The 56874-nt window shown below is 72.4% G+C and carries 53 protein-coding genes and 1 pseudogene (2 of these 54 cut by a window edge); 23 read left to right on the top strand and 31 right to left on the bottom strand.

What is annotated here, in order from left to right:
- Both murC and msrB read left to right on the top strand, forming a co-directional pair.
- On the top strand, nt 1–1067 hold the 3' portion of the coding sequence (murC, locus tag HG542_RS01385; RefSeq protein ID WP_171078103.1) for a UDP-N-acetylmuramate--L-alanine ligase. It extends 325 nt beyond the left edge of the window; 1067 of the gene's 1392 nt are visible here — the last part of the coding sequence; the start codon falls outside the window, past its left edge; its stop codon occupies nt 1065–1067.
- Between the two features lie 15 nt (nt 1068–1082).
- Nucleotides 1083–1490, top strand: a complete 408-nt coding sequence (gene msrB, locus HG542_RS01380; RefSeq protein WP_171078102.1) for a peptide-methionine (R)-S-oxide reductase MsrB — start codon at nt 1083–1085, stop codon at nt 1488–1490.
- 9 nt (nt 1491–1499) lie between these two features.
- On the opposite strand, the gene HG542_RS01375 is transcribed toward msrB, so the two are convergent.
- Entirely contained in the window at nt 1500–2081 is a 582-nt protein-coding gene (locus HG542_RS01375; RefSeq protein ID WP_171078101.1) for a Uma2 family endonuclease, read from the bottom strand.
- 87 nt (nt 2082–2168) lie between these two features.
- Nucleotides 2169–3911, bottom strand: coding sequence for a malto-oligosyltrehalose trehalohydrolase (gene treZ / locus HG542_RS01370; RefSeq protein WP_171078100.1), 1743 nt, complete (start codon nt 3909–3911; stop codon nt 2169–2171).
- Nucleotides 3912–4026: 115 nt separating this feature from the next.
- Between treZ and HG542_RS01365 the strand changes: the two genes are divergently transcribed.
- Nucleotides 4027–4497, top strand: coding sequence for a GNAT family N-acetyltransferase (locus HG542_RS01365; protein ID WP_171078099.1), 471 nt, complete (start codon nt 4027–4029; stop codon nt 4495–4497).
- Here HG542_RS01365 and HG542_RS01360 read toward each other — a convergent pair.
- Nucleotides 4484–4906: a hypothetical protein gene (locus HG542_RS01360; RefSeq protein ID WP_171078098.1), complete on the bottom strand. Its 423-nt coding sequence runs from the start codon at nt 4904–4906 to the stop codon at nt 4484–4486. The genes HG542_RS01365 and HG542_RS01360 overlap by 14 nt on opposite strands.
- 216 nt (nt 4907–5122) lie before the next feature.
- Complete coding sequence (locus HG542_RS01355) at nt 5123–5620, bottom strand: NUDIX domain-containing protein (RefSeq protein ID WP_171078097.1); 498 nt, start codon at nt 5618–5620, stop codon at nt 5123–5125.
- Nucleotides 5621–5885: 265 nt separating this feature from the next.
- Here HG542_RS01355 and HG542_RS01350 point away from each other — a divergent pair, with 265 nt between their 5' ends.
- Nucleotides 5886–6758 (top strand): helix-turn-helix domain-containing protein, encoded by an 873-nt coding sequence (locus HG542_RS01350; protein WP_171078096.1) that lies wholly within the window; start codon nt 5886–5888, stop codon nt 6756–6758.
- Nucleotides 6683–6970: a DUF397 domain-containing protein gene (locus tag HG542_RS01345; protein ID WP_308438080.1), complete on the top strand. Its 288-nt coding sequence runs from the start codon at nt 6683–6685 to the stop codon at nt 6968–6970. Before HG542_RS01350 ends, HG542_RS01345 begins: the two co-directional genes overlap by 76 nt.
- Nucleotides 6971–6976: 6 nt before the next feature.
- Here the strand turns inward: HG542_RS01345 and treY are convergent, their stop codons facing one another.
- Together treY and glgX are read right to left on the bottom strand one after the other, a co-directional pair.
- Nucleotides 6977–9391: a malto-oligosyltrehalose synthase gene (gene treY / locus HG542_RS01340; RefSeq protein WP_171078094.1), complete on the bottom strand. Its 2415-nt coding sequence runs from the start codon at nt 9389–9391 to the stop codon at nt 6977–6979.
- 118 nt (nt 9392–9509) lie between these two features.
- Complete coding sequence (gene glgX / locus HG542_RS01335) at nt 9510–11636, bottom strand: glycogen debranching protein GlgX (protein ID WP_171078093.1); 2127 nt, start codon at nt 11634–11636, stop codon at nt 9510–9512.
- 363 nt (nt 11637–11999) lie between these two features.
- Here glgX and HG542_RS01330 point away from each other — a divergent pair, with 363 nt between their 5' ends.
- A complete protein-coding gene (locus HG542_RS01330; RefSeq protein WP_171078092.1) occupies nt 12000–13247 on the top strand; it encodes a DUF5919 domain-containing protein in 1248 nt (415 codons plus the stop codon).
- Between the two features lie 101 nt (nt 13248–13348).
- Nucleotides 13349–14032, top strand: a complete 684-nt coding sequence (locus HG542_RS01325) for a 3'-5' exonuclease (RefSeq protein ID WP_171078163.1) — start codon at nt 13349–13351, stop codon at nt 14030–14032.
- A gap of 96 nt (nt 14033–14128) precedes the next feature.
- Here the strand turns inward: HG542_RS01325 and HG542_RS01320 are convergent, their stop codons facing one another.
- Nucleotides 14129–15001 (bottom strand): phosphotransferase enzyme family protein, encoded by an 873-nt coding sequence (locus tag HG542_RS01320; protein ID WP_229922770.1) that lies wholly within the window; start codon nt 14999–15001, stop codon nt 14129–14131.
- A 117-nt stretch (nt 15002–15118) separates the two neighbouring features.
- On the opposite strand from HG542_RS01320, the gene HG542_RS01315 reads away from it, so the two are divergent.
- Complete coding sequence (locus tag HG542_RS01315) at nt 15119–16318, top strand: macrolide family glycosyltransferase (protein ID WP_229922769.1); 1200 nt, start codon at nt 15119–15121, stop codon at nt 16316–16318.
- Between the two features lie 81 nt (nt 16319–16399).
- On the opposite strand, the gene HG542_RS01310 is transcribed toward HG542_RS01315, so the two are convergent.
- Nucleotides 16400–16870 carry an Lrp/AsnC family transcriptional regulator gene (locus HG542_RS01310; protein WP_171078090.1) on the bottom strand — a complete coding sequence of 157 codons (471 nt, stop codon included), beginning with the start codon at nt 16868–16870 and terminating at the stop codon, nt 16400–16402.
- Nucleotides 16871–16962: 92 nt separating this feature from the next.
- Here HG542_RS01310 and HG542_RS01305 point away from each other — a divergent pair, with 92 nt between their 5' ends.
- Nucleotides 16963–17397 (top strand): rhodanese-like domain-containing protein, encoded by a 435-nt coding sequence (locus HG542_RS01305; protein WP_171078089.1) that lies wholly within the window; start codon nt 16963–16965, stop codon nt 17395–17397.
- A 14-nt stretch (nt 17398–17411) separates the two neighbouring features.
- On the opposite strand, the gene HG542_RS01300 is transcribed toward HG542_RS01305, so the two are convergent.
- The 14 genes and pseudogenes from HG542_RS01300 to HG542_RS01245 form a co-directional block, all read right to left on the bottom strand.
- Nucleotides 17412–18137 (bottom strand): lysophospholipid acyltransferase family protein, encoded by a 726-nt coding sequence (locus HG542_RS01300; protein ID WP_171078088.1) that lies wholly within the window; start codon nt 18135–18137, stop codon nt 17412–17414.
- Nucleotides 18138–18232: 95 nt separating this feature from the next.
- A complete protein-coding gene (locus HG542_RS01295) occupies nt 18233–19000 on the bottom strand; it encodes a sirohydrochlorin chelatase (protein ID WP_190076279.1) in 768 nt (255 codons plus the stop codon).
- Nucleotides 19001–19014: 14 nt separating this feature from the next.
- Entirely contained in the window at nt 19015–19905 is an 891-nt protein-coding gene (locus HG542_RS34465; protein ID WP_190076278.1) for an ABC transporter permease, read from the bottom strand.
- Nucleotides 19892–20677: an ABC transporter ATP-binding protein gene (locus HG542_RS01290; protein ID WP_171078086.1), complete on the bottom strand. Its 786-nt coding sequence runs from the start codon at nt 20675–20677 to the stop codon at nt 19892–19894. The genes HG542_RS34465 and HG542_RS01290 overlap by 14 nt, the downstream gene beginning before the upstream one ends.
- 26 nt (nt 20678–20703) lie before the next feature.
- A complete protein-coding gene (locus HG542_RS01285) occupies nt 20704–21801 on the bottom strand; it encodes an aliphatic sulfonate ABC transporter substrate-binding protein (RefSeq protein ID WP_171078085.1) in 1098 nt (365 codons plus the stop codon).
- Between the two features lie 215 nt (nt 21802–22016).
- On the bottom strand, nt 22017–23318 hold the full coding sequence (locus HG542_RS01280) for a sulfate adenylyltransferase subunit 1 (protein WP_171078084.1): 1302 nt from the start codon (nt 23316–23318) through the stop codon (nt 22017–22019).
- Between the two features lie 2 nt (nt 23319–23320).
- Nucleotides 23321–24229: a sulfate adenylyltransferase subunit CysD gene (gene cysD, locus HG542_RS01275; RefSeq protein ID WP_171078083.1), complete on the bottom strand. Its 909-nt coding sequence runs from the start codon at nt 24227–24229 to the stop codon at nt 23321–23323.
- Entirely contained in the window at nt 24226–24771 is a 546-nt protein-coding gene (gene cysC, locus HG542_RS01270) for an adenylyl-sulfate kinase (protein ID WP_171078082.1), read from the bottom strand. The genes cysD and cysC overlap by 4 nt, the downstream gene beginning before the upstream one ends.
- The gene (locus HG542_RS01265) at nt 24768–25451 is read right to left on the bottom strand and encodes a phosphoadenylyl-sulfate reductase (RefSeq protein ID WP_171078081.1); all 684 of its coding nucleotides are present in this window, start codon (nt 25449–25451) and stop codon (nt 24768–24770) included. Before HG542_RS01265 ends, cysC begins: the two co-directional genes overlap by 4 nt.
- A complete protein-coding gene (locus HG542_RS01260; RefSeq protein WP_171078080.1) occupies nt 25438–25614 on the bottom strand; it encodes a hypothetical protein in 177 nt (58 codons plus the stop codon). Before HG542_RS01260 ends, HG542_RS01265 begins: the two co-directional genes overlap by 14 nt.
- 85 nt (nt 25615–25699) lie before the next feature.
- Nucleotides 25700–27394, bottom strand: a complete 1695-nt coding sequence (locus HG542_RS01255; RefSeq protein WP_171078079.1) for a nitrite/sulfite reductase — start codon at nt 27392–27394, stop codon at nt 25700–25702.
- Between the two features lie 205 nt (nt 27395–27599).
- Nucleotides 27600–27671: pseudogene (locus HG542_RS36010) on the bottom strand (putative leader peptide); the annotation flags it as partial.
- A 115-nt stretch (nt 27672–27786) separates the two neighbouring features.
- Nucleotides 27787–28395: a GNAT family N-acetyltransferase gene (locus HG542_RS01250; protein WP_171078078.1), complete on the bottom strand. Its 609-nt coding sequence runs from the start codon at nt 28393–28395 to the stop codon at nt 27787–27789.
- A 51-nt stretch (nt 28396–28446) separates the two neighbouring features.
- Nucleotides 28447–29691 carry a helix-turn-helix domain-containing protein gene (locus HG542_RS01245; RefSeq protein ID WP_229922768.1) on the bottom strand — a complete coding sequence of 415 codons (1245 nt, stop codon included), beginning with the start codon at nt 29689–29691 and terminating at the stop codon, nt 28447–28449.
- Nucleotides 29692–29927: 236 nt separating this feature from the next.
- Here HG542_RS01245 and HG542_RS01240 point away from each other — a divergent pair, with 236 nt between their 5' ends.
- The 6 genes from HG542_RS01240 (at nt 29928) to HG542_RS01215 (ending at nt 37399) form a co-directional block, all read left to right on the top strand.
- Nucleotides 29928–31106, top strand: coding sequence for a YihY/virulence factor BrkB family protein (locus HG542_RS01240; RefSeq protein ID WP_171078077.1), 1179 nt, complete (start codon nt 29928–29930; stop codon nt 31104–31106).
- A 206-nt stretch (nt 31107–31312) separates the two neighbouring features.
- Nucleotides 31313–32437 carry a ribosome small subunit-dependent GTPase A gene (gene rsgA, locus HG542_RS01235; RefSeq protein WP_171078076.1) on the top strand — a complete coding sequence of 375 codons (1125 nt, stop codon included), beginning with the start codon at nt 31313–31315 and terminating at the stop codon, nt 32435–32437.
- A gap of 89 nt (nt 32438–32526) precedes the next feature.
- Nucleotides 32527–33987 carry a DNA-3-methyladenine glycosylase 2 family protein gene (locus HG542_RS01230; RefSeq protein ID WP_171078075.1) on the top strand — a complete coding sequence of 487 codons (1461 nt, stop codon included), beginning with the start codon at nt 32527–32529 and terminating at the stop codon, nt 33985–33987.
- A 35-nt stretch (nt 33988–34022) separates the two neighbouring features.
- Nucleotides 34023–34520, top strand: a complete 498-nt coding sequence (locus tag HG542_RS01225; protein ID WP_176606094.1) for a methylated-DNA--[protein]-cysteine S-methyltransferase — start codon at nt 34023–34025, stop codon at nt 34518–34520.
- A gap of 84 nt (nt 34521–34604) precedes the next feature.
- A complete protein-coding gene (locus tag HG542_RS01220) occupies nt 34605–36743 on the top strand; it encodes a protein phosphatase 2C domain-containing protein (protein ID WP_171078074.1) in 2139 nt (712 codons plus the stop codon).
- Between the two features lie 131 nt (nt 36744–36874).
- The gene (locus tag HG542_RS01215) at nt 36875–37399 is read left to right on the top strand and encodes an ATP-binding protein (RefSeq protein WP_171078073.1); all 525 of its coding nucleotides are present in this window, start codon (nt 36875–36877) and stop codon (nt 37397–37399) included.
- A gap of 35 nt (nt 37400–37434) precedes the next feature.
- Here the strand turns inward: HG542_RS01215 and HG542_RS01210 are convergent, their stop codons facing one another.
- Nucleotides 37435–38511, bottom strand: coding sequence for a DUF2637 domain-containing protein (locus HG542_RS01210; RefSeq protein WP_171078072.1), 1077 nt, complete (start codon nt 38509–38511; stop codon nt 37435–37437).
- A 361-nt stretch (nt 38512–38872) separates the two neighbouring features.
- Here HG542_RS01210 and HG542_RS01205 point away from each other — a divergent pair, with 361 nt between their 5' ends.
- Nucleotides 38873–39574, top strand: a complete 702-nt coding sequence (locus HG542_RS01205; RefSeq protein WP_171078071.1) for a GntR family transcriptional regulator — start codon at nt 38873–38875, stop codon at nt 39572–39574.
- A gap of 20 nt (nt 39575–39594) precedes the next feature.
- Here HG542_RS01205 and HG542_RS01200 read toward each other — a convergent pair whose 3' ends face one another.
- Complete coding sequence (locus HG542_RS01200; protein ID WP_227724978.1) at nt 39595–40422, bottom strand: hypothetical protein; 828 nt, start codon at nt 40420–40422, stop codon at nt 39595–39597.
- A 269-nt stretch (nt 40423–40691) separates the two neighbouring features.
- On the opposite strand from HG542_RS01200, the gene HG542_RS01195 reads away from it, so the two are divergent.
- Nucleotides 40692–42602, top strand: coding sequence for an elongation factor G (locus tag HG542_RS01195; RefSeq protein WP_171078070.1), 1911 nt, complete (start codon nt 40692–40694; stop codon nt 42600–42602).
- Nucleotides 42603–42702: 100 nt separating this feature from the next.
- On the opposite strand, the gene HG542_RS01190 is transcribed toward HG542_RS01195, so the two are convergent.
- The 5 genes from HG542_RS01190 to HG542_RS01170 all read right to left on the bottom strand — a co-directional run bounded on the left by HG542_RS01190 (nt 42703) and on the right by HG542_RS01170 (nt 48109).
- Nucleotides 42703–43899, bottom strand: a complete 1197-nt coding sequence (locus tag HG542_RS01190) for an amidohydrolase family protein (RefSeq protein ID WP_171078069.1) — start codon at nt 43897–43899, stop codon at nt 42703–42705.
- 14 nt (nt 43900–43913) lie between these two features.
- Nucleotides 43914–45038, bottom strand: coding sequence for an MAB_1171c family putative transporter (locus HG542_RS01185; RefSeq protein WP_171078068.1), 1125 nt, complete (start codon nt 45036–45038; stop codon nt 43914–43916).
- Nucleotides 45035–45559: a hypothetical protein gene (locus tag HG542_RS01180; protein WP_218038988.1), complete on the bottom strand. Its 525-nt coding sequence runs from the start codon at nt 45557–45559 to the stop codon at nt 45035–45037. Before HG542_RS01180 ends, HG542_RS01185 begins: the two co-directional genes overlap by 4 nt.
- Before the next feature lie 94 nt (nt 45560–45653).
- Complete coding sequence (locus tag HG542_RS01175; protein ID WP_171078067.1) at nt 45654–46112, bottom strand: helix-turn-helix domain-containing protein; 459 nt, start codon at nt 46110–46112, stop codon at nt 45654–45656.
- A 338-nt stretch (nt 46113–46450) separates the two neighbouring features.
- On the bottom strand, nt 46451–48109 hold the full coding sequence (locus HG542_RS01170) for a PucR family transcriptional regulator (protein WP_171078066.1): 1659 nt from the start codon (nt 48107–48109) through the stop codon (nt 46451–46453).
- A 210-nt stretch (nt 48110–48319) separates the two neighbouring features.
- Between HG542_RS01170 and HG542_RS01165 the strand changes: the two genes are divergently transcribed.
- The 5 genes from HG542_RS01165 (at nt 48320) to HG542_RS01145 (ending at nt 54742) form a co-directional block, all read left to right on the top strand.
- On the top strand, nt 48320–49210 hold the full coding sequence (locus tag HG542_RS01165) for an FAD binding domain-containing protein (RefSeq protein WP_171078065.1): 891 nt from the start codon (nt 48320–48322) through the stop codon (nt 49208–49210).
- Nucleotides 49201–49686, top strand: coding sequence for a (2Fe-2S)-binding protein (locus HG542_RS01160; RefSeq protein ID WP_171078064.1), 486 nt, complete (start codon nt 49201–49203; stop codon nt 49684–49686). Before HG542_RS01165 ends, HG542_RS01160 begins: the two co-directional genes overlap by 10 nt.
- A gap of 3 nt (nt 49687–49689) precedes the next feature.
- Nucleotides 49690–52053: a xanthine dehydrogenase subunit D gene (gene pucD, locus HG542_RS01155; RefSeq protein WP_171078063.1), complete on the top strand. Its 2364-nt coding sequence runs from the start codon at nt 49690–49692 to the stop codon at nt 52051–52053.
- Between the two features lie 93 nt (nt 52054–52146).
- Complete coding sequence (locus HG542_RS01150) at nt 52147–53580, top strand: NCS2 family permease (RefSeq protein WP_171078062.1); 1434 nt, start codon at nt 52147–52149, stop codon at nt 53578–53580.
- 10 nt (nt 53581–53590) lie between these two features.
- On the top strand, nt 53591–54742 hold the full coding sequence (locus HG542_RS01145; RefSeq protein ID WP_171078061.1) for an XdhC family protein: 1152 nt from the start codon (nt 53591–53593) through the stop codon (nt 54740–54742).
- Here HG542_RS01145 and HG542_RS01140 read toward each other — a convergent pair.
- The gene (locus HG542_RS01140; RefSeq protein ID WP_171078060.1) at nt 54704–55516 is read right to left on the bottom strand and encodes an SGNH/GDSL hydrolase family protein; all 813 of its coding nucleotides are present in this window, start codon (nt 55514–55516) and stop codon (nt 54704–54706) included. The two genes, HG542_RS01145 and HG542_RS01140, sit on opposite strands and share 39 nt — an antisense overlap.
- A gap of 67 nt (nt 55517–55583) precedes the next feature.
- Nucleotides 55584–55913, bottom strand: a complete 330-nt coding sequence (gene cutA, locus HG542_RS01135; RefSeq protein WP_171078059.1) for a divalent-cation tolerance protein CutA — start codon at nt 55911–55913, stop codon at nt 55584–55586.
- Between the two features lie 361 nt (nt 55914–56274).
- Between cutA and mgtA the strand changes: the two genes are divergently transcribed.
- Nucleotides 56275–56874: the 5' portion of a magnesium-translocating P-type ATPase gene (gene mgtA / locus HG542_RS01130; protein ID WP_171078058.1), read on the top strand. Its footprint extends 2148 nt past the window's final position; the window shows 600 of its 2748 coding nt (coding positions 1–600); its start codon is at nt 56275–56277; its stop codon lies off the right edge, out of view.

The following is a 56874-nucleotide window of genomic DNA, read 5'->3' as shown; positions in this document are numbered from 1 at the left end:
GCCTGCGCCCGATCGCCGTCGCCGGCACCCACGGCAAGACGACCACGACGTCCATGCTGGCCGTCTCCCTCGACGCGCTGGGCCTGGCGCCCTCGTACGCCATCGGCGGCGACCTGGCCGGCCCCGGCACCAACGCGGCGCACGGCAGCGGCGAGATCTTCGTCGCGGAGGCGGACGAGAGCGACCGCAGCTTCCACAAGTACGCGCCCGAGGTCGCGATCATCCTCAACGTGGAGCTGGACCACCACGCCAACTACGCGTCGATGGAGGAGATCTACGAGTCCTTCGCGACGTTCGTCGGCCGCATCCGCCCCGGCGGCACGCTCGTCGTCGCCGCCGACCAGGACGGCGCCCGCGAGCTGACCCGGCGCATCGACCGCCAGGACATCGAGGTCGTCACCTACGGCGAGGCGGAGGACGCCGACGTCCGCGTCCTCAAGGTCACCCCGCGCGGCCTGACCAGCGAGGTCACCGTCGACCTCAAGGGCCGCACACTCACCTTCGGCGTCTCCGTCCCCGGCCGCCACTACGCGCACAACGCCGTCGCCGCCCTCGCGGCCGGCGCCGCGCTCGGCATCCCCGCGGACGATCTGGCGTCCGCCCTCGGCAAGTTCACCGGCGTGGGCCGCCGCCTGCAGCTCAAGGGCGAGGCGAACGGCGTCCAGGTGATCGACTCCTACGCCCACCACCCCACCGAGATGACCGCCGACCTGGAGGCCATCCGCGGCGCCGCCGCCGACGCCCGCGTCCTGGTCGTCTTCCAGCCGCACCTCTTCAGCCGCACCCAGGAACTCGGCACCGAGATGGGCCAGGCGCTCGCCCTCGCCGACTCCTCGGTGGTCCTGGACATCTACCCGGCCCGCGAGGACCCGGTCCCCGGCATCACCAGCGCCCTGATCATCGACGCCGCGCACGCCGCGGGCGCCGACGTCCGCCCCGAGCACGACATGACCGCGATCCCCGAGGTGATCGCGGGAATGGCCCGCCCCGGCGATCTCGTTCTCACGATGGGCGCGGGCGACGTCACGGACCTCGGCCCGAAGATCCTGGCCCGCCTGGAGAGCTGAGAAGGGACCGTGGACATGGCGTACGAGGTCGAGAAGCCGGACGAGCAGTGGCGCGCGGAGCTGACCCCCGCGGAGTACCAGGTGCTCCGCCGGGCCGGCACCGAGCCCGCGTTCCGCGGCGAGTACACCGACACGAAGACGGAAGGCGTCTACGCCTGCCGCGCGTGCGGTGCCGAACTCTTCCGCTCCACCGAGAAGTTCGAGAGCCACTGCGGCTGGCCGAGCTTCTACGACCCGAAGGACTCGGCGGCCGTCGAACTCGTCGAGGACCGCTCCCACGGCATGCTCCGCACCGAGGTGCGCTGCGCCCGGTGCGGCTCGCACCTGGGCCACGTCTTCGAGGGCGAGGGCTACCCGACGCCGACGGACCAGCGGTACTGCATCAACTCGATCTCGCTGCGGCTGGTGCCGGCGGAGGGGTGAGGGCGGCCGTCAGCGGCCCCGGCCCGGTACGAGGCGGTCGAGGTCGATGTCGACCTTGAAGGGGACGGGGCGCTGGAGGCCGTGGCGGAAGATCCCCGCGGGTGCGTACGCCTTGGTCGGTTCGTCCAGCTCGTAGACGTGGACGACGGGGTCGCCGCCCTCGTCCTCGATGCACCAGTAGTGCGGAATTCCGGCTTCGGCGTACTTACGCAGCTTGACGGTGCGGTCGCGGTGCGCGGACTCGGGGGAGACGATCTCGATCGCGAGTAGAACCTCCTCCGGCGCGAACCAGGTGCGGTCGCGGTTGTAGGAGGCCGTGGTCACCACGATGTCGGGCTCCGGACGGTTGCGGTCGTCGAGCCGGATGGTCATTTCCGGGCCGACATGGAGTCCCTCGGGTGCCTGCTCCGCGAGTGCGACGGCCAGAAAAGCGACGAGCCGGCCATGCCACCAGCGCTGGGGCGACATCATGAAAACAAGGGCTCCGTCGATCAGCTCGGTGTGGCGAGGGGCTTCCGGAAGGCGGTCGAGATCGTCCGCGAACCATCCTTCGGGACGGGGCGGGCTCATCCAGTCGGGCAAGGCGGTCATGGTGCAAGCGTACTGATCCGCCGGCGGCGTCGCCCGCTGTGATCACATTCGGGCGACAGTGCTTCGAGGGTGATCGGCTCGGCCCGATCACCGCAGCACCGCCGCGGTCTCCGGCGGGAGCAGCAGCGCGCCGTCGGCCGCAGGGGGAGCGACGGGGCGCCACGAGGCGACGACCTCGCGTGCCGTCACCGTCGGCTCCGTCGGCCGGGCGCCCAGGTTGGCCACGACGTCGTACGGGCCGCGCCGGAAGTGGACGACCGGGCGGGAGGGCCCGGTCACCGAGAGGGTGTCGTACGTCCAGTGCGGGTCGGTCAGTTCGGGGGCGGCGTGCCGGAGCGCGATCAACTGGCGGTACCAGGCGAGCAGTTCCGTATGCGGATGGCGGTCCCGTTCGCTCCAGTCCAGGCACGAACGGTCGCGCGTGGCCGGGTCCTGGGGATCCGGGATCTCGTCCTCCGGCCACCCGTGCGCCGCGAACTCGCGCCGCCGTCCCCTGCGGACGGCCTCCGCCAGGGCCGGGTCCGGGTGGTCGGTGAAGTACTGCCACGGCGTACGGGCACCCCACTCCTCGCCCATGAACAGCATCGGCGTGAAGGGGGCACAGAGGACCAGCGCCGCCGCGCAGGCCAGCAGGCCGGGGGAGAGACGGGCGGAGAGCCGGTCGCCCAGGGCCCGGTTGCCGATCTGGTCGTGGGTCTGGGAGTAGGCGAGCAGCCGGTACGCGGGGGTCGTGCGGGTGTCCAGCGGGTGGCCGTGCCGGCGGCCACGGAAGGACGAGTGCGTCCCGTCGTGGAAGAAGCCCCCGCGCAGCGTCTTGGCGAGGGCGTGCGCCGGGTCGGCGGCGAAGTCGGCGTAGTAGCCCTGGGATTCGCCGGTGAGGGCGGTGTGCAGGGCGTGGTGGAAGTCGTCGTTCCACTGGGCGTGGATGCCGTGCCCGCCGGCAGCGCGCGGCGCGGTCGTGACCGGGTCGTCGAGATCGGACTCGGCGACGAGGAAGAGAGGCCGGCCGAGATGCCGGGCCAGGTCGTCCACGGCGGCCGAGAGCTCGGCCAGGAAGTGTCGGGGGCCGGTGTCGGCGAGCGCGTGCACGGCGTCCAGGCGCAGCCCGTCGAGCCGGTAGTCGCGCAGCCAGGCCAGGGCGCTGCCGATGAAATACGCCCGGACCTCGTCCGAGCCGGGTGCGTCCAGGTTGACGGCCGCGCCCCACGGGGTGTGGTGGGTGTCCGTGAAGTACGGCCCGAAGACGGGCAGATGGTTGCCGGAGGGGCCCAGGTGGTTGTGGACGACGTCGAGCACGACGCCCAGCCCGTGCGCATGGGCGACGTCCACGAACCGCACCAGCCCGTCCGGCCCGCCGTACGGTTCGTGGACGGCCCACGGTGCCACGCCGTCGTACCCCCACCCGTGCGTGCCCGGGAAGGGACACACCGGCATCAGCTCCACATGCGTGATCCCCAACTCGGCGAGGTGCCCCAGCCGTTCGGCGGCGGCGTCGAAGGTGCCGTCGCGGGTGAACGTCCCGACGTGCAGCTCGTACAGCACGGCTCCGGCCAACGGCCGCCCGGACCAGGCCGCTTGCCGCCAGACGGACCGCGAAAAGTCGACAACCGCACTGAGCCCGTCCGGCCCGTCGGGCTGACGCCGCGAGCGCGGATCGGGGAGCACGGGCCCGTCGTCCAGGGCGAACCCGTACCGGCTCCCGGTGGCGGCGGTTACGGAACAGTGCCACCAACCGCCGCGGCCGGGATCGGGCTCCATCGCGTACCCGGCACCGTCGACGTGCAAGGTCACGCTCCGCCGCGCCCTGGGCGCCCATACCTCGAACAGCACGACCGGCTCCCTCCGACGGCGACGGCGGTGCCGTTCATGGTCCCACTGCCGGTGCCCGCACGGGGCCTTCTTGTGCGGTGAGTGATGCTGAACCCGACAGCCACGAGGAGGCAACGTGCTCACCTTCCCGCCCGAGACCATCCGCACCGACCGCCTGACCCTGCTGCCACTGCAGGCCGGGCATGCCGAGGAGATGGCCACCGTGCTGTCCGACCCGGACCTGCACACCTTCACGGGCAGTACTCCGGAAACCGCCCAGGCCCTGCGCGCCCGCTACGAGCGCTGGGCCGCCGGTTCGCCCGACCCCGCCGCATCCCGCGGAGCCTGTGCGGAGATCGCCTGGGTGGTCGGAACCCCCTGGCAACGGCAGGGCATCGCCACCGAGGCGGCCCGGGGGCTCGTCGCCTGGCTCCGGAGCCGTAGCCTCAGCTGTAGCCCCAGCCGTAGCCACGTGGTGCACACGGTTGTCGCCCACATCCACCCCGACCACCGGGCATCCGCCGCCGTCGCCACCGCTGCCGGACTCGCTCCCACAAGTCGGCGGCAGGACGGAGAGGTCAGGTGGCAGCTGGTCACGTGCCCTTGACCTGCCTGCAGTGTGCATTCGTCAACTGCCGTCCCCCGTCACGGATCGTGTGCCCGTAGACGTCCTGGTTCAGGGAGTTCCGCCGCATGGGCACGTCGCACACCACGGTCCGCTCGGCGCTCCTGAGCTTGAACGGGTGCGTCGTGTCCCCTTCGGCGTTGCCCAGGTGATTGCCGAGCAGCTCGACACCCGAGGCCCAGTTCTCGCCGCCACCGGTCCTGTTGGGCACGTTGCAGTTCTCGCCGATGGTGTCGTAGTAGCGACCGTGGTCGTCGACCTGATGGTGCAGCGCAAGCTTGGACGTGCAGGTGTAGACCGGCAGGTCCTTCGCCTGCGCGACAGGCGTGACCGCGGTCAGCGTGCCGGCCGCGGTCAGGGCGACGGCGGCCAAGGAGTGCAGAGACTTCACGTGGGCCCTTCCGGAACCGGGGAACGGGAGGCGCCGCGGGGGCGCGGCCCCATGTGTACCGCCAGGGGGCGCGGGTGAGTGCGGGGCATGCGCCCACGTTCACCCGGATTGCGCACGTCCTTCCCCATGCACCGGCGCTCACGCGGAGCGGGCGCGCCCACTTGTGGGATGGCAGCGCGCCCGGCCGGGAAACCCCGGCCGGGCGCCTGTATTGCATCAGGCCGCATGCGCGTACGCCGGGCGCCCTGCGTGGAGTTCGGCACAGGTGCCGGTGCGGGCGGCGTAGAGGGCCGCGGCGATTCTGTGGGCCTGATACGTGGTGCAGTGCGCGTGCAGCTCGTGCTGCGTGAGCCACTTGTACGCCGCCAGCTCGGGGACGTGGCCGCTGTTCGGGTGCGCCAGGCGGACGGTCGTGTCGTCCGCGATCGTCAGCGTCTGATAGACGAAGTCGATCGCGGACGGCGCGCACGTACGGTGGTCGCGCGGCGTGAAGTCGGTCAGTACGAGCCGGACGGGCGTCAGGGCCAGCCCCGTCGCCCGCTTGCCCTCGCGCACCATTGCCTCCCATGCCGGTTCGTCCTCCCACGCGGTGCCGCCCGGCAGTTGGAAGTTCCGTCCGGGATCCGGAGCGCCCTTGCGGTACGGCGAGACCAGCAGCACCTTGCCGTCGCCGTTGAGGATGAGGGCCAGCGCACGGATGCGTGGTGAGGGCATGGGGGCGCCTTTCGGGTTGTGGGGGTGTTCAGGCGCACTACCGAACGTGGGGGTTCGGGCGCTCAACCAGCTTGGGGCGTGCCAGAGTTGCCGGGCAAGCTGCGGCGAAACATTCGCCGAAGTGGCATATTCGCCAAGCAGGGCACGGGTTTCCGGGCGGCGGGCACCGGGTATCTGGCAGCGGGCATGAGTGCTCCTGAGCAGGTCAACAGTGCCGTCGAGCGGGACACGAGCGCTGCTGTGCCGGGCACGGGAGGGCGCACGCATGGCAGTGAAAACAGGGCCGACGATCCGTCGAGTTCAGCTCGGCAAGGAGCTGAAGCGGCTACGGGAGCGGGCCGGGATGTCTTTGGTGCAGGCGGTCGAGGGGCTCGCTTTCAGCGATACGAAGCTGTGGCGCGTCGAGCGCGGCATGACGAGCCTGGACAAGCTGTCGGATCTGCGCAGCCTGTGCGAACGGTACGGGGTCGAGGACGAGGAGGACGTCGACTTCCTGGTCAGGATCCAGCGGGAGTCGTTGAGTCGGGACTGGTGGGTGCCGTACCGGCATGTCATGCCCTCGGGCATGGTCATGTTTGTCGGCCTGGAAAGGGATGCCCGACGCCTGAGGGGCTGGCAGCCGAACGTCGTGTACGGACTGCTGCAGTCCGAAGGGTATGCCCGTGCGTTGTTCGAGACGGCGAAGCCGGTCGAAGAGACCACGACCGAGTTCGTCGAGCGCAACGTTCAGATCCGGATGGATCGCAAGGAGCTGATCACCAGGACCCAGAGCCCCGTAGAGCTGTGGGCCATCATGAGCGAAGGCGCCCTTCGCCAAGTCGTCGGGGACGCCGGTGTCATGCGGGAGCAGTACAGGTTGATCGCCGAGTTGGCCAAGCTGGACAACGTGACGGTGCAGATCATGCCTTGGGATACGCCTGCCTATCGTGCGACGAACAACTTCGTCCTGATGGATTTCGATCCGCCACTACCATCCGTCGTCCACATCGACGACGCGAAGTCGGTGAACCTGGTCGACAAGCAGTCGGAAATCTGGAAGCACACCCGCAGGTTCGACGCCATGTGTGCCGGCGCACTGGGGCCCGGGGAGACGCCGAAGTTTTTGGAACGGCTAGCAAGAGAGCAGGGAAGGCAGTGAGCAAAGCGACTTGGTTCAAGTCCTCCTACAGCGAGCAGCAAGGAGGGAACTGCGTCGAGGTCTGCCACCCCAAATCCTCACGACACGCCGCACTACTTGAGGATCCGCGTCCCCACATCCGCATACGCGACTCCAAAAACCCCACCCTTCACCCCCTCACCATCCCCGCCCCCGCCTGGGCGGCGTTCGTCGCCGGGCTCCGCGCCAGCTGACCCGCCTCACTCCCGCACCAGCAGTGCCACCGGTCCCGCCCCCAGCAGTTCCGCCAGCGGCACCGGACCCGCGGGGTGGGCGTGCCCGCTCAGCGCATCGCGCCAGCTGCCGCCCCCGGGGAGCGGGAGCACCGTGCCCCGCCAGCCACCGCCCCCGGCCAGCCGGCGAGGCAACCGCGTGGCGACCGCGATGACGTGGCCCGCGCGGCCGAACGCGACGCAATGCGCAGCCGCCGGGCCGGCCGCCGCGAACGGTTCGTACGACGACGCCGCACCGAACCATTCCGGATGCGCGCGCCGCAGGCGCAACGCCGCACGCGTGAGCCACAGTTTCTCCCCGGGCAGGCCCTCCACGGGAGGGCGGCCGCCCTCCTCCGGCGGCCTCCGGTTGTCGGGGTCGACGAGGGCGCGGTACACGGTTTCCGTGCCCATGTACAGGTCCGGCACCCCCGGCATCGTCAAGTGCAGGAGTGCTGCGCCCAGGGTGTGGGCGCGGATCGACGGTTCGGCCTCCTCCGCCAGCCGTACGAGTTCCTCGTGCAGCGCCCCGCACGGCCCGGCCGTGACAAAGGCCTCAACTGCCGCCTCGTAGGCGGTATCCGGCTCCGTCCATGTCGTCAGCAGTGCGGCCTCCCGTATCGCCTTCTGCATGGCCGGGGCGAGGCGGCCCGCGTCCGGTACGCCCAAGCCGAAGGCGGTCTGCCACGCGACCCATGCCACGTGCGGGTCGGGGGCGGGGCACCGGGCCCAGAGCCGGTGCATCAGGTCGGCCCACTGGGCCGGGTACTCGGTGAGGGCGGCGATCCGGGCCCGTACGTCGCCGCTCCGTTTGGTGTCGTGCGTGGACAGTACGGTTCCCGTCAACGGCCAGTCCCGCTGCAACCGTCCGCAGAAGGCGTGGAATTCGGACGGGCCGACCGCAGGACGGTCCGGGGTGCCGCCCACTTCGTTTGCGGACAGCAACGGGGCGTAGCGGTAGAAGGCGGTGTCCTCCACCGACTTGGCCCGCAACGCGGTGGCGGTCTGGGCGAAGCGGGCGCAGAAGTCGCGGTGGTCGGGGCCGTCGCCGAGGCGTCCCAGGGCCGCGTCCCGCACCATCTCCACGACCGTTGCTTCTTCCGGTACGGCGAAGGCCGAACGGGCGCCCTGGGCGGCCTCGTCCAGCATGGCCCAGTCGACCGGGGCGACAGGCGTGGCGCCGCCCGGTGCCGCGTACGGCCGGTACACCGGGAGCCGTACCAGGATCTCCCGCAGCGCCGCCCGCAGGGCCCACGGTGCGTGGTCGCGGAGGATGTGCGAGGCGTCGCAGACGCGAACGCCCGCCCGTACGAGCCGTTCCACCTCGGCTGCCAGCTCGTGCGTGACGATGCGGTACGCGGCGCGGCGCACGGTGGCGGGCCAGTCGCCGCCCTGGTCGGCGGGGCGGCCGGTGAAGGTGCGGTAGGCGGCGGCGAGTTCGGTGGCGCCCTGGGGGTCGGTGAAGAGGCCGTCGAGGTGGCGGAGGGCGTCGTAGCCGGTGGTGCCGGCGACGGGCCAGTCGGCGGGCAGGCGTTCGTCGCCGGTGAGGATCTTCTCGACGACGATCCAGGGCCGGGCGGGGGACCGGCCGCCGTGGTGCGTGGCCTGGTGCAGTCTGTGCAGGTAGCCGGCCGGGTCCGCGAGGCCGTCGGGGTGGTCGACGCGGAGGCCGTCGAGCACGCCGTCGCGTACGAGCTGGAGCAGCTTGCTGTGCGTGGCGGTGAAGACGTCCGGGTCCTCGACGCGTACCGCTATGAGTGTCGAGACGGTGAAGAAGCGGCGGTAGTTGAGCTCTGTACGGGCGAGCCGCCACCACGCGGGGCGGTACCACTGGGCGTCGAGCAGCTCGGGCAGCGGCAGTTGCCCGGTGCCGGGGCGCAGCGGGAACACGTGGTCGCGGTAGTGCAGGACGCCGTCCGCCGTGCGGAAGTGGGCGAGCTCGTCGCCGAGCCGGCCGGCGAGGACGGGCAGCAGGACCTTGCCGCCGTGTTCGGCCCAGTCGATGTCGAACCAGCGCGCGCAGGGCGAGGCCGGTCCGTCCCGCAGCACCTCCCACAGCGGGCCGTTGAGGTGCTCGGGCACGGGGACGGCCATGTGGTTGGGCACGATGTCGGCGATCAGGCCGAGGCCGTGGGCGTGTGCCGCGCGGGCGAGGGCCCGCAGCCCGTCCTCGCCGCCGAGTTCGGCCCGGACGGCCGAGTGGTCGGTGACGTCGTAGCCGTGGGTGGAACCCGGCGTGGCCTCCAGAATCGGGGAGAGGTGGAGGTGGGAGACCCCGAGGGCGGCCAGGCGCGGCACGGTGCGTTCGGCTGCCGCGAAGGGGAAGCGGGGCTGGAGCTGGAGCCGGTAGGTGGCCGTTGGCGGTTCGCGGCCTGCGAGGCCGCCGGATGCGTTGCGGTGCATGGAACGTACGTACCCGCTGTGCGCCGGTGGCTATCTGCGGGTTGTCCCTGGTTGTTCGCGCAGTTCCTCCCCCAGCTACCGCTGGGGGTACCCCCAGCGCCCCTTACGGGGTGTACCCCTACCCCGGCCTCTGCAGGATCACCAAACTCCTGTCCGTCAGCGTCAGCCGCTCGCCCGCCGCCATCTTCGGGCCGTCCGTCGAGACACCCTCCGGGCGGGCCGTGTCGACGACGACCTGCCACTGGCGGCCGTGGTCGACGGGGACGACGAAGTCCAGCGGTTCCTCGTGGGCGTTGAACATCAGCAGGAAGGAGTCGTCGGTGACCGGCTCGCCGCGCGGTCCGGGTTCGGAGATGGCGCTGCCGTTGAGGAAGACGGTCAGGGACTTGGCGTGGGCGGCCTGCCAGTCGGAGTCCCGCATTTCATCTCCTTCCGGAGTGAACCAGGAGATGTCGGACAGCTCGTCGTGTGTGCCCTGCATCGGGCGGCCGTGGAAGAAGCGGCGGCGCCGGAAGACCGGGTGGTCGCGGCGGAGCCACACCAGGGAGCGGGTGAAGCGGAGGAGGCGGCGGGCCCGGGCCGAGGAGTCCTCGGCGGGGTGCGGCCAGTGCAGCCAGGAGATCGCGTTGTCCTGGCAGTAGGCGTTGTTGTTGCCGTGCTGGGTGCGGGCGAATTCGTCGCCGTGGCTGAGCATGGGCACGCCCTGGGACACCATGAGCGTGGCGATGAAGTTGCGCATCTGGCGTTCGCGCAGGGCGAGTACCGCGGGGTCGTCCGTCTCGCCCTCGGCGCCGCAGTTCCAGGAGCGGTTGTGGCTCTCGCCGTCGCGGTTGTCCTCGCCGTTGGCCTCGTTGCGCTTGTGGTGGTACGAGACAAGGTCGTTCAATGTGAAACCGTCGTGGCAGGTGACGAAGTTGATGGAGGCCAGCGGCCGCCGTCCGTCGCCCTGGTACAGGTCTGAGGAACCGGTCAGTCGGGAGCCGAACTCGGCGAGGGTCGCCGGCTCGCCCCGCCACAGGTCCCGCACGGTGTCCCGGAACTTGCCGTTCCATTCGGTCCACAGCGGCGGGAAGTTGCCGACCTGGTAGCCGCCCTCGCCGACGTCCCACGGCTCGGCGATCAGCTTCACCTGGCTGACGACCGGATCCTGCTGCACCAGGTCGAAGAACGACGACAGCCGGTCCACCTCGTGGAACTGCCGGGCGAGCGTGGCCGCGAGGTCGAAGCGGAATCCGTCCACGCGCATCTCGGTCACCCAGTAGCGCAGCGAGTCCATGATGAGCTGCAGCACGTGCGGGCTGCGCATCAGCAGGGAGTTGCCGGTGCCGGTGGTGTCCATGTAATAGCGCGGGTCGTCCGCCAGCCGGTAGTAGGAGGCGTTGTCCAGGCCGCGGAAGGAGAGCGTCGGCCCCAGATGGCTGCCCTCGGCCGTGTGGTTGTAGACGACATCGAGGATCACCTCGATGCCCGCCGCGTGCAGCGCCCGCACCGCCGACTTGAACTCCAGTACTTGCTGGCCCCGGTCGCCCCATGAGGCATAGGCGTTGTGCGGGGCGAAGAAGCCGATGGTGTTGTAGCCCCAGTAGTTGGCCAGCCCGGCGTCCACCAGCCGGTGGTCGTTGACGAACTGATGGACCGGCATGAGCTCGATCGCCGTCACGCCGAGTTCCGTCAGGTGCTCGATGAGTGCAGGGTGGGCGAGCCCTGCGTAGGTGCCGCGGATCTCCTCCGGCAGCGCCGGGTGAAGCATCGTCAGACCCTTGACGTGGGCCTCGTAGATGACGGTGCGGTGGTAGTCGGTGCCCGGCGGGCGGTCGTTGCCCCAGTCGAAATACGGATTGACCACCACGGAGGTCATCATGTGGGGTGCGGAATCAAGGTCATTGCGCTTCTCGGGACGCCCGAAGTGATAGCCGTAGACCGCCTCGCCCCAGTCCACCGCACCGCTGACCGCCTTCGCATACGGGTCGAGCAGCAGCTTCGCGGAGTTGCAACGCTGCCCGCGTCCCGGCTCGTACGGGCCGTGCACCCGGAAGCCGTACTGCTGGCCGGGCATCACGCCGGGCAGATACGCATGCCACACGAAGGCGTCGCTCTCCCGCAGTTCCACCGCCGTTTCGGAGCCGTCCTCGTGCACCATGCACAACTCGACCCGCTCGGCCGCCTCGGAGAACACCGCGAAGTTCGTCCCGGCGCCGTCGTACGTGGCGCCGAGGGGGTACGCCTGTCCAGGCCACACCTGCATGAGGGGAGTCTTCCACCTCCCGGGGTCTCTTCCCGGTCATTCACACCGGCGCTCACGGAGCACCGGCAGTGCATACGGTGCGGACGAGCGGCCGCAGGGGGCAACCGGCGGGGCGGCGGATCGCGTCCAAGCGGGTGACAGCAGCGGCCCGCAGAGCGACCGGACGACGACCGGACGGCGTCCCGGCGACGACCGGAGGACGATCTGGCTATGAATCAGCTCACGTGCTGCGCCCGGGCTCAGGACAACACACCGGTCGACGGACCCAGTTGGCCGAAGCCCGGCGGAGCGCGTGTGCGCCGCATCCCGCCCGCACAGTAATCTGCCTTGATCGTTGGACGGGGGCGGAAGGCGGGTGCACAGGTGAGCTCGGGCGGACTGGAGCTGCCCCCCGGAGACGGGTGTCCCGAGGGAGACGGTTCGACCGGCACACCACCCGGTGTGGTGTCCTTGACGCGTCCCCGGGAGATCGGCGCGGAACTGGACTGGGGCAGCGAGGCCTGGAGCGAGGTGCGCACGCGCGCCCGCCGGGCCGGACGGGCCTACATCTGGCTGAACCTGGTGGAGCAGCGGCTGCGCGCCGTCGTCGCCGCCGTGCTGCGGCCGGTGTACGAGCCGGTGCACGGCGAGGACGAGTGGGTGGTCGCCGCCGCGGGCCCCGCCGGGCAGGAGTGGGTGCAGCGCGCCGTGGCCGTACGGGAGGTCAGCCGGCGCAAGGGCTATCTGCTCGACCCGGCCGACGACAACGTCCTCAGCTTCCTCACGCTGCCCCAGTTGCGCGAACTGCTCGTCCAGCACTGGCCGTGTTTCGAGCCGTACCTGGACGACCGGCGCGAGCTCGAACTGGCGCTGGACGAGCTGGAGGTCGCCCGCAACGTCGTCTCCCGCAACCGCGCGCTCTCCCAGACCGTCCTGGCCCAGGCCGAACGCGCCTCGGCCCGGCTGCTCGACATCCTCGGCGGCAGCGGGACGGGGCCGACCTCCGCCGACCGGCTGCCCATAGACGCCGTCGAGGACCTCGTCGGCGACCGCTACGCCGACGTCGTGGGCGTCCACCCGGACCGTGTGCGCCTGCAGCGGCAGCTGCCCGTCGAGGACCTCTTCGGCAACGCCCGCCGGCTGGACGCCGTCGGCATAGGCCTCAACCTGCTCGTCCAGAACTACTCGGGGCGCCGCCTCGTCCGCCTCGCCGAGTCCGGCTGCCGGGCCCGGCTGCTCTTCCTCAACCCGGCCAGCAGCGCGGTGCGCCGCCGGGAGCGGGAACTGGGCATCAAGAAGGGCGAGATGAGCAGGTCCGTCGAGATGAACATCATGCACATGCGGCGGGTCCGTGACCGGCTGCGCGATCCGGGAGCCTTCGAGATCCGTGTCTTCGACGAGACGCCGCGTTTCACGGCGTATCTGGTCAATGGGGATGGATCGGACGGTTTGGCCGTCGTGCAGTCGTACCTGCGCAAGGCCCGCGGCATGGAGTCGCCGGTGCTGGTGCTGCGCGGGGGCGGCCGGTCCGTGGTGCGCGAGGGGCGTGCCGCCGACGACACGGGCGGGCTCTTCGACACGTACCGCGAGGAGTTCGAGGGCGTGTGGGCGGACTCCCGGCCGGTGTCCTGAGCAGCCCTTTCCGGCCGGGAGGACCGGTTGTCAGTGGTGCGTGGCAGGCTGGGTGGCCAGACGGGGGAAGCACCACCTGAGGGGGGATCGCCATGGGCACCATGGGCTGGCACGGGGAGCTGCTGATCGGCTTCGACCTGGAGACCACGGGTACGGATCCGGCGCAGGCCAGGATCGTCACGGCGGCGGTCGTCGAGACGAAGGGCGGGGTGCTCCTGGGGAGCCGGCACTGGCTGGCCGATCCGGGGGTGCCGATTCCGGCCGAGGCGGCGGCGATACACGGCATCACGACCGAGGAGGCGGCGGCCCGCGGCCGCCCCGCCCGCGAGGTCGTCGAGGAGATAGCGGCCGTGCTGGCCGGGCACTGGTCGATGGGCGTGCCGGTCGTCGCCTACAACGCCCGCTTCGATCTGAGCCTGCTGGCGGCGGAGCTGCGGCGGCACGGGCTGCCGCCGCTCGGCGAAGTGGGCCCGGTCGTCGACCCGTTCACCATCGACCGGGCGGTCGACCGCTACCGCAAGGGGAGGCGCACGCTGGGTGCGACGTGCGCGGAGTACGGTGTCGTGCTGGACGGGGCGCACGAGGCGGGGGCGGATGCGCTCGCCGCGGTGCGGGTGGCGCGGGCGGTGGCCGCGCGGTACCCGGAGGTGGCGGAGGCGGATATCCGGCAGCTGCATGCGGACCAGCGGCGCTGGTATGCGGAGTGGGCGGCGGGATACCAGGCGTGGTTGCGGGGGCGGGGGGACGCCGAGGCGGTTGTGGAGGGGGAGTGGCCGATGCGGTAGTCCGGCTGCGGGTTGTGTCTGGTTGCTCGCGCAGTTCCTCCCCCAGCTACCGCTGGGGGTACCCCCAGCGCCCCTGAGGGGGCACGGTACGACCGCTCAGAACGGGTACCAGCGCACCGCCGCATCCCCGTCCCGCAGCGAGGCGACACGTCGCTCGAACTCCGCGAGAGCGGCCGGGTTTCCGGGGGCGTGCTGCGCCACCCAGGCGCAGCTCGCCGTCTCGCGGGCGCCGCGCAGGACGGAACAGCCCGACCACTCGCGGACGTCCCAGCCGTAGGCGTGCACGAACGCCTCGTACGCCGCCGGGTCCAGCCCGTACCGGTCGCGGCTGAGCGCCATGACGACCAGGTCGTGCTCACGGAAGTCCGTGGCGAAGGTCTCCAGATCCAGCAGCACGGGACCGTCGGGGCCGATGTGCACGTTGCGGGGGAGTGCGTCGCCGTGGATCGGGCCGGGCGTCAGGTGCGGGGTGAGGGCGGCGGCAGCTGAGGCGAAGCCGTCGCGGCGCTCGCGGAGGTAGTCGGCGTCGCGCGGGTCGATCGCGTCCCCGGCCAGTCGCAGCCAGCGCTCGACGCCGCCGAGCAGGTCGCGGTGCGGCAGTCCGAAGTCCGGTTCGGGGAGGGCGTGGACCCTGCGCAGGAGGGGGGCGAGATCGGCGGGGCCGGCGGGGCGGACGGCCTCGGGGAGGCGGTGCCAGAGGGTCACGGGGTGGCCGTCGGCCACGAGCACCTCGGGCGCTGCGGCGCGGACGGCCGGGACGCCGTGCTCCTGGAGCCAGGCGGCGATGCGGAGTTCGCGCTCGGCGCGGGGGAGGAGCGAGGCGTCGCGGCCGACCTTGGCGACGAGCCCGTCGGCGGCGAAGACGGCGTTCTCGCCGAGGGAGAGGAGTGCGGCGGCGGGGGCGGGGAGGGGTGCGCCCGAGGCGGCGAGCAGGGCGCGCGCCCGGTGTTCGGTGAATGCCACGTCCATACCTTCTCCTTCGCTCTCCATGGGCCTGCCAGTGTCTCCCGGGCCCGGTGGCCGGATTTCACCGGGGCCCGGAAAATCGGTGGACGCGAGACGGGGCGTCTCGTCTAGTCTGTGGGCATGCCCAAACAGAGTGCCCACATTGCCATGTTCAGCATCGGGGCCCACGGCCACGTGAACCCGAATCTGGACGTCATCCGCGAACTCGTCGCCCGCGGCCACCGGGTGACGTACGCCATACCCGAGTCCTTCGCGGACGTCGTCGCCGCGACGGGTGCCGAGCCGGTGGTCTACCGCTCGACGCTCCCGGACGCCGGCGACCCGGAGGCCTGGGGAACCGAACAGATCGGATACATGGAGCTGTTCTTCGACGACGCGGTCCAGGCGCTTCCGCAGCTCGCGGAGGCGTACGAGGGCGACGTGCCGGACCTGGTGCTGTACGACAGCACGTCCTACCCGGCGCGGGTCCTCGCCCATCGCTGGAATGTTCCCATCGTCCAGCTCTCGCCGCACATGGTGGCCTGGCAGGGCAGCGAAGACAGCCCGATTGCCCGGCAGTTCGAGGAGATCAAGCGGAGCGAGCGGGGCCGGGTCTACTACGACCGCTTCGCCGAGTGGCTCGCCGGCAACGGCATCACCATCGGCCACGACCGTTTCGTCGGCCACCCCGACCGCTGCCTCGCCCTCATCCCGCGGGCCATGCAGCCGCACGCCGACCTGGTCGACGAAAGCGTCTACACCTTCACCGGCCCGTGCCAGGGCGACCGCAGCGAACAGGGCGACTGGGAGCGCCCGGCGGACGCCGAGAAGGTGCTGCTGGTGTCGCTGGGGTCCACATTCAACAAGCGGCCGGAGTTCTACCGCGAGTGCATCAAGGCGTTCGGCGGCCTGGCGGGGTGGCACGTGGTGCTGCAGATCGGCAAGCAGGTGGACACCGCCGAACTGGGCGATGTCCCGCCGAACTTCGAGGTCCACCACTGGATACCGCAGCTGGCCGTCCTGCGCCGGGCCGATGTCTTCGTGACCCACGCCGGCATGGGCGGCTCCCAGGAGGGCCTCGCATGCGGGGTCCCGATGGTGGCGATACCGCAGGCGGTCGACCAGTTCGGCAACGCGGCGATCCTGGAGGGCCTGGGCGTGGCGCGGCACGTCCCGGCCGAGTCCGCCACCGCGGAGGTGCTGCGGGAGGCGGTGCTGTCCCTTGCGGGTGACCCGGGGGTTGCGGCGCGCTGCGCCGAGCTGAAGGCGGAGCTCGCGGCGGAGGGCGGCACTCCGCGTGCCGCGGACCTGATCGAGGCGGAACTTCGGTCCAGGGGGTGACCCCTGGTACGGTCCGCTGCGGACGGCGGCCGTCGCGCTTCACCCCCACGGGGCGCGGTGGCCGCCGTTCTCATGGGACGGTCACGGCGAGCCTCCTGCAGTCATGACCGCCGTAGCCGCCCGGCCAGACAGTGGGCTCGAGTAGACGACGCTCGTCGTCACCGCTCCCAGCGTGCCGATGCGCCCCGCCGTCCGCTCCAGGTCGCGCATCGAGCGGGCGACCACCTTGAGGACGAAGCAGTCCTCGCCCGTCACATGGTGGGCCTCCACGATTTCCGGGGTCGTGTCCAGCAGGTCGTGGAACGGCTTGTAGTTGCCGTTGGGGTAGCGGAGGCGGATGAAGGCCAGGATGCCGAGGCCCAGGGCCTCCGGGCTCACGTCGGCCGAGTAGCCGGAGATGACGCCGGTCTCCTCCAGGCGCCGGACCCGTTCCGTGACGGCGCTCGGGGACATGGAGACGCTGCGGGCCAGCTCGGCATAGCTGGCGCGCCCGTTGCGCTGGAGCGCTTCGAGGATGCGTATATCGGTGGTGTCGAGGGAATCGTCGGCCATCGACCGTTGATACCACGGATTCCACGGCGCTCAGCGGAGAGGGGCGTTGATCGCCGGTTCAGCCTGACGAGCGGGGGCCATAGCGTTCGGATATGACCACACCACAGCACGCAGCCGCCTTCTTCGCCGCCCGCCTCGCCTTCCAGACCGACGTGTCCGACGTCCGCTCCGCGCTGGTCTCCGGCGACCCCGGGTTCGTACTCGTCGACTCGCGCGGAGCGGAGGCCTGGGCGCAGGGACACGTGCCGGGCGCCGTGCACCTGCCCACCGCCGAGATCCCGTCCCGCGCCGCCCAGTTGCCGGACCCTGCGGTACCCGTCGTCACCTACTGCTGGGGCCCGGGCTGCAACGGCGCGACCCGCGCCGCCCTCGCCCTCGCCCGGCTCGGGTACTCCGTCAAGGAGATGATCGGCGGGATCGAGTACTGGATCCGCGAGGGCTTCCCCGTCGACGGAGTGAACGGCGTCGTGCAGCAGGCCGCCGACCCGCTGACGGCTCCGGTCGGGGCCGTCGGCTGCGCCTGCTGAGCCGTCCGCCGGGATCAGGCCGCCTGGGCCCGCACCGTCAGCGACGGCGGCTGCGCCGGCCCCGCACCCGCCCTCGCGCGGGCCTTGGAGCCGTACTCGTCCACGTACTCCTGCTCCGACAGCTTCAGCAGCGCGTACATGATCTCGTCCGTCGCCGCCCGCAGCACCTCGCGCGACTCCTCCATCCCCGCGTAGCGGGAGAAGTCCAGCGGTTCCCCGAACCGGATGGTGATCGGGACCAGGCGCGGCAGGCGGCGGCCGATCGGCTGGGCCTCGAAGGTGCCGATCATGGCGCAGGGTATGACCGGCGCGCCCGACCGAATGGCCATCTCCGCCACGCCCACCTTGCCCTTGTAGAGGCGGCCGTCGGGCGAGCGAGTCCCCTCGGGGTAGATGCCGAGGAGCTCTCCGCCGCCCAGCACTTTGAGGCCCGTCTCGACCGCGGCGCGGCCCGCGCCGTTGCCCGAGCGGTCCACGGGGATCTGGCCGACGGCGCGGAAGAAGGCCGCCGTGAGACGGCCCTTGAGGCCGCGGCCGGTGAAGTACTCGCTCTTGCACAGGAACGTGACCCGGCGCTTGACCATCACCGGCATCAGGAAGCTGTCGCAGAAGGACAGATGGTTTCCCGCGATGATCGCCGCACCCGTGTCCGGCACATGCTCCATGCCCTCGACCCGCGGGCGGAAGACCCAGCGCAGCAGCGGGACGAGCACCACGGCCCTGAAGAGGAAGTAGAACAACTCAGTGAGCCTCTCTGACCAATCCGATCACTGACCAATGCGACCCCCCGCGCCGCGTGACGCTAATGGCCTTCGGGGATCAGTGGCGAGAGGGCCTATTGAGCCATTTCGAGTGCCGTGGTTCCTGCCGTCGCTGTTACCGCCGGTGCTTCGTCGAACCGTCGCAGCAGCAAATCCACCACCTCCGGTGCCGGACCCAGTACGTCCGCCACCACATCCGCCCCGGCCGCCGCCGCGCCCGCCGCGATGCGGTCCGGCAGGCGGCCCGGCGCGAGGACGTACGGGGCCACCGCGACGCGGTCAACTCCCGCTGCCCGCAGGGCCCGTACCGCGTCCTCCGTGCGCGGTGCACAGGCGGAGGCGAACGCGGGCCGCACGGCGCACCAACCGGTGTGCCGCCACTCCCGCGCGACTGCTGCGATCACCGCGATCGCCTCCGGGTCCGAGGAGCCCGCCGAGGCCAGGACGACCCCGGTCGAGCGCCGGTCGCCGGGGCGCACCCCGGCCTCGTACAGCCGTCTCTCCAGGGCCGACGTCAACAGGGGCGACGGACCCAGGACTTCGGCCTGGACGAGCGACAGGCCCGGCAGGCGGGACGCCGCCCGGCGCAGGACCGCAGGCACGTCCGCCTTGGCGTGGAAGGCCCGCGTCAGCAGCAGCGGCTGCGCCACCACATCCCGCACGCCCTCCGCCGCCAGCCGTTCCAGGACCTGTCCCACGCCCGGGGCGCAGAAGTCCAGGAAGCCCACTTCCACGCGCAGCCCCGGCCGTTGCTCCGCCACCCGCGCCCGCAGCCGCGCCACGGTGGCCGCGTGGCGCGGGTCGCGGCTGCCGTGCGCGACCAGGACGAGTGCCTCTCTCACGGGTCTCGCCGGCTTCACCGGCCCGCCGCCAGGCCCCGTGTGCGCAGCACCCGCCGCTCCAGCGGGCTGAAGACCGCCAGGTCGATGGCGATGCCCACGAACAGGATCATGATGATGCCGAGCAGTACCCCCGGCATGTCCGAATCCGTTCGCGCGTTCTCCAGGTACTGGCCCAGACCAAGGCCCAAGTCCGGTGAGGAAGCGATGAGTTCGGCGGCCATGAGCGACCGCCATGAGAACGCCCAGCCCTGCTTCAGGCCCGCCACGTAGCCCGGCAGGGCCGCCGGCAGCAGCACGTACCGTGCGCCCCGCACCCCCGTCGCCCCCAGCGTGCGGCCCGCCCGCAGATACAGCGGGGGCACCTGGTCGATGCCCGACACCAGGCCGTTGGCGATGGACGGCACCGCGCCCAGCAGGATCACCGCGTACATCGCCGCGTCCGTGATGCCCAGCCAGATGACCGCCGCCGGCACCCACGCCACCGACGGGAGGGATTGCAGGCCCGAGAGCACCGGGCCCAGTGCCGCCCGGACGAACGGGACCCGCGCCACCAGCAGACCGAGCGGGGTGCCGATGGCGAGTGCGGCGAGGAAGCCGAGCAGGCCGCGCGAGACGCTCGTCCAGATGATGTCGAACAGGGTGCCGTTCAGCCACAGTTCGCGGAGGCTGTGCCAGACCGCCGACGGGTCGGGCAGCTTGTAGTCGTCGGTGACGTGCGCCAGGACCAGCAGCTTCCAGACGGCCAGGACGACGATCACCGCCGTGACGGGCGGCAGCACCTTCCGCCACAGGACCTCCCGCCACGGCGTGCGCCGCACGAGAGGGGTTTCCAGCGCGTCGAGCCCGGCCTCCAGGCCGGCCAGTTCCGTGCCGGTGCTCGTGCCCGTTGTGTCAGTTCCGGCCATGTCGGCGGATCTCCCCCCGCAGTTCCTCGGTGATCTCGACGGACAGGTCCGCCACGGCCGGGTCCTCGATGCGGCGCGGCTGCGGCAGTCCGACCGTCCACTCGCGGGCCACCCGGCCCGGCCGCGACGACAGCAGCACCACGCGTTCGCCCAGCCGCACGGCCTCCCGCACGTTGTGCGTGACGAACAGGACCGACAGCTGCGTCTCGGCCCAGATGCGGGCCAGTTCGTGGTGCAGCACGTCGCGGGTGATGGCATCGAGCGCGGCGAACGGTTCGTCCATCAGCAGCACTCGGCTGTCCTGCGCGAGCGCCCGGGCCAGGGCGACGCGCTGCCGCATGCCGCCCGACAGCTCGTGCACCCGCTTGTCGTACGCCCCGCCCAGGCGGACGAGGTCCAGCAACCGCTCGGCCTCCGCCCGGCGTTCGGGCCGGGGCACGCCGCGCAGCCGCAGCGCCAGCTCGATGTTGCGGCCGGCGGTGAGCCACGGGAAGAGGGCGTGGTCCTGGAACATCAGGGCGGGGCGGCCGCCGGGCACCTCGATGCTGCCGGACGTCGGGGTGTCCAGGCCCGCGACGAGGTTCAGCAGTGTCGACTTGCCGCAGCCGGATGCGCCCAGCAGGCAGACGAACTCGCCCTGGCGGACGTCGAGGGTGATGTCGTCGAGGACGGGCACGGCGGGGCCGCCGTGGCCCGGCCGGCCGAAGCTCTTGTGGACGTGGTCGAGCCGGACGGCGACGGCCGTGCCGGTGGTGAGTGTTGCCGGAGCCATCCGGTCACCTCCAGGGGGGAACGGGCCTACTGCCGACCGAGGTTCGCGGCGCCGACCGGCCGCTTGCCCTCGCCCGCGAGGACCCTGTTGAGCGGCCTCAGGTCGTAGATGCCGGTCAGGTCGGGCTTGTCCAGCAGCCCGGCCGTGACGGCGTGGGACGCCTCGGCGTCCAGGGTCGCGGCCAGCGGGTCGTCGGTGAGCGTGAGGGACGCCCACGCCGGATCGAGGACGGCGGCGGGCAGGCCGCTGCCGGAGAGCTTCTTCAGCGCCGCGTTCGCGCTCTCCTTCGCCTGCTGCGGGTGGGCCGCGATCCACGCGTTGGTCTTCACCGAGCCGCGCAGCACGGCCTCGACGACGTCCGGGTGTGCGGCGAGGAATTTCTGCGACACCACCACGTTGGTGATGACGAACTTCCTGTCCGGCCACAGCGTGCTCTCGTCGAGCAGCACCTTGCCGCCCTCCGACACGAGCTTGGAGGCCGTCGGCTCGGGCACCCAGGCGCCGTCCACCGAGCCGGACCTGAAGGCGTCCGGCGTCACCTTGTTGTCCATGCGGACGACGGAGACGTCGCCCTTGCCGCTCTGCGGGTCGACCTTCCAGCCCTTCCCGGCGATCCAGTTGAGGAACGCCACGTCCTGCGTGTTTCCCTTCTGCGGAGTGACGATCTTCTTGCCCTTGACGTCGTCCAGGGTGGCGATCTTCTTCGGGTCGACGACGAGCTTCACGCCGCCGGACGCGGAACCCGAGACGATGCGCAGGCTGCGGCCCTTGGACTTCACGTAGCCGTTGATCGCGGGGGCGGGTCCGATCCAGCCGATGTCGATCGAACCGGCGTTGAGCGCCTCGATCTCGGACGGTCCGGCGTTGAAGGTCGTCGACTTCAGCCGGGTGCCGCCCAGTTCCTTCTGGATGATGCCTTCCTGGTCGCCGACCAGGGCCGTGGCATGGGTGATGTTGGGGAAGTAGCCGATGCGCACGGTGTTCGCGGACAGTTTCCTGCCGGACGATGCCGTGGCCGCGGCGCCGGCCTGCTTCTGCGAGCCGTAACCGCAGGCGCCGAGGGCCGGGATGAGCAGGGGCAGGGCGGCGAGGGCCGCGAGGGTGCGGCGGACGGCTGCGGGCACGGGGGCGTTCCTCTCGGTGGGCGGAGCTGGGGCGTGGCCGGCGGACCTCCGCGCCCCGTCAGGGGCGCTGGCGGTACCCCCAGCGGTAGCTGGGGGAGGAACTGCGCGATCGGCCACGACGCGCCCGCAGCCGGCGTTCCCGGGGCTGCGCCCCGGACCCGGGCGGTGCGTCGGCTGCGGGCCGGTGGGGGCTGGTCGCGCAGTTCCCCGCGCCCCTACGGGGCGCCAAGGCGTCCCCCGAAAGACGTTCCCGCCATGCCCGCCGTGAGCGTCGTCCCGTCGGCCGGGTCGATCAGCAGGAACGAGCCCGTGCGGCGGGAGTCGGCGTAGGCGTCGAGCGCGAGCGGCTCCGCGGTGCGCAGCACCACCCGGCCGATGTCGTTGGCGGCCAGCTCGCCGGGGTCGGCGTGCTGGGAGAGGTCGTCCAGGGCGAGGCGCGAGGGGACGGCCTTGACGATGGCCTTCACCGTGCGGGTGGTGTGCTTGAGCAGCACCCGGTCGCCGGGGCGCAGGGGCCGGTCGGCGACGTGGCAGACGGTCGCCTCGACGTCCTGCGTCGGCGCGGGGGCGGCCGCCGCGGGTGCGATGAGGTCGCCGCGCGAGACGTCGAGGTCGTCGGCGAGCCGCACCGTCACCGACTGCGGCGCCCAGGCCACGTCCACGGCCTGCCCGAGCGCGTCGATCGCGGTGACCGTGCTCGTGCGCCCGGACGGCAGCACGGTCACCTGCTCGCCGACCCGCAGCACGCCGGAGGCGATCTGGCCCGCGTAGCCGCGGTAGTCGGGGTGCTCGGCGGTCTGCGGGCGGATGACGTACTGGACGGGGAACCGGGCCGGTTCGCCGCTGGGGTCGGCGACGACGGGCACGGTCTCCAGGTGTTCCAGCACGGTCGGGCCGCCGTACCAGTCCATGTGGGCGGACGGTTCCACGACGTTGTCGCCGGCGAGGGCGGAGACGGGGATGGCGGTCACGTCGGGCACGCCGAGCGAGGAGGCGTAGCGGCCGAACTCCTCGGCGATCGCGGCGAAGACGGGCTCCGCGTAGTCGACGAGGTCCATCTTGTTGACCGCCAGCACGACGTGCGGGACGCGCAGCAGGGCGGCGACGGCGGCGTGCCGCCGGGTCTGCTCGACGACGCCGTTGCGGGCGTCGACGAGCACCACGGCCAGCTCGGCGGTCGACGCGCCGGTCACCATGTTGCGGGTGTACTGCACGTGCCCGGGCGTGTCGGCCAGCACGAACCGCCTGCGGGGGGTGGCGAAGTAGCGGTAGGCGACGTCGATGGTGATGCCCTGCTCGCGCTCCGCGCGCAGCCCGTCGGTGAGCAGGGCGAGGTCGGGTGCGGCGGCGCCGCGGCTGCGGGAGGCGTGCTCGACGGCCTCCAACTGGTCGGCCAGCACCGCCTTGGAGTCGTGCAGCAGCCGCCCGACGAGGGTGGACTTGCCGTCGTCGACGGATCCGGCGGTGGCGAACCGCAGCAGCGAGGTCGTGCCGGCCTCGATGGTCGTACTGGACATGGCTAGAAGTACCCCTCGCGCTTGCGGTCCTCCATCGCGGCCTCCGACAGCTTGTCGTCGGCCCGGGTGGCGCCCCGTTCGGTGAGCCGGGACGCGGTGATCTCCGCGATGACGGCCTCGATGGTCACGGCGTCGGAATCCACCGCGCCGGTGCAGGACATGTCGCCGACCGTCCGGTAGCGCACGAGCCGTCTCTCCAGCTCCTCGCCGTCCTTCGGACCGCCCCAGCCGCCCGGGGCCAGCCACATGCCGCCGCGGCGGAAGACGTCGCGCTCGTGCGCGTAGTAGATCGACGGGAGGGCGATCTCCTCGCGGGCGACGTACTGCCACACGTCCAGCTCGGTCCAGTTGGACAGGGGGAAGACGCGGACGTGCTCGCCGGGCGAGTGGCGGCCGTTGTACAGCTGCCACAGCTCGGGGCGCTGCCGGCGCGGGTCCCAGCCGCCGAACTCGTCGCGCAGGCTGAACACCCGTTCCTTGGCGCGGGCCTTCTCCTCGTCCCGCCGCCCGCCGCCGAACACCGCGTCGAAGCGGTGCGCGGTGATGGCGTCCAGCAGCGGCACGGTCTGCAGCGGGTTGCGGGTGCCGTCCGGCCGCTCGCGCAGCCGGCCGTCGTCGATGAACTCCTGCACCGAGGCCACGTGGAGCCGCAGCCCGTGCTCGGCGACCGCGCGGTCGCGGTAGGCGAGCACCTCGGGGAAGTTGTGCCCGGTGTCCACGTGCAGCAGGGCGAACGGCAGGGGGGCGGGGGCGAACGCCTTGAGTGCCAGGTGCAGCATGACGATCGAGTCCTTGCCGCCGGAGAACAGGATCACCGGCCGCTCGAACTCGCCCGCCACTTCGCGGAAGATGTGCACCGCCTCGGACTCCAGGGCGTCCAGGTGCGTGAGCGCGTACGGGCTGTCCGTCATATCAGGCCCCTTTCCTTGAGCAGTGCGTGCAGGGCGGCTGCCGACTCCGCCACGCTCTGCTCGTGCGTCTCGATCCGCAGGTCCGGGTCGGCCGGTGCCTCGTACGGGTCGTCCACACCGGTCAGCCCGGACAGCTCGCCCGCGGCCTGCCGCGCGTACAGACCCTTCACATCACGCACGGAGCACACCTCGACCGGCGTCGCCACGTGCACCTCCACATAGCCGGTGCCGTGCGCCTGGTGGCGCTTGCGCACCGCCTCGCGGGAGTCCGCGTACGGCGCGATGACGGGCACCAGGACGGTCACACCGTGCGAGGCGAGCAACTGAGCGACGAAGCCGATCCGTTGCACGTTCGTGTGACGGTCCTGTCGCGAGAAACCGAGCCCGGCGGAGAGGAACTCGCGGATCTCGTCGCCGTCCAGCACCTCCACCCGACGCCCTTCGGCGTGCAGCCGGCCGGCCAGTGCGCGGGCGATCGTCGTCTTGCCGGCGCTCGGCAGGCCGGTCAGCCACACCGTGGCTCCTGCTGTCGTCTCTGTCATTCGTGCAGTCCGCATTCCGTCTTGGCGCGGCCGGCCCAGCGGCCGGCGCGCGCGTCCTCGCCCTCGCGCACGCGGCGGGTGCAGGGTGCGCACCCCACCGACGCGTAGCCGTCCTGGAGAAGGGGGTTGGTGAGCACGCCGTGTTCGGCGATGTAGGCGTCGACGTCGTCCTGCGTCCAGCGGGCGATCGGCGAGACCTTGACCTTGCCCCGCCGGGCGTCCCAGCCGACGACCGGGGTGTGCGCCCGGGTCGGGGACTCGTCGCGGCGCAGGCCCGTCGCCCACGCGTCGTACGCACGCAGGCCTTCCTCCAGCGGCTTCACCTTGCGCAGCGCGCAGCACAGGTCGGGGTCGCGGTCGTGCAGGCGGGGCCCGTGCTCGGCGTCCTGTTCGGCGACGCTCCGGGGCGGGGTGAGCGTGATGACGCGGACGTCCATGACGGCGGCGACCGCGTCCCGGGTGCCGATGGTCTCCGGGAAGTGGTAGCCGGTGTCCAGGAAGACGACGTCGACGCCGGGCCGGGCCCGGGAGGCGAGGTGGGCGACGACCGCGTCCTCCATGGAGGAGGTGACGCAGAAGCGCTCGCCGAAGGTGTCGGCCGCCCAGGCGAGGATCTCCGGTGCGGACGCGTCCTCGAGTTCGCGCCCGGCCTGCAGGGCCAGTTGCTCAAGTCCGGGCACCGGGCACCTCCTTGGCGAGCCCGCGGGCGAGGAGCCCGAGGAACTTCAGCTGGAAGGCACGGTTGCAGGCGGCGCATTCCCAGGCGCCGTGGCCCGCCTCGTGCGGGCGCAGGTCCTCGTCGCCGCAGTAGGGGCAGAAGAAAGGGGCTGCACGCTCACTCACTGTGTCTCCCGGTCGCTTCTCCGCCCGCGCGGCGCCCGTGCAGGTGTCGTTTCCGTCTGCGGCCCGGCGGCCGCGCGTGCGACGCTCACGACAAGTCCCCTTCGCTCGCCCGCGCCGTCCAGGCGGCGAACCGCTCGCCGTCCGTGCGCTGTTCGAGGTAGCGGCGGAGTACGCGCTCCACGTAGTCCGGCAGTTCCGCGGACGTGACCTTCAGGCCCCGCACCTTGCGGCCGAACCCGGCCTCCAGGCCGAGCGCTCCGCCCAGGTGCACCTGGTAGCCCTCGACCTGGCGGCCCTCGTCGTCCAGGACCAGCTGCCCCTTGAGACCGATGTCCGCCACCTGGATACGGGCGCAGGCGTTCGGGCAGCCGTTGATGTTGATCGTGAGGGGTTCGTCGAACCCGGGGAGCCGGCGCTCCAGTTCGTCGATGAGCGCCGAACCGCGGGCCTTGGTCTCCACGATCGCCAGCTTGCAGAACTCGATGCCGGTGCAGGCCATCATGCCGCGCCGGAACGGGGAGGGGGAGACGCGCAGGTCGAGCGCCTCCAGCCCGGCGACGAGCGAGTCGGTCCGGTCCGCCGGGACGTCGAGGACGATCATCTTCTGCTCGGCGGTGGTCCGCACCCGGCCCGAGCCGTGCTCCTCGGCCAGTGCCGCGATCTTGGTGAGGGTGGTTCCGTCGATGCGGCCGACGCGCGGCGCGAAGCCCACATAGTGCAGGCCGTCCTTCTGGCGGTGCACGCCGACGTGGTCGCGCCAGCGGGCCAGGGGCTGCTCGGGCGGCGGCCCGTCGGTCAACCGCCGGAGCAGATACTCCTGTTCGAGTACGGTGCGGAACTTCTCGGGGCCCCAGTCGGCGACGAGGAACTTCAGGCGGGCGCGGTTGCGCAGCCGCCGGTAGCCGTAGTCGCGGAAGATGGACACGATGCCCTCGTGGACGTCCGGAACGTCCTCCAGCGGTACCCAGGCGCCCAGGCGCACGCCGATGCGGGGGTTGGTGGACAGTCCGCCGCCCACCCACACATCGAAGCCCGGCCCGTGTTCGGGGTGGCGGACGCCGACGAAGGCGACGTCGTTGATCTCGTGGGCGACGTCCAGCAGCGGGGAGCCCGAGACGGCGGACTTGAACTTCCGCGGCAGGTTGGAGAAGGCGGGGTTGCCGACGATTCTGCGCTGTATCTCCTCGACGGCCCAGGTGCCGTCGACGATCTCGTCCTCGGCGATGCCGGCGACCGGCGAGCCCAGGATCACGCGCGGGGTGTCGCCGCAGGCCTCGGTGGTGGACAGGCCCACGGCCTCCAGCCGGCGCCAGATCTCGGGGACGTCCTCGATCCGGATCCAGTGGTACTGGATGTTCTGCCGGTCGGTGATGTCGGCGGTGCCGCGGGCGAACTCCTCGGAAACCTCACCGATCACACGCAGTTGACGGGTTGTCAGGCGTCCGCCGTCGATGCGCACCCGCAGCATGAAGTAGCGGTCGTCGAGTTCCTCCGGGGCCAGGACGGCGGTCCTGCCGCCGTCGATGCCCGGCTTGCGCTGGGTGTAGAGCCCCCACCAGCGCATCCGGCCGCGCAGATCGCTGGGGTCGATCGCGTCGAAACCGGCCTTGGAGTAGACCGTCTCAATACGTGTCCGCACATTGAGACCGTCGTCGTCCTTCTTGAACTGCTCGTTGCCGTTGAGCGGGGTGAAGTGGCCTGCGGCCCACTGGCCCTCGCCCCGGTGACGGCCGGTCTTGCGCCGCGATGGGGCGGCGGGGGTTTCCGAGGTGGCAGCCATGACGGTGTGTGTCCTTTGGTGACCGAACTCAAGGAGCTGCGCAGCCGGCCGTGACATCCGCGTCCGTGCAGGTGGAAGCGGGTACGACGGCGGTGCGCGGCGGGGGACGCCCGTCCGCGGCGGTGGGGACGGCGACAGGCGGAGCGGTGGAAAGGTGAAGCGCCAAGCGGTGAACGGGGGCTGGGCGAAGGTGCGCTGAAGCGGGTCAGCCCGCCGGACAGATGGCGCTGGACATGCGGCAGAGGTCGACGTGACGCCGACTCACCAAGACGATTCCAGCTCCGGACATGACGGAAGCGTGGCATGGCGGTCTCGGGCGAGTCCACCATTCTCCATAATATGAGACGCGCCGTCTCTTATCGTGAGACGGCGCGTCGTGTTCGGGTGCTGGTTCAGGCGGCTGTTCCGGCAGCCGTTCCGGCGTACGCGCCCGGCCACGGGCCCGGAGGCGGAACATCCGGCTCCTCCTCGGTCTTCACATCGAACACCCGGAAGCCGCGCCGCTCGTAGTTGGCCATGGCGTGCGGGCCGTCCTTGCTGCACGTATGCACCCACACCCGCTTCGTCCGCTCGCGGCCCGGCCAGCGGTCGGCGAGGTCCCAGGCCCGCGCGGTGCCGAAGGAGAGGAGGTGACCGCCGATGCGGCGGCCCTGGAAGGGCCTGAGCAGTCCGAAGTAGGCGATTTCGACCGTCCCTTCGGACTGCGGGTCCAGCTCGATGTACCCGGCCGGTGTCCCGCGGTCGTAGGCCACCCAGGTCTCCACCCCCGGCCGCTCCAGGTGGGCCTGCCACTGGGCGTACGTCCAGGGCAGCCGGTCCGTCCAGGTGATGTCGCCGCCCACGGCGGTGTAGAGGTACCGGCTGAACTCGGGCGAGGGCACCTCGGCCCGTTCGATCCGGATCCCGGACGGCGGGTCCGGCTCGTGGGCCGGGACCAGGTCGTCGGGGGAGGTTTGTTCCAGGGACCAAGTGGTGACGCGCAGCGTGCGGTTGCCGTTCATGGTGTCATCTTCGCCGCGGGGGCCACCACGGTGCCCCTCACGGGGCGCACGTCACGTCGAAGTGCGCGCCGCAAGCACCACCGGTGCCGACGACATCGGCAGCAGGTCCGCCGGGTGTGCCGGCGTCAGCAGGCTCACCTCCAGGCCGTCCGCGAAGCGGTACGGGCGGTGCACCAGCACCCCCGCCAGTGTGCGCCGCACCCGGGACATCTCCGCCCGTACCGTCACGGTGCGCGACGCGTCGCCGAACAGGTCGGCCGCCAGTTCCGCCGCCGTCCGCCCCGCCGGATGAAGCGCCAGGACGTACAACAGCTCGGCATGACGCGGGCTGAGATCCTGCGACCAGTCGCCCGCCTCGCCCGAGACCGTCACCGTCCGGCTGCGCGGGTCCCGCAGGTCCAGCACCACCCGGCTCGGCGCGGCCGGACCGTCCGCCGCCTCCAGCCGCACCAGCCAGCCGTCCGGCAGGGGTTCCACGAAACAGGGCCCGAACGACGGCAGCCATACCGGGCCCGGCTGCACCGCCTTGGGCAGCACCACCCGGCCGACCGGGCCCATGCCCGTCACCGCCGCCGTCCAGCCGTCCCGGTCCACGGCCAGCGCCCGCCCGCGGATCCGGGCCAGCATCGGCGCCGCCACCGCGCGCAGCCGGTCCACCGACTCCCAGTGCCGCGCCCGCAGCTCGGCCTCGGCGACCTTGCCCACCGCCGTCACCAGCGCCAGCGTCGCCGGGTTGAACGCGGGCGCCGGCCCGCTGACGTTCAGCACCCCCAGCGTCCGCCCGCTGCGCGGATCGTGCAGCGGGGCCGCCGCACACGTCCAGGAGTGGTGCGAGCGCACGAAGTGCTCCGCGGAGTGCACCTGCACCGGCCGGTCCTCCACCAGCGCCGTGCCGATGCCGTTCGTCCCCACCGTCTCCTCGGTCCAGCACGCACCCACCTCGAACCCCAGCCGGTCGGCGCTCCGCCGCAGCGCCGGCCCGCCCTCCCGCCACAGCACCTGGCCCTTCGGGTCCGTCACGACCGTCAGCTGCCGCTCCGCGTCGCACGCCGGGGCCAGCCCTTCGCGCAGCAGCGGCAGGAGATCGGCGAGTCCCGACACGTGCCGGCAGTGCTCGAGCTCGTCCGCCGGCAGCACCGTCACGGGCCGGCCGGACTCCGGATCGAGCCCGTGGCCGCGCACCCGCTGCCACGACCGGCCGATCAGCGGCCGTGGCCGCAGCGGCGGCCCGGAGCCGGCGAGCGCCGCCTCCCGGATCGCCGGAAGCAGCGCAGCGTCGATTGGTCTGGGGTTCACGCTGCAATGGTGCCGCCGCCGGGCGCCGGCCGCAGGAGCATCCGCGAGATTGCAACGCTGTGCAACCGTTGCCAACGCCCCTGCCCCGGGCGGAAGGTGACTGACGAGCGGTCGGAGGGTGGTGCCGAGTCGGCGCAGCATCACCCTCCGCCGGGCTCCCCGGCGCCGCCGCCGCAGGCCGCCCGCCTGCCGGGCGCCGGGTGAATGCACCCGTCCGCGGCCTATACGGTTAGGGCGTGCAGGCAGCAAACGAACCACCGGCGCGGCAGCCCGGACGGCTCCACAGGGCACGGGCCCTCTACCGGAACGTCTCCAAACGCAAGATGGCGTGGCTGCTCCTGAAGGACACGGTCAACTCCTGCATGGAGTACCGCGTCACCGGACTCGCCGCCGAAGCAGCCTTCTTCACGCTGCTGTCGCTGCCGCCCCTGCTGCTCGGCCTCATCGGCCTGCTCGGCTACTTCGACTCCTGGAGCGGCACGCACACCATCGAGAGCATCCGGGACAACATCCTCTCCGCGTCGGCGACCGTCCTGTCCGACAAGGGCGTCAAGGAGATCGCCCGCCCGCTGCTCGACGACATCATCAAGGGCGCCCGCCCGGACGTCATCTCGGTCGGCTTCGCCATCGCCCTGTGGTCCGGCTCCCGGGCGGTGAACGTCTTCGTCGAGACGATCACCATCATGTACGGCCTGGAGGGCAAGCGCGGCATCGTCCACACGCGGCTGCTGGCCTTCGGCCTCTACGTCGTCGCCCTTCTCATCGGGGCGGTCGCCCTGCCGTTGATGGTGATCGGGCCGGAGACCCTGACGGACATCCTGCCGTGGAGCGCCGACGCCATTCAGTACCTGTACTGGCCGGTCGTCACCGTGCTGTCCATCGTCTTCCTGACGACGCTCTACCACGTGTCCGTACCGGTCCGTTCGCCCTGGCAGGAGGACATTCCGGGCGCGCTCGTCGCCCTGACGATGTGGGTGATCGGCAGCCTTCTGCTGCGCATCTACCTCACCCACACCGTGGAGGGCCCCACCATCTACGGCTCCCTCGCCGCGCCCGTCGCCGTGCTGCTGTGGATCGGCGTCTCGGCCTTCGCGGTGCTCGTCGGGGCGGCGGTCAACGCCGCCCTCGACCGGGTGTGGCCGTCGGTCGCCACGGCCGCGGGGCGTGCCGAGGTCGACCGGCAGCGGGAGGCCTTCGCGGCGCGCACGGCCGCCGAACGGGCCGCGCTGGCACTGGCGATGGACGACGAGGACCTCTACGAGGAGCTCCCGGACGAGGGGGCCGCCGGGCGGGACCGGGAGCCGCCGTCGGAATTCCCGGAGCGGTGGGCGCAGTTCCTGCCGCCGGAGGACCTGCGGTCCAGGCTCCACAAGGGGGAGCCGCATCAGCCGAAGCACGCCAAACGGCGCGATTAGTCGCGCAGTTCCTCCCCCGGCTACCGCCGGGGGTACCCCCAGCGCCCCTGACGGGGCGCGGAAAAATCATTGGCGGGGCGCTTCTGCCCCCGCATACGCTCGTCGAGCACACGCACGTACCCCAGGAAGGAGGTCGGGACCGATGACTGTCATGGCCCGTACCCGGAAGTCCGTTCATTCCACCTCCCTCCTCAAGGGGCACTGTCTTGTCCGAGCACACCGCTCAACACCCCCTCGTCCGATACGGCTGGGACGAGGGTTTTGCCGCTGACTTCTCGGCGCACGCCGCCGAGGGGCTGACGCCCGGGCGGATCGTCCGCGTCGACCGCGGCCGCTGCGACCTCGTCGTCGCCGACGGCGACAGCGACGACGTCCGGCACGTCCTGGCCGACACCGCACTCGTCACCACCGGCGACCCGGTGGCCATCATGTGCACCGGCGACTGGGCCGCCGTCGACCTCGCCTCCGGCCATGTACGGGCGCTGCTGCCGCGGCGCACCGCCTTCGTCCGCTCGACCTCCTCCTCACGGTCCGAGGGGCAGATCCTCGCGGCCAACGCCGACTGCGCGATCGTCGCCGTCTCGCTCGCCGCCGACCTCGACCTGGGCCGCATCGAAAGATTCCTGGCCCTGGCCTGGGAGAGCGGGGCCGAACCACTGGTCGTCCTCACCAAGGCCGACCTCGTCACGGCCGAGGTCCTCGGCCACCTCGTCGCCGACACCGGGGCGGCTGCGCCGGGCGTTCAGGTGCTGGCGGTCAGCGCGGAGACCGGCGAGGGCCTGGACGTCCTCGCCGCCGTCCTCGGCGGCCGCGCGTCCGTCCTGCTCGGCCAGTCCGGTGCCGGGAAGTCCACGCTGGCCAATGCGCTCGTCGGCGCCGAGGTCCAGGATGTGCAGGCCACCCGCGACCGGGACGGCAAGGGCCGTCACACGACCACCACCCGCAATCTGCTGCCCCTGCCGCTGCCCGCGGGCGGCGTCCTGATCGACACCCCCGGCCTGCGCGGCGTGGGTCTGTGGGACGCCGGGGCGGGCGTGGCCCGGACCTTCTCGGAGATCGAGGCCCTGGCCGGGCGGTGCCGCTTCCACGACTGCGCGCACGCGGCCGAGCCGGGGTGCGCGGTCCTGGCGGCGGTGGAGACAGGCGAACTCCACCAGCGCCGCCTGGACAGCTACCGCAAGCTGGTGCGGGAGAACGAGTGGATCGCCTCGCGCACGGATGTGCGGCTCCGGGCGGAGATCAGGCGGGACTGGAAGGCGAAGCAGGCGGCCGGGCGCCTGGCCATGGAGTACAAGCGGGGGCGTTCACGCCAGGTTTTGCCGCGCCCCTGACGGGGCGCGGGCTGGGGCGCACGGGGCGCCCCACCACCACGTCCGATTTCCGCCAGTCCGCGCCCCGGGCCTGTCGCAGACTGGATGGCATGAAGGACGACGACCGCTACCAGGCGGTCCGCAGCAGAGACGCCCGTTTCGACGGTGCGTTCTTCACCGCCGTCAAGACCACCGGCATCTACTGCCGGCCCAGCTGCCCCGCCGTGACCCCGAAGCGCGAGAACGTGTGCTTCTATCCCTCGGCCGCGGCCGCCCAGGGCGCCGGGTTCCGGGCCTGCCGGCGTTGCCGGCCCGACGCCGTGCCCGGGTCCGCCGAGTGGAACGTCCGGGCCGACCTGGTCGGCCGTGCCGTGCGGCTCATCGGCGACGGTGTCGTCGACCGCGAAGGCGTCGCCGGGCTCGCCGGGCGCCTCGGCTACAGCTCCCGCCAGGTACACCGCCAGCTCACCCAGGAGCTGGGCGCCGGGCCCGTCGCCCTCGCGCGGGCCCAGCGCGCGCACACCGCCCGCACGCTTCTGCAGACCACCGACCTGCCGGTCACGGAGATCGCCTTCGCGGCCGGGTTCGCGAGCGTGCGGCAGTTCAACGACACGATCCGCGAGGTCTACGCCGCCACCCCCAGCGCCCTGCGCGCCCGCCCGGGCCGGCCCGCCTCCGCCAGGGAGTCCGCGGCCGGGATCCCGCTGCGGCTCGCGCACCGCGGGCCGTACGCCGCGGACGAGATCTTCGGCTTTCTCCGGCGCCGTGTCATCCCCGGCATCGAGGAGACGACCGGCGCCCCCGGCGCCCGCACCTACCGCCGCACCCTGCGGCTCCCGTACGGCACCGGCATCGCGGAGGTCCACGAGCCGCGCCACGGTGACGGTGCCTGGCTCGACTGCCGGCTGCACCTCACCGATCCCCGCGACCTGTCGACGGCCGTCCAGCGCATCCGCCGCCTGTTCGACCTCGATGCGGATCCCTGGGCCGTCGCCGAACGCCTCGGCGCCGACCCCCACTTGAGGGCGCTCGTCGCGGCCCGCCCCGGGCTGCGCTCGCCCGGCGCGGCGGACGCCGAGGAGCTCGCGGTACGGGCCGTGCTCGGCCAGCAGGTGAGCGTGGCCGCGGCCGCCGTCCTCGGCGGCGTGCTCGTCGCCGCGTACGGCAAGCCGCTCGCCGCACCCGACGGCGGGCTCACCCACGTCTTCCCCGACCCCGGCACCCTGGCCGGCGCCGCGCTGGACGAGCTCGGCATGCCCGACTCGCGCCGGCGTGCCCTGCGCGCGGTGGCCGAGGCGCTCGCCGAGGGCACCGTCCGGCTCGATCCCGGCGCCGACCGGGACGCCGCCCAGCAGGCGCTGCTCGCCCTGCCCGGCATCGGCCCGTGGACGGCCGGCTACATCCGGATGCGGGCGCTCGGCGACCCGGACGTCTTCCTGCAGGGCGACGCCGGTGTGCGCCACGGCCTCGCCGCCGTCGGTGCCGCACCGGCGGACGCCGCGGCCTGGGGGCCCTGGCGCTCGTACGCCGTGCACCACCTCTGGAACGCGCCCGCCCTGACGGCCGGTTGACGCGCAGACGCACACACCACGAAGGAAATCCGATCATGCTCTACACCGAGATCGACAGCCCGCTCGGGCAACTGCTCATCACCGGCCGCCCTTCCGCCACCGCCCCCGGCGGCACGGCCCTCACCTCCCTCTCCGTCCCCGGCCAGAAGAACGCCCCGGCCGTGCAGCCCGGCTGGCGGCGCGACCCCTCGGCCTTCGCGGAGGCGGAACGGCAGCTGGCGGCCTATTTCGCGGGGGAGGCCGAGGACTTCGACCTGGAATTCGACACCGGCGGGACCGAGTTCCGCCGCAAGGTCTGGGACGAACTGGACACCATTCCGTTCGGTGTGACCACCACCTACGGCGAGATCGCACGGCGGATCGGCGCATCGCGCGCCGCCGTACGGGCGGTCGGGGGTGCCGTCGGCGCCAACCCCTTGATGATCCTGATCCCATGCCATCGGGTGATCGGCGCGGACGGCTCGTTGACCGGTTACGCCGGAGGGCTGGAGCGCAAGCAGATGCTGCTGAAACTGGAGGGTTCCCTGACCTGACACGCCTCATGCGCCGCTCCACCCCCTGGGGTGGTGTTGGCCGTGCACTCTTCCCGTATGCCACTCAGTGTGGACAATAAGGGCATGGACCAGCGTGGGGACGATCTCGCCGGACAAGAGGACGCCTGGTGGCGAGAGTTGTACGGCAGAAGCGCGTCCGATACGGGCCCCGTCACCGGGGGAGACAGCCTCGACGAGCGGTTCACCTCCGCCGCGGCAGTGGTGAGAGCGGAACCGCCCCGGCCCCGGGCGTCCGAGCCGCCGGTCGTCCCCGCGGCTGCGTCCTCCCCGTCCGCACCGCCCAAACTCGCGCGCAGAGTGCCCCGGCAGTCGACGGGCTGGGGAGTGCTCCGCGACTCGCTCCCCGTGCCGTATCCGCCGCCCCCGCCGCCGCCCCTGCTCACCGGCCGGGTCGAACTGCCGCCGCCCCGGGGCTCGGAGCGGCTGGTCCGTACCCGGCGCTCCCGTCCGGAGGAACAGAGCGCGCGCCCGCCGTCCTCGCCGCCCGCGCCCGAGGCGGGCGGGGGTGCCACAGCCGAGGAGGCCGACAAGCCGGCCAAGGCGGACAGCGGCCGGGGGGCGGTGGCCAACGCCCCCAAGAACACCGGCAGCCGCCCTGCCAAGCCCGCCAAACCCATGCGGACGCCTGCAGGCAAAGCCGCCCGGCCGGCCAGGGCGGCCAGACCCGCCAAGACCCCCGAAGTCGGTGAACTGGTCGACCCCGTCGGGCCGATCGCCCCGCCCGAACCGGCCAGGTCCGAACCTTCCAGGCCCGAACCGCCCAAGCCCGAACCGTCGAAATCCGGAACCGCCACACCCCGACCGTCCAGGCGCGAACCGTCAACACCTCGACCGTCCGCGGTCGAACCGTCCACCGTGGACAAACCCACCGAGCCCGTCGACCCGGCCGAACTGCTCGGCCCCGCCGAACCCGTGGAACTCCTCGAACCCCCTGCGCCTCCTGCACCTCCCGCATCTCCCGACCCTGTCGCATCCGCAGAACCGCCCGCCCCGCCCGAACCCGCCGAGGCACTCGGGCCCGTGGTCACCCCCGAACTGTTCGACGCGCCGGAGGTCTCGCCGGTACCGGGAATGCCCCTCGTCCCGGCCACCCCCGCGGCACCGGCCGCGCCTCCCTCCTCCGAAGTCGCTGTCGTCACCGCCTCCGTCGTCGCCCCGGCCGTCTCCGAAGCCACCGCCCGGCACGATGTCATCGAGGTGTCGGAGGTTCCCCCGCCGCCGGTCCGCCGCCGCGGACCCCGTTCGTACACCGCCGACTTCATCGGCCAGGGCCCGCCCACCTACGAGGCGGAGCCCACCTCATGGCCCGGGGCCGACCCCGGCAGCCTGGACGATCTCGTGCCCGACACCGTGCTGGACGGTGCCCGGTACGGCGCCATGACGCTGCGCGCCGTCTCGCTGCGCGGCGACTCGGCCCGCTACCGCGGGGAGCCGCGCCGCGACGCCCTGCTCTCCGCCCGGTTCGGGACGGGGGACGACGCGTTGCTGCTCGTCGCCATGGCCAGCGGGGCCCGGGCCGCCGAGGGCGCGCACCGCGCGGCGCGCGACATCTGCACCTGGATCGCCGGTTCCGTAGGCCGCAGTCATGCCCGGCTGTCCGAGGACCTGCACAACGGCCGGCGCAGCGAGCTGAAGTCCGGGCTGCACCGGCTGACCGACCGCTCCTACGGGCGGCTCCGCGCCCGCGCCGCCGAACTCGGCCTGCCCGCCGCCGAGTACAGCGCCTCGCTGCGCTGTCTGCTGCTGCCCGGCGACCCCCGGTGCCGGACGCGGGTCTTCTTCGGGGTCGGCACGGGCGGCCTGTTCCGGCTCCGCTCGGGTGCCTGGCAGGACCTGGACCCGGACCCGTCCCCGCCCGAACCCCTGGCCGCCGAGCCCTCCGTCCCGTACGGCCCCGGCGACCGGATCACCATCGACCTCGGTATCGCCACCCCCGGCACGGCACACGTCATCGACCCGGCGGAGGTGCCGGGGGAACCGTTCCGCTTCCGCGCCTCGATCTCCCGGCCGGGGGACGCCCTGCTGGTGTGCACCACGGGCCTCGCCGAACCCCTGCGCGGCGAACCGGAGCTGGGCATCCGGCTCGCGGAACGCTGGGCCTGCGAGGAGCCGCCCGGACTGGCGGCGTATCTGGCGGACACCCAACTCCGGGTCAAGGGCTACGCCGACGACCGCACCGCGTGCACCGTGTGGGAGGCGTAGGAAGTTTCGTTTCCGAACATTCCGAACGTCATGTTGATGCAGTCGACAGGCGTCGGTCCGCTGCTCCCGGGGCATGCATTGGCGTGAGCGTGTTCGACGCCGGGCGCCGGGAGGGGGCGGGTCCGAAAAGCATGAAACGGCGGACTGCACAGTGGGCGGGCGCGGAGAGCGGCGACGGTCCGGGAGACGCGGGGGAAATCGACCGGTGGGATGCGGAGCCGATATGGGAAAGACGCCTGCGGCACCGGGACGTGGCGGCCGTCGCGGAAGTCCGCGCGGCCCTGCGGCACATGCTCGCCGCCTGGGGGGAGCCGGGGCGGGCGGACCTCGCGGAGTTATTGGCCAGTGAATTGGTGACGAATGCCCTGGTGCACACCGACGGCCCCGCGGTCGTCACCGCCCGGCTCGCGGGCGGCGGTTCGTCGCCGGCCACCAAGGGGCGGCTGAGAGTGGAGGTACGGGACCTCGTGCCGCGCCATCCGACGCTGCGGGTACGGATCCCGGACGGCGACCCCATGTCCGAGGCGACGTCCGGGCGCGGCCTGCTGCTCGTCCACTCCCTGGCCGACGCCTGGGGCGTACAGGCCCATGGGGTGGGCAAGGCGGTGTGGTTCGAGCTGGACGCACTGGGCGCAGCGGACGCACAGGAGCCCTGAGCCGAAGGAGAAGGCTCAGGGCTCCTGTTGCCGGTTCAGCCGAGCTTCCGATCGCCCTGCCCCAGCCGGGCATCGCGTTCGATCTGCGCGAGCTTGGCCTCCAGCGAGTCGAGCCGGGGGATGGCCTGGGTGTCGTCCTCCGCGGTGAGGTCGATCGGTCCCGGGCCGCCCACCGACTGCAGCGGGCGGGAGCGCACGGGGAACTGCCCCGGGTCGGCTATGGAGGGCTCCGAACCGCCGAGCTGCGCCGGTTGGGCGGGCGGCGGCACGGACGCCGCGGCGACCTCCACCTGACGGCCGCCGCGCATGCGGCCCCACACCCGGTTCTGCCGGTTGTACGCCTTGATCCGGGCCCGCTCCAGCTTGCCCGCCTCGCGGCGGCGCATCCGGTGCTGTGCCCGCTGCCGCTTGTCCTCGCGGACCTCCTCGACGGCCTCGTCCAGCGACCGTACGCCCTCCAGGAGCATCAACGACCAGGCGCCGAAGGTCTCGCGCGGCGCCCGCAGCCATCGCACTATCCGGATCTGCGGCAACGGGCGGGGCACCAGCCCCTGTTCGCGCAGCGCCGCCCGGCGGGTCTGCTTGAGCGCGCGGTCGAAGAGCACCGCGGCCGACAGCGACATGCCGGCGAAGAACTGGGGTGCCCCGGCATGGTCCAGCCCCCGCGGCGCGTGCACCCAGTTGAACCAGGCCGCCGCACCCGCGAAGGTCCACACCAGCATCCGGGAGCCGAGCGCCGCGTCGCCGTGACTGGCCTCGCGCACCGCGAGGACCGAGCAGAACATGGCCGCGCCGTCCAGACCGAAGGGCACCAGATATTCCCAGCCGTCCGTCAGCCCCAGGTTCTGCTGCCCGAAGCCGACCAGGCCATGGAAGGAGAGGGCCGCGGCGACCGCGGCGCAGCAGAAGAGGAGGACGTACGAGACGCTGCCGTAGATGGCCTCCTTGCGGCGTCTGCGTTCCTCGCTGCGCTCCCAGGAGTCCGAGCCTGCGGCGGCCTCCTCGGGGCGGGCGTGCCGGCCGCGCGCGTACACCGTCACCGCCACCACTGCCCCGAGGAACGCCACGGCACTGGGGAGCGCCCAATTCAGCGGTATGTCGGTCACTCTCATCTTGCGTCCCTTGCATCGCAGTACGGCGTTTCGCGCGCCATCCTGACGGAATCGCGCCGGGCGCCATAGGGGATCGCGGCAACTCGCCGCCAATGGAGGCCAAAGACATACGGATAGGTGTGAAAATTTTCGAACACCGGTCAGGGGCAAGGGATTTGGGTTCTAATAAATCCACTCGAAGGGGTGGCGTAGTCGATTCGGCGTGCTGACAGTCGGCCGGTGCGGTTCGTGTCACTCGTGAGAGGGCAGGTGCCGCAGTGGTCAGGCGTGGAATAGGTAAGGTTTACCTTATCCGGATGGGTCCGGGTTTGAACTGCCGGATCCGCCGCCTATGGTTCCGTTTGGACACCAGGAGGACCGGATGGAGCAGGGCAGACCCCACGCCGCCGTGCCCGCGCAGGCGGACGCCCGCGGCGAGCATGTCCACGAGGCGATCCATGAGGCGGCCCACGAGGCGTACGAGCGCCCGGCGCGCCGGGCCCCCCAGCGGTACTCCGTGCGAGGCCAGGTGCTGGACGCGCTCCGCAAGGCGCTGGTGAGCGGCGAGCTCGTGCCCGGCGAGGTCTACTCCGGGCCCGTGCTCGGCGAACGGTTCGGGGTGTCCGCGACACCGGTGCGCGAGGCGATGCAGCAGCTGGCCCTGGAGGGCGCCGTCGAGGTCGTCCCCAACCGCGGTTTCCGGGTGGCCAGCCGGACGGACCGCGATCTGGCCGAGCTCGCCGAGGTCCGCGCGCTCCTGGAGATCCCCGCCGTGCTGCGGCTGGCCGGTGCCGCGCCCGCGGGGTGCTGGGCCGGGCTGCGGCCGCTGGCCGAGCGGGCGGCCGCGGTGGCGGTGTGCGGGGACCGGGCCGCCTATGCGGAGGCGGACCGGGCGTTTCACGGTGCGCTTCTGGCGCTCGCCGGGAACCGGCAGTTGGTGCTGGTTGCCGAGGGGGTGCAGCGGAGGGTGCCTGCCACGGATCTCACGCGGGACGCGGCTGAGCATCTTGTGCTGCTCGATGCGTTGGCGTCCGGCGACGTGGGGCGGGTCGAGGACGTTCTCAGGCGGCACGTCCACGGGTAGCTGCGGGTTCCCCGCGCCCCTTACGGGGCAACCCCCAGTCGTCTTGCCAGCCACGTCGGCACCCCGCCCAGCAGGCGTACGAGGCGCCCCGCCTCCCGGCGGAGCCGTGTCGCTTCGGTTTCGTCCTCCGTCACCGCCGCCAATGATGCCAAAGCGGGCGCAATCCCCACGAGGTATCCCAACTCCTCGCGAATGCGGAGGGATTCCGTAAATCCATAACGCGCCTCGCTGAGCCGCCCGTCCTGTTCCGCCATGGCCGCCACATGGCGCCACGTGAACGACAGGAGCAGCCGCTGCCCCCGCGCCGTGGCCCCCGCGTGCGCCCGCTCGAACGCCGCCGTCGCATCGCCCGGGTTCTCCGACAGGTGCTGGGCGATCAGGCCCCGGCGGAAGTCCAGCAGCGGCCGCGTGGGCGACTGCGGCCCGAGCAGCGCGGCCGCCCGCCCGAGCGCGGAGCGCGCCTCGTCGGCCCGGTCGCGTACGCCCAAAAGAGTGGACGCGTACGCGAGATGACCCCGTTCACACGCGGCCGCACCGCGTTCCTCGTCGTCACCGGCCAGCGCCTCGGCGGTCCGCAGCGCATCCTCGGCCGGCTCCCAGCCCCGGCCCGTGTACATGCACTGCTCGATCAGCACCGCCGTGCGCCGCTGCGCCGCCTCCGCCCCCTCCGTGGCGTGCGGGGCCAGCAGCGCGGCGGCGTCGTCCCAGCAGGCGCGCGACCGCAGCCGCCACACCGCACGGTCGAGCGGGTCGCCGCCCTGCCCGCAGGGGGGCTCGGGGGGATCCTCCCCGCCGTGAGGCCCTCTCGGCTCCGGCAGTCCGGAATTCCGCATGGCGGTCTCCGCCACAGTCCCCTCCCCAAGTCTCCGAGCGCGCCGTCGAGCTGGAAGCCCGAGCGCATCTCAGCACGAGCGGGCAGGCGCAGCCAAGAGGTAAGTGTGAACCAATTCACAATCGTCGGGGGCGTCCGGGAAAATCGCTGGCGACGGCACGGCGCCGGTGCGAGCATGCCCTCGCCCCTGCACGCGAGGAGATACGGAGACCACGGACATGCGCCAGACCTTCGAAAACACCTACCGCCCTGATCGGACACCTGTTTTCGAGGACTTCTGCACGCATGCACACACTCGGCACGCTCAACATCGGGATCCTGGCCCACGTCGACGCGGGTAAGACCAGCCTCACGGAGCGCCTGCTCTTCGACACCGGGGCGATCGACCGCCTCGGCAGCGTCGACGAGGGCAGCACCCGCACGGACACCGGCGAGCTCGAACGCCGCCGGGGCATCACCATCCGCACGGCCGTCGCACCGTTCACCGTGGGCGACTTGAGGGTCAACCTCATCGACACCCCGGGCCACAGCGACTTCATCGCCGAGGTCGAGCGCGCGCTCGGCGTCCTGGACGCCGCGGTGCTCGTCGTCTCCGCGGTGGAGGGCGTCCAGGCGCAGACGCGCGTGCTGATGAAGAGCCTGCGCCGGCTGGGCCTGCCGGTCCTGTTCTTCGTCAACAAGACGGACCGCACGGGCGCGAGCGCGGGACGCACGCTGCAGGACATCCGCGCGCGGCTGCTCCGCGGCGCCGTCGCCGTGCCCATGACCGGTTCGCTCGCGGACCCGGAGTTCCGGGAGCGCGTGGCGGAGGTCTTGGCGGAGCAGGACGACGAACTCCTCGCCGGCCTCGTGGAGGGCCGCACCCCCGGCGCCGGCGAGCTGCGCGCACGGATCGCGGAGGGCACGGCACGGGGCGGGATCCACCCCGTCTACTGCGGGTCGGCCCTGTCGGGGGAGGGGGTCGCGGGGCTGATCGAGGGCATGGCGGCGTGGCTGCCGCATGCCTCCGGTGCCGTGGACGGTACGCCCAGCGGCACGGTGTTCGCGGTGGAGCGCGCGGCCGGTACGGGCGAGAAGACCGCGTATCTCCGCCTGTTCACGGGGGAGTTGCGCAGCCGGGACCGCATCACGCTGAGCAGCGGCGACGGGGAGCACGCGGGCCGTATCACCTCCCTCGACGTCGTCGGCGGCGGAAGCGTCCTCACCGCGGGGGGCATCGCGCGGATCCGCGGCCTGCCCCGGGTCCGGGTGGGCGACCGCCTCGGCCCGGCCCGTTCCGCCGCCGCGGAGCGGTACTTCGCGCCGCCGGCGCTGGAGACGGTGGTGCGTCCCGTGCACCCGCGGGAGGCGGCGCGCCTGCACTCGGCGCTCATGGCCCTGGCGGACCAGGACCCGTTGATCGCCGCCCGTGCGCTGCCGGAGGGGGAGGGCGGCGGGACGAGTGTCCTGCTGTACGGGGAGGTCCAGAAGGAGATCCTCGCGTCGACGCTGGACGAGGAGTTCGGCGTGGCCGCCGTCTTCGAGCCGAGCCGCACGGTCCACCGCGAACGCCCCCTCGGTACGGGCGCCGCCCACGAGGCGATCGACCGCCGCGGCGGTCACGTCTTCTGGGCGACGGTGGGCCTGCGCGTGGAGCCGGGGGTGCCCGGTACGGGCGTGACGTTCCGCCGCGAGACCGAACTGGGCGCGCTCCCGCACGCGTTGGACCGCGCCATCGAGGAGACGGTGCACCGCACGCTGGCACAGGGCCTGTACGGCTGGGCGGTGACGGACTGCACGGTCACCCTGACCCACTCCGGCTACGCCAGCCCCGTCAGCACGGCGGCGGACTTCCGCAACCTGACCCCGCTGGTCCTGATGCGCGCCCTGGCGGAGGCGGGCACGCGCGTGTACGAGCCCTGCCACACGTACGAACTGGAGCTCCCGGCGGACACGGTGGGTCCGGTGACCGCCCTGCTGGGCGAGGCGGGGGCCGGCATCACGGAGACCCTGCCGGGGCTGCTGAAGGGCACCGTCCCGGCCCGCGGCATCCCCCTGGTGGAACGACGCCTCCCGGCGCTGACGCGCGGGGAGGCGGTGTGGTGGTCGGCGCCGACGGAGGACCGCCCGTGCGGGGGCCGCCCGCCGACGCGCCCCCGCACGGACGGCAACCCCTTGAACAGGGCGGAGTACCTACGCCACTTGGGCCGCGCCTGAGGCGCCCCGCACCCGCGCCCCGTAAGGGGCGCGGGACTGTCTCGATATGCGGCTCCGCCGCGTGGGCGCGACCAGCCACAACAAACCCGCAGCCGAAGAACTACCGCTCGGCCCCGAACACCCGGCCGTCCGCAAGGACAAACCGCACGCGCCGCAGCGCGTCCAACTCGACGAGCGGGTTGCCGTCCACGACAAGGACATCGGCCCGGTACCCCGCGGCCAGCCGCCCGACCTCGCCCCCGACCCCCAAAGCCAGCGCAGCGTCCCCGGTCGCCATGTCGACGATCTTCGCCGGCGGGAAGCCCAGGTACTCGTAGAACTCCAGGCTGTTGACGAACTTGTCGAACACCGCGCGCGTCACACCGGCGTCCGTGCCGGCGATCATCGGGACGCCGAGCTTCGCCATCCAGCGCATGGAGGCGAAGAGTTCCTCGGCGCGCTCGTGGCCGACGCGCTCGGCGAAACCGCGCCAGTTGGGGCTGGTGGCCGTGCAGACGTGGATCCCGGCGGCCTTGATGCCGTCCACGAGGTCCTCGCGGAGGTCGAACCCGCCGCCCTCGGCCATCCACGTGCAGTGCTCGATGGTGGACACGCCCGCGGCCACGGCCGCCTCGATGCCGGCGGTGCCGTGGGCGTGGACGGCGACGGGCAGTCCGGCCCGGCCGGCCTCCTCGACGACGAGCCGGAGCTCGTCCGCGGTGAACTGGCTCTGCCAGACGGCCGGTCCGCCGCGGGTGTGCCCGCCGCCGGTGGCCATCACCTTGATGACGTCGGCCCCGGCGTCGATGTTGCGCCGGACCAGATCGCGGATGGCGTCCGCGCCCTCCACCTCGCCGCCGAAGAACCAGCAGTGCCCGCCCGGTGCGGTGACCGGCGTCGCCGCGGAGAGGATGCGCGGACCGGGCAGGGTGCCCTCGGCGATGGCGTCGCGCAGGCGCAGGGCCAGGCCGTTCCGGTCGCCCAGGTCGCGCACCGTGGTGACTCCGCTTCCGAGCAGCCGGCGGGCCCGCTCGGCCATGCCCTCCAGGAGGGCCGCGTCGTCGCTGTCCTGCAGGGCGGTCACGGGGTCGTCGCTCCCGTCGAACGCCAGGTGGACGTGGCAGTCGATGAGGCCGGGCAGCGCCGTGGCGTCCCCGAAGTCGTGCCGGGCGATGCCGTCGGGGGCCGCGGCCTCGACCGCCGTGCGCGGACCGGCGGCCGTGATGGTGCCGGCCTGCACGAGGACGGCACCGTCCTCGACGTGCTCGCCGCCGGGACCGGTCAGCACGCGGGCTGCCGTGATCAGTACGTCGTTCAACAACTGTGTGACTCCTATGCCGTCTTCACCAAGGCCTCGGCCACGGCGACCAGTTGCCGTGCGTCGGCGTCGATGCTGTCTTCACCCGGGAGCGCCACCGCCAGCGCCTCGGTCGTCGCGGGCGTGCCCGCGGCCTGGGCGCACAGGGCCGCGCGCAGGTGCTCGGCCACCGCCTGGGGCGTGGCGCCGTCCTGGACGCCCAGTTGGGCCAGGTAGGGACTCACCCGGACCAGGCCGTCGCGGCACTCGATGACCCGTCGGTAGTAGCTGCGGTGCACGCCGCGCATGCGGAACGCCTCGCGCCACTTGCCGCCGGGCGTCCGGCCGAGGGCGTCCTGCGGGAACGCGTCGTGCAGCAGGTCCCACAGCGGGCGGAGGCGCTGGTACGTACGGCGGTGCTGCCGCCAGATCCGGAAACCGGCCAGCCGCATGGCGAGTCCGGGGTAGCTCAGTCCGACGACGAAGGCGGGCACGGCGAGCGCGAAGAGCAGTGCCACGCTGTGCGACAGCCCGGCCGGGGCGGAGCCGTTGCCGAACCAGCCCGTCAGGTCCATCACCACGCGGAGCGCGTTGGCCGCGGCCATGCCGGCCAGTGAACCGGCGGTGATCCACAGCCCGGTGGCGGAGGGCTTCTGCGACATCCGCGCGTAACGGGCGGTCCACCGGGCCGTGGTCGCGAGGGCGTACACCAGGTACAGCTGGGCGGCGACGAAGAAGACCGCGATCTGCGGCGTGTGCAGGTCGGCCTGTGCGTAGGGGCGGCCGCGCACGCCGGGCGGGGCGGTCACGGTGGCCACGGTGATGACGATCGCCGTCAGCGCCAGGGGCACCGCTTCGAGACGGGCGCGGCGGGTCGCCCGGTGCCGGTCCGCGGCGGAGTGCAGGAAGAACGTCAGCAGCGAGTAGACGGCGGCCAGGAGCAGCACGTTGGACAGCAGACTGGCTGTCCCGGTGCCGAGCGCGGCGTCCAGGGCGCGCTTCTCGGGCGGGAAGCCGGTCGAGAACGAACCGGCGGTGCAGACGAGGCAGGCGGTGACCGCGCGCAGGGCGCGGTCGTGGGGGGCCTGGGTGAGCTGGTAGATCTTCCAGAGGATGGCCAGCACGAACAGGGCGGCCGTCAGGCACATCACGACGGTCACAGCCACCCCCTGCGGTCGCCGAGGGCGGTCTGGACGCGGTGGACCGAGGGGTCGGCGACCGGGCGGGGCGCCACGCGGTCGAGGACCGACGCCCACTCCAGGATGATGGTGGCGACGAGCTCCGCCTGGCGCTCGTGCTCCTCGTCGTACGAGGTGCGCCGCAGGCCGCGGGTGACGGTGTCCGGCGCGAGCTGGGGCATGGTCGACTGCAGGAAGTCGGCGCCGGTGTCGACGCCTTCGTGGTCGGCCATGATGTGACCCACTTCGTGCAGGATGATGTGGTCCTGGTGGGTCTTGCTGGTTTCCTGCTGGTACAGGATGTAATCGGCCGTCGGCGTGGCGATCCAGCAGCCGAACGGCCCCGGCATGGGCAGCGGATGGGGGACGAGCCGGATGGGGCGCCCGCGGCGCTCACCGAGTTTCTGGCACAACTCCGCCACACGGAGCGGCGGTTGTATGTCCAGGGCCCGCAGTTCCCGCTTGCAGCGGCGTCGGAGCTCACGCTCCGTCAAGTGGATCAAGTGGATCTCTCCTGCACAAATGCGGCATGAATCCCCCTTTCCTGCCCCCTCGTCTATAGCGGCGTATACCGGAACGCCCCGGTATCAGGCATGGTCAACCGCCCAAACCGTCTCCGCGCTCGGCCTGTTCCAGTTTGTAGACGACGTCCAGGAGGTCCATCACCTGCTTGCGCCGCTGCGGGGAGAGCTCCCCGGCCCGCATCGCCATGAGCTTCACGTCGCCGCTGTCCATGACCTCTCGCATCCGGGCCTGCTGCGCCTCCAGCGCCTTGAGCTTCCCGTCGACCTCGCCGGCCGCCTCGTCGTCGAAGAAGTAGGCGACGGGAACGCCGAAGAAGTCGGCCAGGGCCTGGAGATGGCTGATGGTGGGGTTGGTCTTCTTCCCCTTGCGCAGCTGCCAGATGTAGCTCTGGGAGATCGTGGTGAGCCCTCGGCCGCAGATGCCCTCGGCCACTTGCTCGTTGCTGTACTCGTGGCCGCTCGGTGACCTGACGCTCTCGAACAGCCGGTTGATCTTTTCCGCAAGACTGCAGGCCCGCGTCTGCTCGCTCAAGTCTCCCCCTCTCCCCGTGGTCGGACGCCGTCACCCTACCCGAGTGAAATTTTCCGCCCCGGCCGGATCCATCACAGTGGAGAAGTCGGGCGGGGTGGTGGCGAGCACTTCCACTGACGTGAGAAGCTTCAGCCGCGACGGCGTTCACGTGAGTGAAAACGGGGGCGTTGCCCTGAGCTGGGCTCACGGGGGTAGTCCAGCACCGGTGCGCCGATGCGCCGTCGCAACGCCGGGTCCGGCGCCGGGGGGTTCGAGCCCCTCGGCGCCGGACCCGGCCTGCAGCGGGGCCGGCAGCCGGCGCGGGAGGGGAACGCCGGGGCCGGCCGCTGCGGAGGTCCTCAACTCATCCGCAGGGCCAGGAAGAAGTCCAGCTTGTCCTCCAGGCGCGACAGGTCGCGCCCCGTCAACTGCTCGATGCGGCCCACCCGGTAGCGCAGGGTGTTCACGTGCAGGTGGAGGCGCGTCGCGCAGCGGGTCCAGGAGCCGTCGCAGTCCAGGAACGCCTCCAGAGTCGGGATCAGCTCCGCGCGGTGGCGGTGGTCGTAGTCCTTCAGCGGGTCCAGCAGACGTGCCGTGAAGGCGCGGCGGACGTCGTCCGGGACGAACGGGAGCAGGAGGACGTGCGACGCCAGTTCCTGGTGGCCCGCTGCGCAGACCGTGCCGGGGCGGGCCGCGGCCACGCGGCGGGCGTGGCGGGCCTCCTCCAGGGCACCGCGCAGGCCTTCCGCGGAGTGGACGGGGGCGCTGACGCCGAAGGTCAGACGGCCGTCGTCGGCGAGGCCCGCGGCCAGGGGGGTGCGGACGGCCTCCAGCAGGGCGTCCGCGTGCAAGCCCGTGGCCGTCGGTTCGTCCGAACCGGTGACGACGGCGGGGAGCGGCACCAGGGCCACCGCCTCGTCGCCCGTGTGCGCGACCGCTATGCGGTCCGACGGCTCGGGACCCGACGCGTCCTGGTCGACCAGGACCTCTTCCAGCAGCGCCTGCGCGACCGGGCCGGCCTCGATGTCGCCGTCCGCCCACTCGACGCGGGCCACCACGACCTGCCAGTGCGGTGCCGTGCCCAGGCCGGGCAGCAGCACGGGCGCGGCCACCCGCAGCCGGGCCGCGATCTCGGCGGGCGCGGCGCCCGTCTGGACCAGCTCCAGGACCTCCTGGGCGAGCCGGCGCCGCACGGTGCGCGCCGCGTCGCGCCGGTCGCGCTCGACGGCGATGAGCTGGGTGACGCCCTGCAGCAGGTCGAGCCGCTCGGCGGGCCAGTCCGCCGGGTCGGCCTCGACGGCCAGCAGCCAGTCCGACAGGACGGTCTCGCGCACGTCCCGCCCGGCCGCCATGCGGCCGCTGCTGCGGATGGGGAAGACCGCGTACGTGTGGCCGCCGGCCGTCACCCGGTGCGGCTCGCGGCGGCCGGTGCGCGTCGCGGCCAGGTGCTCGCCCGCCAGCACGGCGCCGACCGGCGCGGCCAGGGCGGAACCGGCGATGCGGCGGCCGGTGGGGGAGAGCACCCAGGCCGGCAGGTCCAGGTCGGACTTGAGCAGGTCCAGGACGACCTCGGGGCCGCCGCCCGCCGGGCCCGACGTCATCAGCCGCCGGTGCCGGTCCACGACGGCGGCCAGGTCGCCCGCGCGCTCGCTGGAGACCTGCCGCACCACGTGCTCGGTGATGGAGGCGAAGGAGACCGTCTCGTCGACGGAGAACAGCGGCAGCCGGTGCCGGGCACAGGCCTCGATCAGGTCGTCCGGCGTCGAGGCGATCTCCGCCTCGCCCGCCGCCAGCCCGGCCACCCCGGCCGCCGTCAGGATGCGGACGAACCGCTCCGAGTCGGCCGGCTCCCGCCGCCACGCCAGCCCCGTGAGCACCAGCTCGCCGCCGGAGAGGTAGCGGCTCGGGTCGCGCAGGTCGGTGGTCATCACCCCGCGGACCGTACGGTCCAGCTCGTCCTCACCGCCGAGCAGCCGAAGGCCCAGCGCATCGGTCTCCAGCAGTGCGCGCAGCCGCATCCTCGTCGCCGCCGATCCTCTTCTTGTAACCAGTCGTGTAACCAGTGGAATGCCGTGAGGTGTCCGAACCCCGTCTTTCGTTCGAATCTACAAGACCATCGGCCTGGCCAGCCAACCGCTTCATGTTTTCGGTGACTGCACGGGCCCGTTCCGCCCTCGCTGTACTGGCTCCACCGCACCCCCACCGCCGCAGCGAGAAGAGAACCGTCCATGGACTTCCTGCGCCCCACCGGCTGGGAGGAGGCGCTCGCGCTCAAGGCCGAGCACCCCACGGCCGTGCCCATCGCGGGCGGCACGGATGTGATGGTCGAGATCAACTTCGACCACCGCCGCCCGCAGCAGCTGCTGGACCTGACCCGCATCGGCGAGCTCCGCACCTGGGAGACCGGCGAGGAGAGCGTACGGCTCGGCGCCGCCGTCCCGTACGCCCGGATCATCGGGCAGCTGCGCACCGAACTCCCCGGCCTCGCCCTCGCCGCCCGCACCGTCGGCTCCCCGCAGATCCGCAACCGCGGCACCGTCGGCGGCAACCTCGGCGCCGCCTCCCCGGCCGGCGACGCGCACCCGGCGCTGCTGGCTGCCGGTGCCGTCGTCGAGGCCGGGTCCGTGCGCGGCACGCGCATGATCCCCGTCGACTCCTTCTACACGGGCGTCAAGCGCAACGCCCTCGCCCCGGACGAGCTGATCCGCGCCGTGCACATCCAACGGGCCGACGGGCCGCAGCAGTTCTCCAAGGTCGGCACCCGCAACGCGATGGTCATCGCGGTCTGCGCCTTCGGCCTCGCCCTGCACCCGCGCACCCGCACCGTACGCACCGGCATCGGCTCGGCCGCCCCCACGCCCGTACGGGCCGTGGCGGCCGAGGAGTTCCTCGCCGCCGCCCTGGAGGAGGGCCGCTGCTGGGACACCGGACGGCCCGTACCCCCCTCCGCGGCACGGCAGTTCGCCGAGCTGGCCTCCGGCGCCTGCAGCCCGATCGACGACGTCCGCGGCAGCGCCGCCTACCGGCGCCGGGCCGTCGGCGTCATGGCCCGCCGCACGCTCGACTGGGCGTGGCACGAGTACCGCACCGACGGGGACGGAGTGCAGCAGTGCGCGTGAACTTCACGGTCAACGGACGGCCGCAGCAGGCCGACGACGTGTGGGAGGGCGAGAGCCTCCTGTACGTCCTGCGCGAACGCCTGGGCCTCCCGGGCTCCAAGAACGCCTGCGAACAAGGCGAATGCGGCTCCTGCACGGTCCGGCTCGACGGCGTGCCCGTGTGCGCCTGCCTGGTCGCCGCCGGACAGGCGGAGGGCCGCGAGGTCGTCACCGTCGAAGGGCTGGCGGCCGGCGGGCAGGGCGAACTCGCGCCCGTCCAGCAGGCGTTCATCGACGCCGGAGCCGTCCAGTGCGGATTCTGCACCCCCGGCCTCCTCGTCGTCGCCGACGACCTGCTCGCCCACACCCCGCAGCCCTCCGACGCGGACATCCGCGAGGCGCTCTCCGGCAACCTGTGCCGGTGCACCGGCTACGAGAAGATCCTCGACGCGGTGCGCCTGGCGGCGGCCCGCGCCGGGGCCGGACAGGAGGGCTGAGCCGTGCGCGACCTCACCCAGGGCATCCGCGCCAGGGGCGGCATCGGCGAGTCCACGCTGCGCCCCGACGGCACCCTCAAGGTCAGCGGCGAATTCGCCTACGCCTCCGACCTGTGGCACGAGGACATGCTGTGGGGCTTCACCCTCCGCAGCCCCCACGCCCACGCCCGGATCCTGTCCGTCGACGTCACCGAGGCGCTGCGCACCGCCGGGGTGCACGCCGTCATGACCCACGACGACCTCCCGGCCGAGACCCGCTACGGGCTGGAGATCAAGGACACGCCCGTCCTCGCCGACGGCGTCGTCCGCCACCACGGCGAACCCGTGGCCCTCGTCGCCGCCGACCACCCCGAGACCGCCCGCCGCGCCGCTGCGAAGATCAAGGTGGAGTACGCGCAACTCCCCGTCGTCACCGACGAGAAGACCGCCACCGCCCCCGGCGCCCCGCTCCTCCACCCCGCCCGCGACGACGCCCACGCCCGCCACTCCCCGCACCCCAACATCGTCCATCGCCAGCCCGTCGTCCGCGGCGACGTGGCCGCCGCACGGGAGCTGGCCGACGTCGTCGTGCGCGGCGAGTACGAAATGGGCATGCAGGACCAGGCGTTCCTCGGCCCCGAGTCGGGCCTGGCCGTGCCCGCCGAGGACGGCGGCGTCGACCTCTACATCTCCACCCAGTGGCTGCACGCCGACCGGCGCCAAGTGGCCCCCGTCATCGGCCTGCCCGAGGACAAGGTGCGCATGACCCTCTCCGGCGTCGGCGGCGCCTTCGGCGGCCGCGAGGACCTGTCCATGCAGGCCCACGCCTGCCTGCTGGCGCTGCGCACCGGCAAACCCGTCAAGATCGTCTACAACCGCTTCGAGTCCTTCTTCGGGCACGTCCACCGCCACCCCGCCAAGCTCGTGTACGAGCACGGGGCCACCCGCGACGGCACGTTGCTCTACGTCCGGTGCCGCATCGTCCTCGACGGCGGCGCCTACGCGTCCTCCTCCCCGGCCGTCGTCGGCAACGCGGCCTCGCTGGCCGTCGGCCCGTACGTCGTCGACAACGTCGACGTCGAAGCCCTCGCGCTCTACACCAACAACCCGCCCTGCGGCGCCATGCGCGGCTTCGGCGCGGTGCAGGCGTGCTTCGCCTACGAGGCGCAGATGGACCGGGTCGCGGCCGAACTCGGCATGGACCCGGTGGAGTTCCGGCAGCGCAACGCCATGGCGCAGGGCGCGGTCATGCCGACCGGCCAGGTCGTCGACTCCCCGGCGCCCGTCGCCGAACTCCTGCGCCGCGTCAAGGCGATGCCGCTGCCGCCCGAGCGGCAGTGGGAGACGGCGGGCGGCGCGCCGGACCTGCGGGCGCTGCCCGGCGGCCTGTCCAACACCACGCACGGCGAAGGCGTCGTCCGCGGCATCGGCTACGCGGTCGGCATCAAGAACGTCGGCTTCTCCGAGGGCTTCGACGACTACTCCACCGCGCGCGTCCGCCTGGAGGTCGTGGGCGGCGAGCCGGTGGCGACGGTGCACACCGCGATGGCCGAGGTCGGCCAGGGCGGCGTCACCGTGCACGCCCAGATCGCCCGCACCGAGCTCGGCGTGGCCCGCGTCACGATCAACCCGGCGGACACCAGAGTCGGTTCGGCGGGCTCCACCTCCGCCTCCCGGCAGACGTACGTCACCGGAGGCGCGGTCAAGCGCGCCTGCGAGGCCGTGCGCGAGGAGGTGCTGGAGCTGGGGCGGGCCCGCTTCGGCCCGTACCACCCGGCGTGGGCGACGGCCGAACTCCTGCTGGAGGACGGCAAGGTCGTCACCGACGGCGGCGAGGTGCTCGCCGATCTCGTCGACGTGCTGGAGGACGCGTACGTGGAGCGGGAACTGGAGTGGCGGCACCGCCCCACCGAGCCGTTCGACCTGCGGACCGGGCAGGGGCGGGGGCACGTCCAGTACTCCTTCGCCGCGCACCGGGCGGTCGTCGAAGTCGACACCGAGCTCGGGCTGGTGAAGGTGGTGGAGCTGGCCTGCGCCCAGGACGTCGGCAAGGCGCTCAACCCGCTGTCCGTCACCGGCCAGATCCAGGGCGGCTCCACACAGGGCCTGGGGCTCGCCGTCATGGAGGAGATCGTGGTCGACCCGGCGACCGCGAAAGTGCGGAATCCTTCGTTCACGGACTATCTGATCCCCACCATTCTCGATACCCCCGCCATTCCCGTGGATATTCTCGAACTCGCGGACGAGCACGCGCCGTACGGGCTGCGGGGGGTGGGCGAGGCGCCCACGCTCTCCTCGACGCCGGCCGTTGTCGCCGCCATCCGGCAGGCCACGGGGCTCGCCGTGCGGCGGGTGCCCGTGAGGCCCGAGCATCTCACGGGGACCTGAGGTTGTTCGTCGGCTGCGGGTAGGTCTTGGTTGATCGCGCAGTTCCCCGCGCCCCTTTCAGGGGCGCGGCCACCCCCCATTGGAGCGGGCTCCATGACCCAAGCACCCGCACGGCCGGAGGCCCCGGTCGTGCAACTGCCCTGGTACGACCGGTACTTTCAGCTGTCCCACCGTGGTTCCACCCTCGCGCGCGAGGTACGCGGCGGCATCACCACCTTCATGGCCATGAGCTACATCCTCCTGCTCAACCCCCTCATCCTCTCCGGCCCCGACGTCCGGCACCACACGCTCGGCCATGCCCCGCTGATCACCGCGACCGCCTGCGCCGCCGCCGTCTCCACGCTGCTCATGGGGTTCGTCGGCAAGGTGCCGCTCGCCCTGGCCGCCGGGCTGGGGGTTTCCGGTGTGCTCTCCACGCAGGTCGTGCCCCATATGACCTGGCCGCAGGCGATGGGCATGTGCGTGGTCTACGGCGCCGTGATCGTCCTGCTCGTCCTCACCGGGCTGCGCGAGCGCGTCATGGACGCGATCCCGGCGTCCCTCAAGCACGCCATCACCATGGGCATCGGCATGTTCATCGCCCTCATCGGCCTGGTGAAGGGCGGCTTCGTGCACACGGCCAAGGGCGGCGGCGGGCCCGTCACGCTCGGGCCCGCCGGGGAACTCGCCGGCTGGCCCGTGCTCGTCTTCTGCGTCACGCTGCTGCTCGTCTTCATGCTCCAGGCCCGCCGCGTCCCCGGCGCGATCCTCATCGGCATCGTCGCCGGCACCGTGCTCGCCGTCGTCGTCGACGCGAGCGGCGCGGCGGGGCGCGGGGCCTGGCAGAACGGGCCTCCCCGGCTGCAGGGGAGCGCGGTGTCCATGCCGGACTTCTCCCTGTTCGGGCATGTGGAGTTCGGGGGCTGGGGTGCGGTCGGCGGCCTCACCGTCGGAATGATCGTCTTCACGCTCGTCCTCGCCGGGTTCTTCGACGCGATGGCGACGATCATCGGCGTCGGGTCCGAGGCCCAACTAGCCGACGCCCAGGGCCGGATGCCGGGCCTGAGCAGGGCGCTGCTGGTCGACGGCGCGGGCGGGGCGATCGGCGGACTGGCCGGTGCGTCCGGACAGACCGTCTACGTGGAGTCGGCGACGGGCGTGGGGGAGGGTGCGCGCACCGGACTGTCCTCCGTCGTGACCGGACTCCTCTTCGCCGCCTGCCTGTTCTTCACCCCGCTGACGCGCATCGTGCCCGGCGAGGTCGCCGCCGCGGCGCTGGTGGTCATCGGCGCGATGATGATGGGCAGCGCGCGGCACATCGACTGGACGGACCGGGCCGTCGTGACCCCGGTCTTCCTGACCGTCGTCCTCATGCCCTTCACCTACTCCATCACCGTCGGCGTCGGCGCGGGCGTCATCGCCTTCACCGTGATCAAGGCCGCCGAGGGCAAGTGGCGCGAACCCGGCGCCTTCATGTGGGCGCTCAGCGCGGTCTTCACGGCCTACTTCGCTCTGCACCCGATCGAGCGGTGGCTGGGAGCCACATGAGGAGGGCACGGTGCTGGACCTGGCGGACGAGCTGACCCACTGGTGCGCGGAGGGCCGCGACTTCGCGGTGGCCACGGTGACCGCGGTGCGGGGCAGCGCGCCCCGGCAGCCCGGCGCGGCACTCGCCGTCGACGCGGACGGCACGGCCGTCGGCTCGGTGTCGGGCGGGTGCGTCGAGGGCGCGGTCTACGACCTGTGCCGGGAGGCGCTGGAGAGCGGCGAGCCGCTGACGGAACGGTTCGGCTGGTCGGACGGGGACGCGTTCGCCGTCGGCCTGACGTGCGGGGGCGTGATCGACGTCCTGGTGACCCCGGTGCGGCGGGACGCGCCGTGGCGTGAGGTGTGCGCCGAGGCACTGGCGGCGGCCGCCCGGAAGGAGCGTGCGGCGCTCGTCCGGGCGCTGCACGGCGGTGCGTTGCTCGTGCGGGCCGACGGGACCGTGGAGGGCACGCTGGGCGGCGGACCGGAACACGACCGTGCGGCTGCGGCGGAGGCCGCCGCCCTCCTGGAGACCGGCGGCCGCACCGCGCTGCTGGACCTCGGCTGCGACGCGCCCGTCACCGTCCTGGTGGAGCCGAGCGGCCCGCCGCCCCGCATGGTCGTCTTCGGTGCGATCGACTTCGCGGCGGCACTGGTCAGGGCCGGAAAGTTCCTCGGCTACCACGTGACGGTCTGCGACGCCCGCCCGGTCTTCGCCACCGCCCGCCGCTTCCAGGACGCGGACGAGGTGGTCGTGGACTGGCCCCACCGCTACCTCGACGCGCAGGCCGCGCACGGGAGTCTGGACGCCCGTACGGTCCTGTGCGTCCTCACCCACGACGCCAAGTTCGACGTGCCGCTGCTGGAACGGGCGTTGCGGCTGCCCGTCGCCTACGTCGGCGCGATGGGCTCGCGCCGCACGCACCGGGACCGGCTGTCCCGGCTGCGCGAGGCGGGCGTGGACGAGGACGGGCTGTCCCGGCTGCACTCCCCGATCGGCCTGGACCTCGGGGCCCGTACGCCCGAGGAGACGGCCCTGTCGATCGCGGCGGAGATCGTCGCGGTGCGCAGGGGCGGATCGGGGGTGCCGCTCACCGGGACACGGGCGCCCATCCACCACGACGGCGGTCCGCCGGCCGACGCGTCAGGCGTGGGACGGGAGCAGCGGAAGGTAGCCGTGTGACTGGCCGTCGGCGGTGGGGTGATAGGACTCCTCGACGGGGAACGTGAGGCTGTGCAGCCAGGGGTGGGGGTCGCCGGAGCAGATCTCGTGCCCCGCGAAGGAGGAGTTGGCGTCCCGGAAGACGAACCGGTGGCGGCCGGCGGCCTTGGCGGTGACGGCGTTCAGCTCGTCCTCGGCCCGGTCGATCGCCGTCCGGCTGCGCTCGCTGATGCCGATGCGGCAACTGCCGTTGAGCTTGTAGAGGCGCGGGTAGCCGAGCACGACGACGCGCGAGGCGGGGGCCCGGCGGCCGATGGCGTCGTAGAGCTTGTCGAGCTTGTCGGGCAGAACGTCCTCGATGAACGCGCGGGCCTCGTTCACGCGCTCCACGCACGCACCGTCGTCCGGGCTGACGGCACAGTTCTGCATGACCTGGGCGAACCCGGCGTCGTTGGCCCCGGCGGTGATGCTGACGAGCCCGGTCTGCCGGGAGAGCGGCCCGAGCTGTGAGTTACGGACGTCCTCGGTGGTGGCACCCGAGCAGGCCGTGAACGAGAACGACTTGGGGGAGTGGGCCTTGGCCCAGAGGGCGGGGTAGGCGCGGGCGCTCCGCTTGCACTGCCCGCTCCCGAAGTCGTAGGAGCCGGCGCCGAGACCGGAGGAGTAGGAGTCGCCGAGGGCGACATACCGGGAGCCGGTCACGGTGGCGGGGTCGGCGGTGGCGGTGGTCGCGGTGCCGGTGAGCAGGAGCGCGGTGACGGCGCCGAGGAGTGCGGCGCGGGGCTGGATGGTCATGTCCCGCCAACGAGGTGGGTGTTGGGCCGGACACGGTTGGTGTGCTCCGCCCGGTGGGGGCTCCCGGCTAGCCCCGGGTCTCGTCCCCCACCCAGGCCAGATAGCCGGCGCTGCCGGCGACGACGGGCACCGCGATGATCTCGGGGGTGTCGTAGTCGTGCAGTTCGCCGATGCGCTCGGCGAGCCGCTCCACCAGCTCCCCCCGCGTCTTGAAGTCGACGCGCCACTCCTGCGCCTGCTCGACCTTGCCCTCCCACCGGTAGACGGAGGACACCGGATAGACCTGGGCACAGGCGGCCAGCCGGTCGCCGATCACCTCGGCGGCCAGGAAACGGGCCTTGGCCTCGGCGTCGGCGGTCGTGGTGACCACGGCGTAGGCGGGGGCTGCTGATGTCATGGGGACGAGAGTAGGCCGAAGGGCCGGTTGACGCTGCTCATACCTGTGGCATGCTGGGCACCGACGCTGTCCGTACGAGCGAGGAGGTGATCGGGATGACCAGTCGGAGTCCCGAGGGAAGTCCTCGCTGCAGCGCGCCTTCTTTCTGATCACTTGCTGATCGTCTTCTGAATTCCGGCGCTGTCGCGCGCAATTCCCCTTCCCCTCCGGCCTGCTCAGGCCGTTTTTCCCCCGTGACCGGGCTGCCCAGGGGCACTTCGTCCTGCCCCTGCCAGGACTTCCGGCCTGCTCACATCTCCGCTCGCTGTCCGTGCAACGGCACCGCTTCGCCATGCCGTCATGCCCGGAGAGAGGTTCTGCCATGACCAACACCGTCCTCACCCCCCAGAAGCTCGCACCGCCGGGCCCCTCTTCGTCGCGGACGGGGCGCCGTGACCGCCGGGCCGCGGAGCTGGAGGCGCGTACCCGTGCCGTCGGGGAGCGCCTCGTGCGCTTCAGCGCCATGCCCGCACCGCAGGTGCTGCGCGACACCGATGCCACCACGCACGGCCTCCGGCAGGAGGAGGCCGCCGAGCGCCTGGAGCGCTTCGGCCTCAACGCCGTCGCCCAGGAGCGCGCCCCGCACTTCCTCGTCCAGCTGGCCAAGGCCTTCTGGAACCCCTTCATCCTCGTCCTCGTCGCCCTGGACGCCGTCATGCTCTGGCAGTGGCTGCAGGTCGCCGACGAGGAGCCCTTCGACCCGGGCATCGCCATCCTCGCGACGATGGTGCTGGTCAGCGGGCTGCTGCGGTTCTGGCAGGAGTACCGCTCGGGCCGCTCCGCCGCCGCCCTGCGAGCGCTGGTCACCACGACCACCGCCGTGCAGCGCCGCCCCGGCCGCGGCACCGAGCCGCTGACCGTCGAGGTCCCGATGGAGCAGGTCGTCCCCGGCGACCTCGTGCGCCTCGCCGCAGGCGACCTC

It is taken from the genome of Streptomyces morookaense (assembly GCF_013030945.1).
Lineage (GTDB): Bacteria > Actinomycetota > Actinomycetes > Streptomycetales > Streptomycetaceae > Streptomyces > Streptomyces morookaensis.
Note: the sequence above shows the minus strand (reverse complement) of the source record. Positions and strands in the feature narration are given on the sequence as shown.

Excerpts from the sequence above, each read along its gene's own strand:
- msrB (WP_171078102.1), top strand. The coding sequence starts at position 1,083 with ATGGCGTACGAGGTCGAGAAGCCGGACGAGCAGTGGCGCGCGGAGCTG.
- HG542_RS01375 (WP_171078101.1), bottom strand. The coding sequence starts at position 2,081 with ATGACCGCCTTGCCCGACTGGATGAGCCCGCCCCGTCCCGAAGGATGG.
- HG542_RS01355 (WP_171078097.1), bottom strand. The coding sequence starts at position 5,620 with ATGCCCTCACCACGCATCCGTGCGCTGGCCCTCATCCTCAACGGCGAC.
- HG542_RS01350 (WP_171078096.1), top strand. The coding sequence starts at position 5,886 with ATGGCAGTGAAAACAGGGCCGACGATCCGTCGAGTTCAGCTCGGCAAG.
- treY (WP_171078094.1), bottom strand. The coding sequence starts at position 9,391 with ATGCACCGCAACGCATCCGGCGGCCTCGCAGGCCGCGAACCGCCAACG.
- glgX (WP_171078093.1), bottom strand. The coding sequence starts at position 11,636 with ATGCAGGTGTGGCCTGGACAGGCGTACCCCCTCGGCGCCACGTACGAC.
- HG542_RS01325 (WP_171078163.1), top strand. The coding sequence starts at position 13,349 with ATGGGCTGGCACGGGGAGCTGCTGATCGGCTTCGACCTGGAGACCACG.
- HG542_RS01320 (WP_229922770.1), bottom strand. The coding sequence starts at position 15,001 with ATGGACGTGGCATTCACCGAACACCGGGCGCGCGCCCTGCTCGCCGCC.
- HG542_RS01315 (WP_229922769.1), top strand. The coding sequence starts at position 15,119 with ATGCCCAAACAGAGTGCCCACATTGCCATGTTCAGCATCGGGGCCCAC.
- HG542_RS01310 (WP_171078090.1), bottom strand. The coding sequence starts at position 16,870 with ATGGCCGACGATTCCCTCGACACCACCGATATACGCATCCTCGAAGCG.
- HG542_RS01305 (WP_171078089.1), top strand. The coding sequence starts at position 16,963 with ATGACCACACCACAGCACGCAGCCGCCTTCTTCGCCGCCCGCCTCGCC.
- HG542_RS34465 (WP_190076278.1), bottom strand. The coding sequence starts at position 19,905 with ATGGCCGGAACTGACACAACGGGCACGAGCACCGGCACGGAACTGGCC.
- HG542_RS01290 (WP_171078086.1), bottom strand. The coding sequence starts at position 20,677 with ATGGCTCCGGCAACACTCACCACCGGCACGGCCGTCGCCGTCCGGCTC.
- HG542_RS01280 (WP_171078084.1), bottom strand. The coding sequence starts at position 23,318 with ATGTCCAGTACGACCATCGAGGCCGGCACGACCTCGCTGCTGCGGTTC.
- cysD (WP_171078083.1), bottom strand. The coding sequence starts at position 24,229 with ATGACGGACAGCCCGTACGCGCTCACGCACCTGGACGCCCTGGAGTCC.
- cysC (WP_171078082.1), bottom strand. The coding sequence starts at position 24,771 with ATGACAGAGACGACAGCAGGAGCCACGGTGTGGCTGACCGGCCTGCCG.
- HG542_RS01255 (WP_171078079.1), bottom strand. The coding sequence starts at position 27,394 with ATGGCTGCCACCTCGGAAACCCCCGCCGCCCCATCGCGGCGCAAGACC.
- HG542_RS01250 (WP_171078078.1), bottom strand. The coding sequence starts at position 28,395 with ATGAACGGCAACCGCACGCTGCGCGTCACCACTTGGTCCCTGGAACAA.
- HG542_RS01230 (WP_171078075.1), top strand. The coding sequence starts at position 32,527 with ATGAAGGACGACGACCGCTACCAGGCGGTCCGCAGCAGAGACGCCCGT.
- HG542_RS01225 (WP_176606094.1), top strand. The coding sequence starts at position 34,023 with ATGCTCTACACCGAGATCGACAGCCCGCTCGGGCAACTGCTCATCACC.
- HG542_RS01220 (WP_171078074.1), top strand. The coding sequence starts at position 34,605 with ATGGACCAGCGTGGGGACGATCTCGCCGGACAAGAGGACGCCTGGTGG.
- HG542_RS01215 (WP_171078073.1), top strand. The coding sequence starts at position 36,875 with ATGAAACGGCGGACTGCACAGTGGGCGGGCGCGGAGAGCGGCGACGGT.
- HG542_RS01210 (WP_171078072.1), bottom strand. The coding sequence starts at position 38,511 with ATGAGAGTGACCGACATACCGCTGAATTGGGCGCTCCCCAGTGCCGTG.
- HG542_RS01205 (WP_171078071.1), top strand. The coding sequence starts at position 38,873 with ATGGAGCAGGGCAGACCCCACGCCGCCGTGCCCGCGCAGGCGGACGCC.
- HG542_RS01195 (WP_171078070.1), top strand. The coding sequence starts at position 40,692 with ATGCACACACTCGGCACGCTCAACATCGGGATCCTGGCCCACGTCGAC.
- HG542_RS01170 (WP_171078066.1), bottom strand. The coding sequence starts at position 48,109 with ATGCGGCTGCGCGCACTGCTGGAGACCGATGCGCTGGGCCTTCGGCTG.
- HG542_RS01165 (WP_171078065.1), top strand. The coding sequence starts at position 48,320 with ATGGACTTCCTGCGCCCCACCGGCTGGGAGGAGGCGCTCGCGCTCAAG.
- HG542_RS01150 (WP_171078062.1), top strand. The coding sequence starts at position 52,147 with ATGACCCAAGCACCCGCACGGCCGGAGGCCCCGGTCGTGCAACTGCCC.
- HG542_RS01140 (WP_171078060.1), bottom strand. The coding sequence starts at position 55,516 with ATGACCATCCAGCCCCGCGCCGCACTCCTCGGCGCCGTCACCGCGCTC.
- cutA (WP_171078059.1), bottom strand. The coding sequence starts at position 55,913 with ATGACATCAGCAGCCCCCGCCTACGCCGTGGTCACCACGACCGCCGAC.